Origin of the sequence: Pacificibacter sp., assembly GCF_039769035.1 — a bacterium.
Classification (GTDB): domain Bacteria; phylum Pseudomonadota; class Alphaproteobacteria; order Rhodobacterales; family Rhodobacteraceae; genus Celeribacter.
In genome coordinates, this window is record NZ_JBDMZG010000055.1 from 1 (window position 1) to 57671 (window position 57671).

General features: G+C 54.5%; 54 protein-coding genes, 1 tRNA gene and 1 riboswitch (1 of these 56 running past the window's edge). Of the genes, 19 read left to right on the top strand and 36 right to left on the bottom strand.

Annotated elements, in window-relative coordinates:
• On the top strand, positions 1–384 hold a 384-nt coding region (locus tag ABF287_RS05065; protein WP_347183928.1), incomplete at its 5' end, for a BamA/TamA family outer membrane protein.
• Positions 381–3704 (top strand): translocation/assembly module TamB domain-containing protein, encoded by a 3324-nt coding sequence (locus tag ABF287_RS05070; protein ID WP_347183929.1) that lies wholly within the window; start codon positions 381–383, stop codon positions 3702–3704. The genes ABF287_RS05065 and ABF287_RS05070, both read left to right, overlap by 4 nt.
• Here ABF287_RS05070 and ABF287_RS05075 read toward each other — a convergent pair.
• The 5 genes from ABF287_RS05075 to gltX form a co-directional block, all read right to left on the bottom strand.
• Positions 3701–4147: a thioredoxin domain-containing protein gene (locus ABF287_RS05075; RefSeq protein ID WP_347183930.1), complete on the bottom strand. Its 447-nt coding sequence runs from the start codon at positions 4145–4147 to the stop codon at positions 3701–3703. The two genes, ABF287_RS05070 and ABF287_RS05075, sit on opposite strands and share 4 nt — an antisense overlap.
• Before the next feature lie 93 nt (positions 4148–4240).
• Positions 4241–7087: an aminomethyl-transferring glycine dehydrogenase gene (gene gcvP, locus ABF287_RS05080; protein ID WP_347183931.1), complete on the bottom strand. Its 2847-nt coding sequence runs from the start codon at positions 7085–7087 to the stop codon at positions 4241–4243.
• A 98-nt stretch (positions 7088–7185) separates the two neighbouring features.
• Positions 7186–7545 carry a glycine cleavage system protein GcvH gene (gene gcvH / locus ABF287_RS05085; protein ID WP_347183932.1) on the bottom strand — a complete coding sequence of 120 codons (360 nt, stop codon included), beginning with the start codon at positions 7543–7545 and terminating at the stop codon, positions 7186–7188.
• A 33-nt stretch (positions 7546–7578) separates the two neighbouring features.
• Complete coding sequence (gcvT, locus tag ABF287_RS05090) at positions 7579–8706, bottom strand: glycine cleavage system aminomethyltransferase GcvT (RefSeq protein ID WP_347183933.1); 1128 nt, start codon at positions 8704–8706, stop codon at positions 7579–7581.
• A gap of 155 nt (positions 8707–8861) precedes the next feature.
• Positions 8862–8958, bottom strand: a riboswitch (glycine riboswitch).
• 129 nt (positions 8959–9087) lie between these two features.
• Complete coding sequence (gltX, locus tag ABF287_RS05095; RefSeq protein WP_347183934.1) at positions 9088–10410, bottom strand: glutamate--tRNA ligase; 1323 nt, start codon at positions 10408–10410, stop codon at positions 9088–9090.
• An 85-nt stretch (positions 10411–10495) separates the two neighbouring features.
• On the opposite strand from gltX, the gene ABF287_RS05100 reads away from it, so the two are divergent.
• The gene (locus tag ABF287_RS05100; RefSeq protein WP_347183935.1) at positions 10496–10909 is read left to right on the top strand and encodes a metallopeptidase family protein; all 414 of its coding nucleotides are present in this window, start codon (positions 10496–10498) and stop codon (positions 10907–10909) included.
• Here the strand turns inward: ABF287_RS05100 and ABF287_RS05105 are convergent.
• The 4 genes from ABF287_RS05105 to ABF287_RS05120 all read right to left on the bottom strand — a co-directional run bounded on the left by ABF287_RS05105 (position 10906) and on the right by ABF287_RS05120 (position 14855).
• Positions 10906–12147 (bottom strand): Hsp70 family protein, encoded by a 1242-nt coding sequence (locus ABF287_RS05105; protein WP_347183936.1) that lies wholly within the window; start codon positions 12145–12147, stop codon positions 10906–10908. The two genes, ABF287_RS05100 and ABF287_RS05105, sit on opposite strands and share 4 nt — an antisense overlap.
• Positions 12148–12269: 122 nt before the next feature.
• On the bottom strand, positions 12270–12605 hold the full coding sequence (locus ABF287_RS05110; RefSeq protein ID WP_347183937.1) for a cupin domain-containing protein: 336 nt from the start codon (positions 12603–12605) through the stop codon (positions 12270–12272).
• Positions 12606–12716: 111 nt separating this feature from the next.
• On the bottom strand, positions 12717–13145 hold the full coding sequence (locus ABF287_RS05115; protein ID WP_347183938.1) for a DUF1801 domain-containing protein: 429 nt from the start codon (positions 13143–13145) through the stop codon (positions 12717–12719).
• Positions 13146–13196: 51 nt separating this feature from the next.
• The gene (locus ABF287_RS05120) at positions 13197–14855 is read right to left on the bottom strand and encodes an NAD+ synthase (RefSeq protein ID WP_347183939.1); all 1659 of its coding nucleotides are present in this window, start codon (positions 14853–14855) and stop codon (positions 13197–13199) included.
• A 165-nt stretch (positions 14856–15020) separates the two neighbouring features.
• Between ABF287_RS05120 and ABF287_RS05125 the strand changes: the two genes are divergently transcribed.
• Complete coding sequence (locus ABF287_RS05125; RefSeq protein ID WP_347183997.1) at positions 15021–16466, top strand: 2-isopropylmalate synthase; 1446 nt, start codon at positions 15021–15023, stop codon at positions 16464–16466.
• 118 nt (positions 16467–16584) lie between these two features.
• Here the strand turns inward: ABF287_RS05125 and ABF287_RS05130 are convergent, their stop codons facing one another.
• A complete protein-coding gene (locus tag ABF287_RS05130) occupies positions 16585–17247 on the bottom strand; it encodes an SDR family NAD(P)-dependent oxidoreductase (protein WP_347183940.1) in 663 nt (220 codons plus the stop codon).
• A gap of 262 nt (positions 17248–17509) precedes the next feature.
• Between ABF287_RS05130 and ABF287_RS05135 the strand changes: the two genes are divergently transcribed.
• From ABF287_RS05135 to ABF287_RS05170, 8 genes are all read left to right on the top strand, one after another.
• Entirely contained in the window at positions 17510–19087 is a 1578-nt protein-coding gene (locus tag ABF287_RS05135; protein WP_347183941.1) for a 2-isopropylmalate synthase, read from the top strand.
• 166 nt (positions 19088–19253) lie between these two features.
• Positions 19254–20231 (top strand): zinc-binding dehydrogenase, encoded by a 978-nt coding sequence (locus ABF287_RS05140; RefSeq protein WP_347183942.1) that lies wholly within the window; start codon positions 19254–19256, stop codon positions 20229–20231.
• 220 nt (positions 20232–20451) lie between these two features.
• Positions 20452–21489, top strand: coding sequence for a rod shape-determining protein (locus ABF287_RS05145; protein WP_347183943.1), 1038 nt, complete (start codon positions 20452–20454; stop codon positions 21487–21489).
• Between the two features lie 62 nt (positions 21490–21551).
• Positions 21552–22487 carry a rod shape-determining protein MreC gene (gene mreC / locus ABF287_RS05150; protein WP_347183944.1) on the top strand — a complete coding sequence of 312 codons (936 nt, stop codon included), beginning with the start codon at positions 21552–21554 and terminating at the stop codon, positions 22485–22487.
• Entirely contained in the window at positions 22480–23019 is a 540-nt protein-coding gene (locus tag ABF287_RS05155; protein WP_347183945.1) for a rod shape-determining protein MreD, read from the top strand. Before mreC ends, ABF287_RS05155 begins: the two co-directional genes overlap by 8 nt.
• Positions 23016–24941, top strand: a complete 1926-nt coding sequence (gene mrdA, locus ABF287_RS05160; RefSeq protein WP_347183946.1) for a penicillin-binding protein 2 — start codon at positions 23016–23018, stop codon at positions 24939–24941. The genes ABF287_RS05155 and mrdA overlap by 4 nt, the downstream gene beginning before the upstream one ends.
• Positions 24938–26086, top strand: coding sequence for a rod shape-determining protein RodA (gene rodA, locus ABF287_RS05165; RefSeq protein ID WP_347183947.1), 1149 nt, complete (start codon positions 24938–24940; stop codon positions 26084–26086). Before mrdA ends, rodA begins: the two co-directional genes overlap by 4 nt.
• Positions 26087–26122: 36 nt before the next feature.
• Positions 26123–27055 carry an NAD(P)-dependent oxidoreductase gene (locus tag ABF287_RS05170; RefSeq protein ID WP_347183948.1) on the top strand — a complete coding sequence of 311 codons (933 nt, stop codon included), beginning with the start codon at positions 26123–26125 and terminating at the stop codon, positions 27053–27055.
• 48 nt (positions 27056–27103) lie between these two features.
• Here ABF287_RS05170 and ABF287_RS05175 read toward each other — a convergent pair whose 3' ends face one another.
• A complete protein-coding gene (locus tag ABF287_RS05175) occupies positions 27104–27928 on the bottom strand; it encodes an SseB family protein (RefSeq protein ID WP_347183949.1) in 825 nt (274 codons plus the stop codon).
• A 143-nt stretch (positions 27929–28071) separates the two neighbouring features.
• Positions 28072–28509: a MarR family transcriptional regulator gene (locus ABF287_RS05180; protein ID WP_347183950.1), complete on the bottom strand. Its 438-nt coding sequence runs from the start codon at positions 28507–28509 to the stop codon at positions 28072–28074.
• A gap of 277 nt (positions 28510–28786) precedes the next feature.
• Here ABF287_RS05180 and ABF287_RS05185 point away from each other — a divergent pair, with 277 nt between their 5' ends.
• The 3 genes from ABF287_RS05185 to ABF287_RS05195 all read left to right on the top strand — a co-directional run bounded on the left by ABF287_RS05185 (position 28787) and on the right by ABF287_RS05195 (position 32643).
• Positions 28787–30067, top strand: a complete 1281-nt coding sequence (locus tag ABF287_RS05185; RefSeq protein ID WP_347183951.1) for a Na+/H+ antiporter NhaA — start codon at positions 28787–28789, stop codon at positions 30065–30067.
• A gap of 196 nt (positions 30068–30263) precedes the next feature.
• Positions 30264–30917, top strand: a complete 654-nt coding sequence (locus ABF287_RS05190; protein ID WP_347183952.1) for an ATP-binding cassette domain-containing protein — start codon at positions 30264–30266, stop codon at positions 30915–30917.
• 25 nt (positions 30918–30942) lie between these two features.
• A complete protein-coding gene (locus tag ABF287_RS05195) occupies positions 30943–32643 on the top strand; it encodes a capsule biosynthesis protein (RefSeq protein WP_347183953.1) in 1701 nt (566 codons plus the stop codon).
• A 65-nt stretch (positions 32644–32708) separates the two neighbouring features.
• Here the strand turns inward: ABF287_RS05195 and ABF287_RS05200 are convergent, their stop codons facing one another.
• The 4 genes from ABF287_RS05200 to ABF287_RS05215 form a co-directional block, all read right to left on the bottom strand.
• Positions 32709–33506, bottom strand: a complete 798-nt coding sequence (locus ABF287_RS05200; RefSeq protein ID WP_347183954.1) for a transglutaminase family protein — start codon at positions 33504–33506, stop codon at positions 32709–32711.
• 69 nt (positions 33507–33575) lie between these two features.
• Entirely contained in the window at positions 33576–36305 is a 2730-nt protein-coding gene (locus tag ABF287_RS05205; RefSeq protein ID WP_347183955.1) for a DUF2339 domain-containing protein, read from the bottom strand.
• A gap of 103 nt (positions 36306–36408) precedes the next feature.
• On the bottom strand, positions 36409–37176 hold the full coding sequence (gene yaaA, locus ABF287_RS05210) for a peroxide stress protein YaaA (RefSeq protein ID WP_347183956.1): 768 nt from the start codon (positions 37174–37176) through the stop codon (positions 36409–36411).
• A gap of 496 nt (positions 37177–37672) precedes the next feature.
• Positions 37673–38662, bottom strand: coding sequence for a helix-turn-helix domain-containing protein (locus ABF287_RS05215; protein ID WP_347183957.1), 990 nt, complete (start codon positions 38660–38662; stop codon positions 37673–37675).
• Positions 38663–38716: 54 nt separating this feature from the next.
• Between ABF287_RS05215 and ABF287_RS05220 the strand changes: the two genes are divergently transcribed.
• Together ABF287_RS05220 and ABF287_RS05225 are read left to right on the top strand one after the other, a co-directional pair.
• The gene (locus ABF287_RS05220) at positions 38717–39571 is read left to right on the top strand and encodes an alpha/beta fold hydrolase (RefSeq protein WP_347183958.1); all 855 of its coding nucleotides are present in this window, start codon (positions 38717–38719) and stop codon (positions 39569–39571) included.
• 323 nt (positions 39572–39894) lie between these two features.
• A complete protein-coding gene (locus tag ABF287_RS05225) occupies positions 39895–40440 on the top strand; it encodes a DUF1415 domain-containing protein (protein WP_347183959.1) in 546 nt (181 codons plus the stop codon).
• Positions 40441–40573: 133 nt separating this feature from the next.
• Here ABF287_RS05225 and ABF287_RS05230 read toward each other — a convergent pair.
• The 3 genes from ABF287_RS05230 to ABF287_RS05240 form a co-directional block, all read right to left on the bottom strand.
• Positions 40574–40648, bottom strand: a tRNA-Gln gene (locus tag ABF287_RS05230).
• 212 nt (positions 40649–40860) lie between these two features.
• Entirely contained in the window at positions 40861–41292 is a 432-nt protein-coding gene (locus tag ABF287_RS05235) for a universal stress protein (protein ID WP_347183960.1), read from the bottom strand.
• The gene (locus tag ABF287_RS05240; protein ID WP_347183998.1) at positions 41289–41453 is read right to left on the bottom strand and encodes a DUF3394 domain-containing protein; all 165 of its coding nucleotides are present in this window, start codon (positions 41451–41453) and stop codon (positions 41289–41291) included. The genes ABF287_RS05235 and ABF287_RS05240 overlap by 4 nt, the downstream gene beginning before the upstream one ends.
• Positions 41454–41469: 16 nt before the next feature.
• Here ABF287_RS05240 and ABF287_RS05245 point away from each other — a divergent pair, with 16 nt between their 5' ends.
• Complete coding sequence (locus tag ABF287_RS05245) at positions 41470–41952, top strand: IclR family transcriptional regulator C-terminal domain-containing protein (RefSeq protein ID WP_347183961.1); 483 nt, start codon at positions 41470–41472, stop codon at positions 41950–41952.
• 9 nt (positions 41953–41961) lie between these two features.
• On the opposite strand, the gene nadC is transcribed toward ABF287_RS05245, so the two are convergent.
• The 3 genes from nadC to nadA are packed head-to-tail and all read right to left on the bottom strand — an operon-like array spanning position 41962 to position 45442.
• Positions 41962–42810 (bottom strand): carboxylating nicotinate-nucleotide diphosphorylase, encoded by an 849-nt coding sequence (nadC, locus tag ABF287_RS05250; protein WP_347183962.1) that lies wholly within the window; start codon positions 42808–42810, stop codon positions 41962–41964.
• Complete coding sequence (locus ABF287_RS05255) at positions 42807–44384, bottom strand: L-aspartate oxidase (protein WP_347183963.1); 1578 nt, start codon at positions 44382–44384, stop codon at positions 42807–42809. The genes nadC and ABF287_RS05255 overlap by 4 nt, the downstream gene beginning before the upstream one ends.
• Before the next feature lie 8 nt (positions 44385–44392).
• A complete protein-coding gene (nadA, locus tag ABF287_RS05260) occupies positions 44393–45442 on the bottom strand; it encodes a quinolinate synthase NadA (RefSeq protein ID WP_347183964.1) in 1050 nt (349 codons plus the stop codon).
• A gap of 245 nt (positions 45443–45687) precedes the next feature.
• Between nadA and ABF287_RS05265 the strand changes: the two genes are divergently transcribed.
• The gene (locus tag ABF287_RS05265) at positions 45688–46752 is read left to right on the top strand and encodes an AbrB family transcriptional regulator (RefSeq protein ID WP_347183965.1); all 1065 of its coding nucleotides are present in this window, start codon (positions 45688–45690) and stop codon (positions 46750–46752) included.
• A gap of 29 nt (positions 46753–46781) precedes the next feature.
• Here ABF287_RS05265 and aroQ read toward each other — a convergent pair whose 3' ends face one another.
• The 14 genes from aroQ to ABF287_RS05335 all read right to left on the bottom strand — a co-directional run.
• Positions 46782–47219, bottom strand: coding sequence for a type II 3-dehydroquinate dehydratase (aroQ, locus tag ABF287_RS05270; protein WP_347183966.1), 438 nt, complete (start codon positions 47217–47219; stop codon positions 46782–46784).
• A gap of 43 nt (positions 47220–47262) precedes the next feature.
• Complete coding sequence (locus ABF287_RS05275) at positions 47263–47895, bottom strand: GntR family transcriptional regulator (protein WP_347183967.1); 633 nt, start codon at positions 47893–47895, stop codon at positions 47263–47265.
• A gap of 588 nt (positions 47896–48483) precedes the next feature.
• Complete coding sequence (locus ABF287_RS05280; RefSeq protein WP_347183968.1) at positions 48484–49317, bottom strand: MoaF C-terminal domain-containing protein; 834 nt, start codon at positions 49315–49317, stop codon at positions 48484–48486.
• Positions 49318–50253, bottom strand: coding sequence for an SDR family NAD(P)-dependent oxidoreductase (locus ABF287_RS05285; RefSeq protein WP_347183969.1), 936 nt, complete (start codon positions 50251–50253; stop codon positions 49318–49320).
• Between the two features lie 40 nt (positions 50254–50293).
• Positions 50294–51064 (bottom strand): ABC transporter permease, encoded by a 771-nt coding sequence (locus ABF287_RS05290; RefSeq protein ID WP_347183970.1) that lies wholly within the window; start codon positions 51062–51064, stop codon positions 50294–50296.
• On the bottom strand, positions 51061–51660 hold the full coding sequence (locus ABF287_RS05295; protein WP_347183971.1) for an ABC transporter permease subunit: 600 nt from the start codon (positions 51658–51660) through the stop codon (positions 51061–51063). The genes ABF287_RS05290 and ABF287_RS05295 overlap by 4 nt, the downstream gene beginning before the upstream one ends.
• Positions 51650–52420: an ABC transporter ATP-binding protein gene (locus ABF287_RS05300; RefSeq protein WP_347183972.1), complete on the bottom strand. Its 771-nt coding sequence runs from the start codon at positions 52418–52420 to the stop codon at positions 51650–51652. Before ABF287_RS05300 ends, ABF287_RS05295 begins: the two co-directional genes overlap by 11 nt.
• Before the next feature lie 144 nt (positions 52421–52564).
• On the bottom strand, positions 52565–52957 hold the full coding sequence (locus ABF287_RS05305; protein ID WP_347183999.1) for an ABC transporter substrate-binding protein: 393 nt from the start codon (positions 52955–52957) through the stop codon (positions 52565–52567).
• Positions 52958–52963: 6 nt separating this feature from the next.
• Positions 52964–53428, bottom strand: a complete 465-nt coding sequence (locus tag ABF287_RS05310; RefSeq protein ID WP_347183973.1) for an ABC transporter substrate-binding protein — start codon at positions 53426–53428, stop codon at positions 52964–52966.
• Positions 53429–53509: 81 nt separating this feature from the next.
• Entirely contained in the window at positions 53510–53806 is a 297-nt protein-coding gene (locus ABF287_RS05315; RefSeq protein WP_347183974.1) for a LuxR C-terminal-related transcriptional regulator, read from the bottom strand.
• Between the two features lie 2 nt (positions 53807–53808).
• Positions 53809–54243, bottom strand: a complete 435-nt coding sequence (locus tag ABF287_RS05320; RefSeq protein WP_347183975.1) for a hypothetical protein — start codon at positions 54241–54243, stop codon at positions 53809–53811.
• A 219-nt stretch (positions 54244–54462) separates the two neighbouring features.
• Positions 54463–55533: a PQQ-dependent sugar dehydrogenase gene (locus tag ABF287_RS05325; protein WP_347183976.1), complete on the bottom strand. Its 1071-nt coding sequence runs from the start codon at positions 55531–55533 to the stop codon at positions 54463–54465.
• Between the two features lie 165 nt (positions 55534–55698).
• A complete protein-coding gene (locus ABF287_RS05330) occupies positions 55699–56217 on the bottom strand; it encodes a hypothetical protein (RefSeq protein WP_347183977.1) in 519 nt (172 codons plus the stop codon).
• 493 nt (positions 56218–56710) lie between these two features.
• Positions 56711–57671 carry the 3' portion of a TniQ family protein gene (locus tag ABF287_RS05335; protein ID WP_347183978.1) on the bottom strand. Its footprint extends 884 nt past the window's final position, so 961 of the gene's 1845 nt are visible here — the last part of the coding sequence; its start codon lies off the right edge, out of view; it ends in the stop codon at positions 56711–56713.

Below are 57671 nucleotides of genomic sequence, written 5' to 3' on the forward strand. Positions count from 1 at the left end.
ATTCTCGCGAGCGCGATTGACGAAACCCCAGCAGATTTGCTGTTTTATTCCGGTGGCGGCGGAACTGTTCGCGGGCAACCTTATCAATCTTTGAATGTTGATCTGGGTGGCGGCGTGCGCGCTGGCGGCACGAGCTTTCTAGGGTTTTCAACCGAACTGCGTGCGCGTGTCAGCAAAAAGATCATGGCGGTAGGATTTGCAGACATTGGCGCCGTTGGAGAAAATGAACTGCCTGATAACACGATGGCATGGCATTCTGGTGCTGGCCTTGGATTGCGGTACGAAACTGGGTTTGGGCCCATTCGTCTTGACGTCGCGACGCCCACCTCTGGCACCACTGGCGACGGGGTGCAAATTTACGTCGGGATTGGACAAGCGTTTTGAGAAAACGGTTTGGCATAATCGTAGCAGCTTGTTTACCAGTTGTTGCATGGGCGCAAACGCAAGACACGCAAGCCGAAAGTGCGCGTGACCGTTCGCTGATCGTCGCGTTCCTTGAAGACAACCTGTCCAGCACAGGGCGCGACATTCGCATCGAAGGGTTCAAAGGCCTTTTGTCGTCCAAGGCAACTTTGGACAGCCTGACGATTTCGGACGACGCGGGCGTTTGGTTCTCGCTGAAAGATGCGGAACTTGACTGGAAACGCACGGCATTGTTTTCAGGTCAGCTTGAAATCAATAGCCTTTCAGCAGCCTCAATCGAGGTGCTGCGACGCCCCACTTTGGGCCAATCCAACGTCACGCCCGAGGCAACGGTTTTTGCCCTGCCAGATCTACCTGTTGGCATTGAAATTGGGGATATATCCGCACGCTCCGTCACACTTGGCAGAGATTTCCTCGGCGTAGACGAAGACGTAGAACTCACATTCGAGGGCCGCGCGGATTTAGCAGAAGGCAGTGGATCGGCAACGCTCGACATCCAGCGCCTGACTGGCCCATCGGGGTCATTCCAGTTTTTCTCGTCCTATAGCAACGCAAGTACTCAGCTTGCATTGGATCTGTCCTTAACCGAAGGCAAAGGCGGCTTCATATCGACCTTGGTTGGGCTTCCCGGCTCGCCAGATTTGTCCTTGACCGCCAAGGGTGAAGGGCCGCTCGACACCTTCCGCGCCGACATCGCTTTGACAACCGAAGGGCAACCGCGTTTGACAGGCCAGCTAGGGTTGTCGTTGGTTGAAGAGCCAAGTCAGGCAGAAAGCAATGCCCCCGACAGCGCCTCTGCGCCATCTGAGCAGCCCAAAGCGCGTGCGTTTTTCGCCGACCTTAACGGGGACGTTACCCCCCTGTTCGATCCGTCTTATGCCAAGTTTTTTGGTCCATCCTCAGCCTTGCGAGCCGAAGGGGTTTCCCACCCAGACGGGCGGCTTTCGCTTGATGCATTTTCATTGAAAACGGACGCGATGTCACTGCGCGGATCGGTTGCTATCGACGCAAATGCCTTGCCGACCGCTTTCGACGTTTCAGGCCTTATTTCCAACGCGTCCGGAACCCCATTGTTACTGCCTCTCGCAGGCGAAAAAAGGTTTATCACCCGCGCAGCCGTGACAGCTAAGTACAATGCCAACACAGGCGAAACATGGACGGCCGCGATTAACGTCGATGACTACCGGCAAAACGACATTGCCCTAGACAGCGTTGCTTTGACGGGCACAGGAACGATTTCGCGACGACGCGATGCATCAGGATTGGCGATGTTGCGGTCCGTGAATGCAGGGGTGAGTATAGCTGCCAACGGCATACAACTGGCAGATAGCGCGCTCAACACAGCCATTGGGTCCGACGTAACGGCGCAAACACAAGTGTTGTGGCGCGACGGCGCCCCCCTGACAATTCGAGGTTTTGAGCTCGATACCGAAGGGACACAAGTAACAGCCACAGGCACCGTGTCAGGCCTGAACAGCGGGTTTGCTTTCAAAGGCAAAGCCTCTGTGAAAACACCGCAACTGTCAAGGTTTGCCCCACTGACGGGCCTTGCAATGAACGGTGCTATGCAAGGCACAGCCACCGGCACCTTCACGCCTTTGGGTGGCAGCTTTGACGCCGAACTACGGGGAACGACGCAATCCGCAAGTATTGGCATCCCCAAAGTAGACGCGCTGTTGGCCGGACAAAGTCAATTTGACATATCTGCTGTCCGCGACGAAACGGGGCTGACCCTAAACCAATTCGATCTGCGCACCTCAGCAATCCAAGCCCAAGGATCTGGGCGCCTGACAAGCGCGGCTTCAAATCTGACGTTCACCGCCAGCTTGGACGACATTGGTCGCCTAGACGCGGGCATTCAGGGCCCTTTGTCCACCGAGGCGCAAGTCAAAAGAACCACGGCGGATGAACCTTGGCAGGCCTCCGCAACGATGACCGGCCCAGGCGGTTCCAATGCGCAGGTTTCTGGATCAATCGCCAACACGTTCAAACGCGCGAACCTGTCGCTCAGTGGCAGCGCACCACTTGGGCTTGTCAACGCGCTTACGACAAGTGCACTGCTGCAAGGCACCGCTGACTTTGATCTGCAATTGGATGGGCCGTTGGCGCTGTCGTCATTGAAGGGCACGCTGTCCACCCGCGAAAACGCGCGTGCGGTGGTTTCTGCAACCGGCCTGTCGCTCAAGCTCGATCAGTTCCGTGTCAATTTGGCGGATGCAAACGCTGCAATTGAAGCCAATGCGACGGCTGACACGGGTGGTCGCTTTACAGCGACAGGGCGTGTTGGTTTAACGCAAGGCTTTCAATCGAACATTGATATTGCACTGGAAAACGTTGTGTTCACGGGCCCAGATCTGTTCACCACAACTGTGGGCGGCAGCCTTGGCATCACGGGGCCGCTGTTGGGCACGCCGCGCGTGAGCGGTGCGCTTTTGCTTGGCCGTACGGACATTCGCGTTGCACCTGCCGCACTTGGTGCGGGCGGCGGCATCTTGGATGTGACACATCAGTCTGAACCCTCACTGGTGCGCCAAACCCGAGCCCGCGCGGGGCTTTTGGCCGAAGCAGGCAAACAGACAAGCCAACGGGACATCGCATTGGATGTCTCTGTTTCGGCCCCAAACCAAGTCTTTATCCGCGGACGCGGCCTTGATGCTGAGCTTGGGGGAACCGTGCGTCTGACGGGCACAACGCAAGACATCGTGCCTGTTGGGCAGTTTTCCTTGATACGTGGCCGGCTGAGCATTCTTGGCAAACGTATTGAGCTGCAACAGGGCCGACTTGTGTTGCAGGGCGACTTTGACCCCAATTTTTCCCTTGTGGCGGTCACAAGTACAGATGATCTGGACATAAGCATGACGACCTCCGGACGCATCAGCGCGCCGAAGTTCGCCCTGTCCTCATCACCGGATTTGCCCCAAGAAGAAATCCTTGCGCAGTTTCTATTTGGGCGTGCCCTATCGGATATCTCAGCCTTTCAGGCGGCACAGCTTGTCGCGGCGATTGCGACATTGACGGGCAACGGCGATGGCGTCGTTGGATCAATCCGCGATGGCATTGGCGTCGACGATTTGGATCTCACCACATCCGAACAAGGTGAGGCCGCCCTGCGCATCGGCAAATATTTGTCCGATAAGGTTTACACAGATGTCACCATCGACAGTGCAGGCAAGTCGATCATCAACCTCAATTTGGACGCGTCAGATACCGTCACGTTCAAAGGGTCGATGTCCCCAGATGGCGACACCAGCCTTGGCGTGTTCTTTGAGAAAGACTATTAGGCCAGCTTTTTCACGTTCTTCTGAACAAAAGCGACGATGTCACGTGCTGGACGGGCCCCCGCCAATCGTGCAACTTCTTTGCCATTTTGATACAATATGAGCGCGGGAATGCCGCGAATATTGTTCTTTTGTGACACAATTGGAAAGTCTTGCGTGTTGATTTTCGCAAAGCGTACGCGCCCTTTGAGCGCAATTGCTGCCTTCGCAAAATCAGGGGCCATCTGCCGGCAAGGGCCACACCAAGGCGCCCAGTAGTCGACCAAAAGCGGCATATCATCCAACTTGGACGCTTTGGCCAAAGAAGTTGGGTTCAGCTCAGCAACCTTGTCCGTCACCAGAACGCCACCACAGGTGCCGCACTTTGGGCCAGCAGACAGTTTTTCAGCAGGCACCCGATTGCCTTGACCGCATTTCAAGCAAGCCATTTTCACTGGGTAGGTCATGGGGCGATCCTTATTCAAATTCATCATATAGAATATATCAGAACATAGGCTGAAATATTCAAGGCCCCGATCCGAAGATCAGGGCCTTTCATTTTATTCCGCAGCTTCGACGTAGTTTTCAAGCGGCGGGCAGGAACAGATCAAATTGCGATCACCATGCACGTTGTCAACGCGACCGACCGGCGGCCAGTATTTGTCGACACGGAAGGACCCTGGAGGGAAACAGCCCTGCTCGCGGCTGTATGGGCGATCCCAATCCGCAACCAGATCGTTCACCGTGTGCGGTGCGTGTTTCAGTGGGTTGTTGTCCACCGGCAAAGCACCACTTTCGATTTGCGCGATCTCGGAACGGATCGACAGCATAGCTTCGACAAAACGGTCCAACTCGGCCTTGGTTTCAGACTCGGTTGGTTCGATCATCAAGGTGCCAGCCACAGGCCAAGACATCGTTGGCGCGTGGAAACCTGAATCCATCAAACGTTTGGCAATATCGTCCACGGTCACATGCACGCTCTCATCAAAAGCGCGCGGATCGATGATGCACTCATGCGCCACGCGACCGTCTTTGCCGCGGTACAAAACAGGGAACGCCGCATCAAGCCGTGACGCCAAATAGTTAGCATTCAAGATCGCAACTTTGGTCGCTTGGGTCAGGCCTTCGCCGCCCATGAGCATGCAGTAAGCCCAAGAGATCGGCAAAATGGAGGCAGAACCATAAGGCGCCGCAGACACAGGGCCGGTTTCGCCACCGGTTTCGGGATGCCCAGGCAAGAACCGCTCAAGGTGTTTCTTGACGCCAATTGGCCCCATACCAGGACCACCACCACCGTGGGGAATGCAAAAGGTTTTGTGCAGGTTCAAGTGGCTCACGTCGGATCCGATTTCACCCGGCTTGGCAATGCCCACCATTGCGTTCAAGTTGGCGCCATCAAGATAGACCTGACCGCCAAACTCATGGGTGATATCGCAAACTTCTTTGACAGTTTCTTCGAACACGCCGTGTGTAGACGGATAGGTGATCATACATGCTGCCAGTTTGCTGCCAGCCTGTTCAGCTTTCGCGCGGAAATCGTCGATATCGATATCGCCATTGTCCGCCGTTTTGACCACAACAACCTGCATCCCACACATTTGCGCAGACGCTGGGTTGGTGCCATGCGCAGACATTGGGATCAAACACACGTTCCGTGCGCCCTGCCCGTTGGCACGGTGATAGGCTTGGATCGTCAGCAGACCTGCGTATTCGCCTTGCGCGCCAGAGTTTGGCTGCATGGACATGGCGTCATAGCCAGTGATTTCGCACAGTTTCGCGGATAGATCGTCGATCATTTCCTTATAGCCAGAGGATTGATCCACTGGCGCAAACGGGTGGATCGTGTTGAATTCAGGCCATGTGACAGGCATCATTTCTACGGCGGCGTTCAGCTTCATCGTGCAAGACCCAAGCGGGATCATCGCGCGGTCCAGCGCAAGATCGCGGTCTGCCAAACGGCGCATGTAGCGCATCATTTCGCCTTCGGCGCGGTTCATGCCAAAGATCGGGTGGGTCAAGTATTCGCTCTCGCGCACAAGGGCCTCATTAAAGCCCAAAGCAGTCGCATCCGTTGCAGATACGGCGTCATGCCCAAAAGCGCGCCAAACTTTTTCGATGATCTCAGCATCGACCATTTCGTCGACAGAAATCCCGATTTTGTCTTTCCCAACGGCGCGCAGGTTGATGCCTTCGGACGCCGCAGAGCGCAAGATCACGCCTTGCATCGCGCCAACATCGACAGTGAACGTGTCGTAGAAGTTTGCAGGCGCAATGTTAAAGCCAGACGCCCTGAGTCCTTCGGCCAAACGCACGGTGTTGAAGTGGATCATTTCGCCAATCGCACGCAGGCCTTGAGGGCCGTGGAACACCGCATAGAAAGATGCCATGACGGCCAACAACGCTTGCGCAGTACAAACATTCGACGTGGCTTTTTCGCGGCGGATGTGTTGCTCGCGGGTTTGCAGCGACAAACGATACGCGCGCTCGCCACGGGAATCGATTGATACACCCACAATGCGACCAGGCATGGAGCGCTTGATTTTGTCCGCACAGGACATGAACGCAGCATGTGGGCCACCAAAGCCCATCGGCACGCCAAAGCGCTGGGCAGAGCCAACCGCGATATCTGCGCCCATGGCACCCGGATCTTTGAGCATCGTCAACGCCATCAAATCGGTCGCCATGATCGCGATGCCTTTGTTGGCATGCAACGCGTCGATTTCAGCAGTGAAATCACGCACATCGCCGTAGGTGCCTGGGTATTGGAAAATCGCACCAAACACCGTCGTGGCGTCCAGATCATCAACTGAGCCGATGATCAATTCGATCCCCAAAGGTGTCGCGCGCGTTTTCATCACCTCAATGTTTTGCGGGTGACAATTTTCGTCGATAAAAAAGCCTTTGACCTTCGCGCGAGACACGCGTTCCGCCATGGTCATCGCTTCGGCACAGGCTGTCGCCTCATCCAGCAAAGACGCATTGGCCACGGGCAGACCCGTCATGTCGGACACCATTGTTTGGAAGTTCAACAAGGCTTCCAAACGCCCCTGAGCGATCTCAGGTTGGTAGGGTGTGTAAGCAGTGTACCAAGCGGGATTTTCCAAGATATTGCGCTGGATCGCAGGAGGCGTGGCCGTGCCGTAGTACCCTTGCCCGATCAAAGACGTCATGATCTTGTTTTTGCCTGCAACTTTACGCATGGCACCCAGAACTTGGTGTTCTGTCATTGGCCCCCAAGACAGTGGCTCAAGTTGGCGAATGGCCATAGGCACAGTTTGGTCGATCAACGCATTCAAGGACGGCGCGCCGATTACATCAAGCATGTCTTCCATTTCTTGGGGAGACGGGCCGATATGGCGGCGATTGGCGAAATCATAGGCGTTGTATGTTGAGGGAGTATAGGCCACAGGGCGTTCCTTCGTGTCGGGCAGGCATTAGGGCAAATGACCAGCATTAAGCAGGCGAGAAGTGAGGCCAAAACGCACGCGCCTTGGCCTCGTGCAGTTTAGCCTACAAAGGCTTTGTATTCGGCTTCGGACATGAAATCGTCGAGCACAGACAGGTCTTCAATCTTCATTTTGAAGAACCAAGCATCGCCGATTGCGTCTTCGTTCACCTTGGCTGGTTCATCAACAAGTGGACCGTTCACTTCGACAATTTCGCCGTCAAGCGGAGCCAGAATATCAGAGGCCGCTTTGACACTTTCGATCACACAGATCTCTTCGTCTTTGGTCACCATTGTGCCTTCTTCTGGCAGTTCAATAAACACGACATCGCCAAGCTGTGTTGCGGCGTGTTCAGTGATGCCAACGACGACCAAATCGTCTTCAACGCGGAGCCATTCGTGTTCTTCAGTGAATTTCATAAGTCTGTTCCTCAGCTGTGTAATCTGTGTGTTTTAGCGTTTGTAAGTCGATGGACGGAACGGCATTGGCGCCACGGTCACTGGCAAGCGTTTGCCGCGCAACTCTGCGAAAATTTCGGTGCCGTCAGTCGAATAGTCGGATGGAACATAGCCCATTGCAATAGGCGCGCCCACGGTTGGACCAAATCCACCCGATGTGATGGCGCCGATTTGATCCGTGCTGTCAGAGGTCGCAAACAGTGGCGTGCCTTCGCGCATTGGGGCACGGCCTTGCGGCAACAAGCCCACGCGCAGTTTGTCCGCGCCGTTCTCAAGCTCTGCCAAGATGCGCTCAGCGCCAGGAAAACCACCAGCGCGCGCGCCGCCAGTGCGACGAATGCCTTGAATGGCCCAAGCGATATTGCCCTCTACAGGAGATGTTTCTGCGTTGATGTCATGACCGTAAAGGCAAAGCCCAGCCTCAAGGCGCAGGCTGTCACGCGCGCCAAGGCCGATCAAGGCGACTTCATCCATAGCCACCAGTTGAGCCGCGACATCAGCCGCGATCTCTGCAGGGATGGAAATTTCAAATCCGTCTTCGCCAGTATAACCTGAACGCGAAATCCACCATTCCACGCCGTCCACATTCACACGGTGACTGTCCATGAATCGCATGTCGGTCACATGTGGCACGATCCGTGCAAGTGCTGTTTCGGCTTCAGGACCTTGGAGCGCCAACAGGGCACGATCGGTGATTTCTCTCACCGTTACATGATCCGGCAAGGTCGCTTTCATATGTGCGATGTCTTGGGCTTTGCACGCGGCATTCACCACCAAAAACAAGTGATCGCCAGTGTTGGCAATCATCAAATCGTCCAAAATGCCACCAGCATCATTGGTGAAAATACCGTAGCGCTGACGCTCAGCTTTCAAACCAGCAACGGACACAGGCACGATGGTTTCAAGCGCCAACATTGCCGCCTCAAGACCCTCGGATGACGTCAAAGCAACTTGGCCCATGTGTGACACATCAAAAAGCCCAGCTGCGGTGCGGGTGTGTTGGTGCTCCTTCATCACGCCAAGCGGGTATTGCACTGGCATTTCATAACCAGCGAAGGGCACCATTTTTCCGCCATTTGCCACGTGAAAATCGTACAATGCTGTGCGCGATAGATCCGTCATTTTGCTCTCTCCAAGCGCTCACATGCGCTGATATCAAAACCGGAAAAACGCCGGCACCACGACAAAGCGACCCTTTGTCTGATGCCCCCTCTGTCCTTGCGCCTGAGATCGTTATCCCTTCGGCGGACGCATACGCGCCTCTCTCCAGAGTGTTGTGATCTTCGAAGGTCCATTTGCCTGAGAGTTTACCGGGGCGGTTGCTCCTTCGGCACGTGCTTACATTGCTGTGTCACGTTCTCCCAACGAAGATGTTGAACAAGCTTTATGCGACTGAAATGATTCCGGCAAGAGGGGCAATGTCGCTGCCTGCCATCCAGCCAAAAGAAACCCCGCCAAAGCGCAATACTTGGCGGGGTTTCAATCAACTTATGGGCGTCGCGCCTACAAAGCAGGCGCTTTTTGCAAAAGCGGCATTACGTTGGACATATCAGGTCCGCGTTCAAGCCCTGTAACGGCTTTGCGCAGCGGCATGAACAGACCTTTGCCTTTGCGGCCCGTGGCCTCTTTCACGGCTGTCGTCCACTCTTTCCACGTCGCATCCGTGTAGGGTGCGGCGGGCAGCATGGCGAAGGCCTCAGCCACGAATTCTTTGTCTTCATCGGCAACAAGCGGCGTCGCGCCATCGCGGAACAAGTCCCACCAACCCGCCATATCGGCTTTGACGGTGATGTTTTCGCGCACAACGTTCCAGAACAGTTCCGCTTTGTCGGCAGGCACGCCAAGCGCCGCAATATCATCAGCAACATCAGCAAATGGACGCGCCAAGTTGACTTGTGCCGTCAGCGGGAACAGGTCTTGTACGTCGAATTTCGTTGGCGCAGAGCCGAATGTGGAAATGTCAAAGCCCTCAACCAGTTCAGCCATCTCTGAGCGCACTTCAACAGGCTGCGAAGAGCCCGTACGCGCCATCAAAGACATCAACGCCATAGGCTCGATCCCTTGCGCACGCAGATCGCGCAAAGACAAGGTGCCAAGACGTTTGGAAAGCGCTTCGCCTTGTGGACCAGTCAGCAAAGAGTGGTGCGCGAACTCAGGCACAGTGCCGCCCAGCGCCTTGATGATTTGAATCTGAGTCGCAGTGTTTGTCACGTGGTCAGACCCGCGCACAACGTATGTCACGCCGTAGTCGATGTCGTCACAAACAGAAGCAGGCGTGTACAAAAACTGCCCATCGGCCTTAACCAAAACCGGATCAGAGACAGAGCCACAATCGATGGAAATGTCGCCCAAGATGCCGTCAGTCCATTCAACACGCTCAAGATCAAGCTTAAAGCGCCAGTGACCATCGCCGCGCTCAGCGCGCAACGCGTCTTTTTCCGCATCCGTCAGCTTCAAACCCGCACGATCATACACAGGCGGCTTGCCCATGTTGAGTTGCTTTTTGCGTTTAAGATCAAGCTCAACAGGTGTCTCAAAGCATTCGTACAAACGCCCAGCGGCTTTCAACTCTTCCATCGCAGCGGTGTAGCGGTCTAGGCGATCAGACTGGCGTTCGGTACGATCCCAAGAGATCCCAAGCCATGTCAGATCTTCTTTCAACGCATCAATGTATTCTTGTTTCGAGCGCACAGGATCCGTGTCGTCGATACGCAAAATGAACTGACCACCAGCTTTACGTGTGATCAAGTAATTGAAAAGCGCCGTGCGAAGGTTGCCGACGTGGATATAGCCTGTAGGGCTGGGTGCAAAACGTGTGACGTTCATGGTGATCTCCTGTTGCGCTTGCTCTTTCATATTGCGCGCAAAGAGTCCATATCTGAGCCCAGAACCTGTCTCATTGGAGCCCAAAATGTCAGACACCTTGCTGAATGCAACCGCCCCCGATCTGGATTTGATCGAACAGATTGCCCGCGCCACGATTTCTGACCTGCCTGCAGCGCATAAAGTGTTGGCTGCCTCCGTTGGGGTCACTGTGATGGATTTCGTGCCTGAAGACCTGATGGCAGAGATCGGCCTTGAGGATCCTTTTGCCCTAACGGGGCTCTACACAGGCATTCCGATGCCCGAAAAAGCCACTATGGATCAAGCGACGGCCCCCGACACGATTTGGTTGTTTCGCCGTCCGATTTTAGACGAATGGTGTCTACGTGGGGATGTAACGCTCCAGCAAATGGTCGCCCATGTCACCGTGCACGAATTGGCCCATCACTTTGGCTGGTCAGACGCAGACATCGCCAAGATCGACAAATGGTGGGACTACTAAGCGTATTGCTTTTGCCCTGCGGCAATCGCCAACCCATCAACCACCGCAGTGAAGGCTTCAGACTGAATGGCGCGCGCGTTGGGCAACACGGTTTTCACCGCGTTTGGCACGATCGACATCAAGCTGGTGCCGCCCACATAGACAACCGCGCCGATCGCATCGGGGGCAATCCCCGCCATCGTCAAGGTTTCGCGCACAGCCTCTGACAGATCAGCTTTATAACGCGCGAGCGATAGGTCCATCGCGTCTTGATCCAGCGCAGCAGTCAGGCCCTTTTCGACCAACCCCAGCTCAATAACGCCCTGCCCGCCCATATTGGCCGCGATTTTGCCGGCTTCCACGGCAAAGGCCACATCATGGCCAAGCTCGGCCTCGATCACTTCAAACAGACGGTCGATTTTGTCAGGCTCCACAGCGTGTCGTTGCAGGTCTTTGACCAAACGCAACGTGTCTTTGGTGTACAAAAACGGAATGGTTTGCCAAGTGGCCAAGTCATTGAACAGCGTTGCCGGCACCGGCAAAAGCCCCTCGGCCAAGGCACGTCGCACTTCAGTGCCCGCGCCAAACAACGGCATCACGTGATCTAGTGACAGCGCGCGATCCAAATGCGTGCCGCCCAAACGCACGCCGTAAGATGCCAGAATGTCCGCTTTGCCAGCGTCCTTGCGAAACACCGTGAAGTCAGACGTACCACCGCCGATATCCACCACCATGCCGATCTCACCAGCGGCCAAATCTTGCGCAGCCAGTGCCGCAGCTTCGGGTTCTGGCAGAAAATCGATGTGTTTGAATCCAGCGCGCGTGTAAGCCTCGGTCAAGTCAATCAACGCTTGATCGTTGGCCGCATCATTGCTGGAATGAAACCGCACAGGACGCCCAGACACAACGCCTGAAATTGGTTGACGAATTTGATCTTCGGTGCGCGTGCGCAGCTCGGACAAAAATTTCGCAATCACATCCAAAAGACTTTGACGTTTTGGACCGATAAGGCGCTCTTCGCGCAGCAAAGGCGTGCCCAAAACCGATTTCAGCGCCCGCATGTAGCGACCTTCATCACCCGCGATCAAAGCTTTGTTGGCCGCCGATCCCAAGTGCATTTTGCCGCGCGCATCAAAGAAGACGGCTGTCGGCAAAGTTTTGGATCCCGCCTCGACTTCGACCAACCATGGCTGACCGTTCACATTCAGCCCCACAGCAGAGTTGGAGGTTCCGAAATCAATACCAACAGTCAAGTCCATGGGACGCTCCTAAGACAGAAAGGCGCTGTCGTAACTAAGACGTTCCACGGGCGCAAGACCCGTCTTGCATGGTGTTCAATTTTGGGCGCGCAGGCCCGCATATTTTGGCTTCAGCGCCAAGACTAGTCTTTGATTTTATACCTGTCCGGTTCTTCAAAAACATCAATGGCGCGCGTGCCGGCTTTGATCGTGGCACCGTGCTCAACGCCTGCAGAGATCGAATAGCTGTCACCGGCGCGATAGATTTTGGTGTCGCCACCGATGGTCAGTATAATCTCGCCTTCAACCACGGTCCCCCATTGTGCGCCATGTGAATGTTTGGGCAGTTCCATATCCTTCAAAAAGGTAAAGAACACCACCAAACCGGCATCGGATCGCACGACGGCTGTGGTCAAAACGTCTTCGGAAAACGGAACATCAATACTTGGAAACGCAGTGATAAAGTCAGGAAACGGCATGTCAGATCTCACTTTCTCAAAAAGTACAGTACGCACAAAGAGGCTGTCAGCTTGGCAGACGAGATGTGTCTTGGCAAATTCACCCGCAAAGCGCCGCGTGGTGCGCTGCGCCTAGCTTGAACGCACAGGCCATTTTTCGGTCAAATCATCAAGACCTGCGCGGATCAACTCTTCAAGCACCGCCATGTCGATATCGGCCAATTTATTGACGTAAAGACAGGATTTTCCGATTTTGTGTTTGCCGAGCCTTCCAAGAATATCGCTGAAATCTGCGTAGCCAGGCATGATGTAAATCGACAAGTTGGTTTTGCGAGGCGAAAACCCCGTGGCCAAATAAGACCCTGTGCGACCACTGTCATAGGAATAATCATAAGCCCCATAGCCAATGATGGTCGGCCCCCACATTTTGGGCGCAAATCCTGTGATTTTTTGGAACAATGCGTCTAGCGCCTGCGCGTCAGACTTACGGGTCGGGTGCTCCACCGCATCAATATAATCTGCTGGATCGACCACGGTCACTTGCGTTTTGTTTTCAGCCACGCAGCACCTCCTGAACAAAGCGTACCAAATCTGACGTGTGCCGCAAGTCTCCTACCCCTGATCGCGCCAGCGGTTGGCAATCGGATATCTGCGGTCCAGCCAGAACGCGCGCGGCGTCAGGCGGGTGCCTGGCGCAGATTGGAAGCGTTTGTATTCTGAGATGTAGAGCAAGTGTTCGACGCGCTTTACAGTCGCATGCTCAAACCCAGCATCGACCAATTCGGCCACGCTTTGCTCATGATCCACAAGCCCCTCAAGAATAGCATCCAAGATCTCATAGGGTGGCAAGCTGTCGTCGTCGCGTTGGTCGGGCCGCAGCTCGGCTGACGGAGGCTTATCGATGATCGACACTGGGATCACTTCGCCTGCGGGGGCAGCCATCCACGGGCGGTGGTTGGCATTGCGCCAGCGGCATTGTTCAAACACGCGGGTTTTGTACATGTCTTTGATGGGGTTATAGCCACCGTTCATGTCGCCATAGATGGTACAATAGCCCACTGCCACTTCGGATTTATTGCCCGTCGTCAAAAGCATTTCGCCAAACTTGTTAGACAGCGCCATCAACAACAACCCACGCAAACGCGATTGCACGTTTTCTTCGGTGGTGTCCTCATCGTAGCCTTCAAACAACGGCGCGAGCGTATCAGTGATTGCATCACGCCCTGCTTTGATCGGCACGAAATCATAATGACAGCCCAAACGATTGGCGATGTCTTTGGCATCATCAAGCGAACCTTGTGACGTGTACTCAGACGGCAACATCACACAGCGCACGTTTTCGGGGCCAAGCGCATCGGCAGCGATCGTGGCGACAATCGCGGAATCAATGCCGCCAGACAGGCCCAAAAGCACCTTTTTGAAGCCCGTTTTGCCCATGTAATCGCGCAAGGCTTCCACAGTTGTGCGGTAATCTTGTTCCCACTCGTCTGGATGCGGAGTGATCTCGCCTTCCTCGGCGGTCCAGCCTTCATCGGTTTTGACAAAATCGACGTGGCGCAAGTGCTCATCAAATACAGGCAATTGATGCGCGATTTTGCCGTGACGGTTGAGGACGAAAGACCCACCGTCAAACACCTGATCATCTTGGCCACCGACCATGTTCAGATAGACCAGCGGCAGATCAGTTTCTGTCACCCGCGCGACCATATGCGCCAAACGGCGATTGAATTTATTGCGGTAGTACGGCGACCCATTGGGCACCAAAAGGATCTCTGCGCCTGTTTCGCTCAAGGCTTCGGGCACATCTGCGTGCCATGCATCTTCGCAAATGGGCGTGCCGATGCGGATCGGACCGACACGATACGGCCCATGCACGTCGCCACTTTCGAACAAGCGCACTTCGTCAAATACGGTCTCATTGGGACGGTGATGCTTCAGAACAGTCGTCTGGACTTTGCCATCGGCCAGAATCCAATAGCCGTTGTAAAGCTTGTCACCATAGGCATATGGTCCGCCAATCCCAAGCGCAGGACCGTTTTGCGTGAGAGGCGCCAAGGCCTCAATCGCGCGCATGGCATGGCTGCTAAAGGCGGGTTTCATGATCAAGTCTTGCGTCTGATAGCCGGTGACAAACATCTCAGGAAACGCAATCATATCCGCGCCGGCAGCTTTGGCCTCGGCATAGGCCGAACGCGCGGCCTCGGCATTGGCGTCAATCGCGCCAACTGTCGGGTTCAGTTGTGCCAGTGTCAGGCGGAATTTATCGGTCATATCGACGGCCTCTTAAAACTTGCGTCTGGTTTAGCAGAATGAGCGGCAAGGGAAAGCCGATCACGCCAAAAACATTTGCTCACCGGCACGAGACTGCCTAGGTTGGGCACAACATTGGGCCGCGCATGGCCACAGATCGTAATGGAAAGACCAAAAGTGACCAAAATACGACTTAGACTCGCCTTGTTGAGCCTCACGGCAGTCCTCGCGGCCCCGACCACACTTTTGGCGCAAGATGGCAAAGTGCAAACCCGCCAATATGACGAGGGTGGCATCTACGAAGGCACGTTCAAAGACGGCCAACAAGATGGCACCGGCAGCTACCGCTTGCCGAACGGTTTTGAATACACTGGCGATTGGGTCATGGGTGAAATCAAAGGCCAAGGCGTGGCGCGCTATCCCGATGGATCCGTCTATGAGGGCGGCTTTGAAAAAGGCAAGCAACACGGCTTTGGCAAAATCACCTACGCCGATGGCGGCACCTACGAAGGCGACTGGGAAAACGGTGTGATCACCGGCTCGGGCGCGGCCCGTTATGCCAGCGGCATCACATATGAAGGCAGCTTTTTGTCCAACAACCACCACGGCCAAGGGCGCATGGAAAGCCCCACGGGTTATGTCTACGAAGGATCGTGGGTGAACGGTGTCAAAGAGGGCCAAGGCACGATCACCTATCCTGAGGGCGCGAAATATGTCGGTCAACTGGCGGGCGACGCGCGCGATGGTCAAGGCGTGCTCACATTGGCAGACGGCCTGACGCTTGATTGCCAATGGGTCGCGGGGCAGTGCAACGGCGAAGGCACGATTTCTCAGCCCAATGGCGACGTCTATGAGGGCACACTTGTCGAAGGAAAACGCCAAGGCCAAGGCCAAGTCACCTATGCAAATGGCGATGTCTACGTTGGTGACTTTGACGACGACAAACGCGACGGCACAGGCACGTTCTCAGGCACAGACGGTTATGTTTACACTGGCGCATGGGCTCAAGGGCGCATTGAAGGCACGGGCCAAGTCACCTACCCCGATGGATCAATTTTTGTCGGCGATTTCTTGGACGATCTGGCGCATGGCAATGGTAAGATCACCTACCCTGGCGGCACAACCTATGACGGCGCATGGCAATATGGCGTGATCGAAGGCATGGGACGCGCCGAATACGCCAATGGGCTGATCTATGAAGGCATGTTTAAGAACGCGCAGAACCACGGCAAAGGCAAAATGACTTACACCGATGGGTTTGTGTACGATGGCGATTGGGTCAACGGCGAACGTATCGGAAAAGGCAAAGCCACCTACGCGGACGGCACGACATATGACGGTGATTTCAAGGCCGGCAAACGCGACGGCATGGGCACATTGGTCATGCCATCAGGGTACACCTATGTGGGCGCATGGTCTGAGGGCGAAATCAATGGCAAGGGCAAGGCAACCTATGCCAATGGTGACATCTACGACGGCTTATTCGTGGCAGGCAAACGCCAAGGCCGCGGCACAATCACCTATGCATCTGGCGAAGTCGCCTCTGGCGATTGGGATGATGGCGCGCTGGTTTCAACGGCTGAACCAGAGGCCACTCCTGCGTCAGAAACGACACCTCCCGCGAGCGAATAAGGCCGGATCAACCGTGCTCGTTTTTTCACGCTGCCCTTGTGTCTAATGATGTCCAAGGCCAGTTTTTTTTCGGCGCCAGAACTCAACGGGCCAAAGCTCAACAGGCCTTTCAGCAAGATCACCAAGGCACAACCGAGCCCGTCCAATCGTAAAACTGGCCAGTGTTCTGCAGCCCGAGCGCGCCGATTAGCTTTAACAAGTTCTGCGCGGCTTCATCAGCAGGCACCGTCCGATGGCTGCCTTGATAGTCTGAGGTAAAAGCCGTTGCGACGGTCCCAGGATGATAGGCAATCAAGCAAGACTGCTTATGGGAACGCGCAAGCTCAATCGCGGCGGTATGCACCACTTGATTGGTCGCCGCCTTCGCTGCGCGGTAGCTGTACCAGCCGCCCATTTGATTATCCCCGATAGAGCCCACCCGCGCGGTGAGCACCGCCACTTTTGACGGCCTATCTTTGGGCAAAATCCGATGCAGTTGGCGCAAAATCATCGCGGGGCCGATGGTATTGACCGCAAACTGATCCGCCATGGCCTGTGCTGTCAGCGTTTTGAGCGACTTTTCAGGCGGTGCCCCTGCGCCATGCAACTGCCCTGTTGCAATGACCACCACATCAAACAGACCAGAGACGTTGGAAAAAGCTGGTTCGATACTGTCGGGCTTTCGCAAATCCATACCGTCTGTGCTACGCGAGAGGCCAATGACGTCGTGCCCAGCAAGACGCAAGGCAGCGAAAAGCGCGGCCCCGATGCCGCCTGTGTGTCCAATGATCAATACGCGCATGAGCCCTCCATTATAAAGCCTACGTATGAGCCTATTAAAAAGTTCACTTTTGGGGGTTTTCTTTATGCTTCTCGTGATTATAGTCGCCCGCATGACGAACCAGACTCATATTTCCATCCAGTCCCTGCGCAACAGCGCAGCGCTTCGTCGCGACCTACTCCTTCTTAGCTGCTTCTGAGCGTGCCTTTGGCGCGACCGCTCAGAAGTGTCCACCGCGCCAAGTCAAACACACCCCTAAGCTAAGAACATTGAGAGACCTCACATGACATCTGTATCCGACAAGAACCAAGTTCTGATTTTTGACACGACTTTGCGCGACGGCGAACAATCTCCCGGCGCCACGATGAGCCACAACGAGAAACTGGAAATCGCCAGCCTCTTGGATGAAATGGGCGTCGATATCATCGAGGCAGGTTTCCCGATTGCGTCGCAAGGTGACTTTGAGGCGGTGTCCGAGATCGCAAAGAACTCCAAAAATTCCGTGATCTGTGGTTTGGCCCGCGCCAGTTTCACCGATATTGACCGCTGTATGGAGGCTGTGAAACACGCCGCCCAGCCACGCATTCACACCTTTATCGGCACATCGCCTTTGCACCGCGACATCACAGCGCTGTCTATGGACGCGATGGCGGACAAAATTCACGACACAGTCACGCATGCGCGCAATCTGTGTGACAACGTGCAGTGGTCGCCAATGGATGCGATCCGCACGGAACACGATTACCTGTGTCGCACTGTTGAGATCGCGATCAAAGCGGGTGCCACCACGATCAACATTCCTGACACCGTCGGATACACTATTCCGCGCGAAAGCTCTGACATCATTAAAATGTTGCTCGAACGTGTGCCTGGCGCGGATGAAATCATTTTTGCCACGCACTGTCACAACGACTTGGGCATGGCGACGGCCAACTCTTTGGCCGCAGTAGAAGCTGGCGCGCGTCAGATCGAATGTACGATCAATGGCTTGGGCGAACGCGCGGGCAACACCGCGTTGGAAGAGGTGGTGATGGCGCTGAAAGTGCGCAACGACATCATGCCTTACAGCACGAAAATCGATACAACGAAAATCATGAACCTCTCACGCCGCGTGTCGCAGGTCTCTGGTTTCGTCGTGCAGCCAAACAAAGCCATCGTCGGCAAAAACGCCTTCGCGCATGAATCTGGCATCCACCAAGACGGCATGCTCAAAAACGCTGAAACCTTTGAAATCATGCGCCCTGCGGATGTGGGTTTGGCAGGTACGTCTTTGCCTTTGGGCAAGCACTCTGGCCGTGCGGCTTTGCGTGCGAAACTCGAAAAGCTGGGTTTTGAATTGGGCGACAACCAGTTGAAAGACGTCTTTGTGCGTTTCAAAGACTTGGCTGATCGCAAAAAAGAAGTGCTCGACGACGATGTGGTCGCCTTGATGCAAGACAGCGGCGCAGAAGAGCAAAACGACTTCATCACAGTGAAAAGCCTGCGGGTTGTCTGTGGTTCTGCTTCGCCGCAAACCGCTGAGATCGTTTTGACCATCGACGGCGTTGAAAAGACCTGCACCAGTGAAGGCGACGGCCCTGTTGATGCGACGTTCAAAGCCATCAAACAGCTGTTCCCAACAGAGGCCCGTTTGCAACTGTATCAAGTGAGCGCGGTCACTGAGGGCACGGACGCGCAAGCGACAGTTTCAGTGCGTTTGGAAGAAAACGGACGCATCGCGACGGGTCAAAGTGCAGACACTGACACGGTGTTTGCATCCGCCAAAGCCTATGTAAATGCGGTCAATCGCTTGATCGTGCGTCGCGAAAAATCTGCGCCTGGCGCGGATACCAAAGAGATCAAATACACCGACGCAGGCTAAACTGTATTCGGATTTTGGATATCTAAGGGCGTGCTTCACAGCGCGCCCTTTTTACATGGAAATTATGCCCTGCATTTGGCCAAGCGACGCGACGTAAGTGGGATCTACCGGGTTGAATACCCAATTAAAATGCGCACATGCACAACAGAGTATAAAAGGATCTCCCATGAAAACCGCAGCCCATAAAACCTTTGGTGACCCAGCCGCCGTTCTGCAAGCCACTGACATGCCCCTCCCTGCACCGAATGCAGGCGAGGTGCGCATCAAGACAATTCTGTCACCCATCCACAATCACGACCTTTGGACGGTGCGCGGGCAATATGGCTACAAACCTGAACTGCCTGCGATTGGTGGCTCTGAGGCGGTCGGCGTGATCGAGGCAATTGGCGCAGGCGTGCCCGAGGCCATGATCGGGCAGCGCGTTGCGGCTGCAGGCATCAACGAGACTTGGGCGGAATGCTTTATCGCACCAGCGGCGGGCGTTGTGCCGCTTCCCGATGTGATCCCAGATGAAGCAGCTGCGCAGTTGATCGCCATGCCATTTTCCGCCATTTCCCTGCTTGATTTCATCACTGTCTCTGAGGGCGATTGGGTCGTGCAAACAGCTGCAAACGGCGCTGTTGGCAAGATCTTTGCAGCGCTTGCAGCGGCGAAAGGCATCAACACAGTTAACCTTGTGCGCCGCGCAGACGCTGTGGCCGAGCTTGAAGCAATCGGCATGAAGAATGTCATTTCAACCGATCAAGATGGCTGGAAAGAGCAAGCTTCTGCACTAATCGGTGACGCTGGCGCGAAGGCTGCAGTGGACTCAGTTGGTGGTGCATTGGCCGAAGACTTGGTCGACCTGTTGGGCTGGCAAGGGGAGCTGATTACATTCGGCACAGCGACCGGCGCGCCCCTGACTTTGAACTCTGGTGCGCTCATCTTTAAGCACATCACCGTCAAAGGGTTTTGGGGTGCGAAGGTGACTGAAATGATGGATCCACAAAAACGTGTAGGCCTTATTACTGAACTGGTTACTTTGGCCGCACAGAACAAATTGGAACTTTCGTCCGGTGGCATCTTTGCGTTCGACGACATTGCACAGGCCGTGGAGGCTGCACAAACTACGGGCCGCAAAGGTAAAATCCTCCTACGTCCTTAAACTTTGATCGCAGCGGGCGCATGACACCATGTACCCGCTTGCACAAATCGAACATTTTCGTCGAAATGCAAAACATCAAATTTTGCACAGATCGCAGGCAAGGTAGCAAGAGTTTGCCGCAAGCGTGCCTCCCCCCCTTTCCCACAAGCGCATGGGCGCATATAAGGCCTTTTACAGGAGAGATTCTCCGTTTTCGGATATGGCGAGGAAAGACAACACTATGGCTGGCATCAGAGGACTTTTCTCTTCGGATATGGCAATTGACCTTGGGACGGCGAACACGCTGGTCTACGTCAAGGGCAAGGGTATCATCCTGAATGAACCGTCAGTTGTGGCCTACCACGTCAAAGATGGCCGCAAGCAAGTTTTGGCTGTCGGCGAAGATGCGAAGCACATGCTTGGCAAGACACCTGGTTCAATCGAGGCGATCCGCCCGATGCGTGACGGTGTGATTGCTGACTTCGACACGGCTGAAGAAATGATCAAACATTTCATTCGCAAAGTTCACCGCCGCACGTTGTTCCCAAAACCCAAAATCATCGTCTGTGTGCCTCATGGTGCGACACCCGTTGAAAAACGTGCGATCCGCAACTCGGTTCTCTCGGCTGGCGCAGGTCGCGCCGGTTTGATCGCAGAGCCTATTGCGGCCGCTATTGGGGCAGGCATGCCAATCACTGATCCAACAGGCAACATGGTTGTCGATATCGGTGGTGGTACAACTGAGGTGGCGGTTTTGTCCCTTGGTGACATCGTTTACGCGCGTTCTGTGCGCGTTGGTGGTGACCGCATGGATGACGCCATTATCGCCTATTTGCGCCGTCAGCAGAACTTGTTGATCGGTGAAGGTACATCTGAGCGTATCAAAACAACCATTGGTACGGCGCGGATGCCGGACGATGGACGTGGTGCTGCGATGACCATTCGCGGACGCGATCTTTTGAATGGTGTTCCAAAAGAGATCGAAATTTCCCAAGCTCAAGTGGCAGAAGCCTTGTCAGAGCCTGTGCAGCAAATTTGCGAAGCCGTTATGACTGCTTTGGAGACCACGCCCCCTGATTTGGCGGCAGACATCGTAGACCGCGGTGTTATGCTGACAGGTGGTGGCGCTTTGCTTGGCGACTTGGACTTGGCACTGCGCGAGCAAACTGGCCTTGCGATCTCAGTTGCCGACGAGCCGCTGAACTGTGTGGCCTTGGGCACTGGCAAAGCTTTGGAGTATGAAAAACAACTCCGTCATGTGATTGACTACGACAGCTGATCTCAGGGCAAGCGGGCACCGCTGCCCTTTTGTCTGCGATCCCTTAGGTATTCGGAGAAACCGTGGCCAAAGACACCGGCACATCTGAAGGCTATACGCGTCCGCTCCGCAGGCTTTTGTCTGCGATGCTTATCCTTGTTTTGTTCGGCATCTTTATTCTGTGGCGCATAGACAGCCCGCGCGTCGAACGCATTCGTGCGCAGTTGGTCGATCAGGTCGTGCCCTCTTTTGAATGGGCCTTGGTGCCGGTGACAAAAGCGGCCGACATGATTGAGAACTTTCAAAGCTACACGCGTATTTACGAGCAAAACCAAGAGCTTCGCCGCGAATTGCGCCAGATGCAGGCTTGGAAAGAGGCCGCGCTGCAGCTGGAACAAAAGAACGCGACACTGCTTGATCTCAACAACGTGCGGCTGGACCCAAAGTATACATTCATCACTGGCGTAGTCTTGGCCGACAGTGGATCACCGTTTCGCCAATCTGTGCTTTTAAACATCGGCGCGCGTGATGGGTTGATGGATGGCTGGGCCACGATGGACGGGATCGGGCTTGTCGGGCGCATTTCTGGCCTTGGTGAAAACACCGCGCGTGTGATGTTGTTGACCGATAGCAGTTCGCGGTTGCCTGTCACGATTCAGCCCTCTGGTCAGCGCGCCATTTTGTCAGGGGACAACACCGCGCGCCCGCCGCTGGATTTCATCGAAAGCCCTGAATTGATCCGCCCCGGTGACCGCGTTGTGTCCTCCGGCGATGGTGGTGTCTTTCCGCACGGGTTGGTGATTGGGCAAGTGGCGCTTGGCGCAGATCGTCGGTTGCGCGTTGTTTTGGCTGCGGACTATGAACGGCTGGATTACCTGCGTGTGTTGCGATCTTTGTCGAGTGAACAGATTGTGGATCCTGGATCTCTAATCGTGCCCCCAGAACCGATTTTGATACCAGAAGAGCCGGTGTCTGAAGTGGAAAATGACACTGCGGGCGTGGAGAGCGACAATGGTTGAACCGTGGGTGGTCAGGCAATGGACGTATCGCGCCGGTTTTACGGTGATTTGTTTGATCGCGCTTTTCATTAGCCTGCTCCCGCTTGAGGTTGGTACAGGGCGCTGGCCTGGACCTGATTTCATGTTGGCGTTCGCGTTCGCTTGGGTGCTGCGCCGCCCTGCCTATGTGCCGATCTATTTGGTGGCCATCATGCTACTGATTTCCGACTTTGTCTTTATGCGCCCGCCCGGATTGTGGGCGGGTTTAGGTGTGATCGCGCTTGAATTTTTGCGCGGACGCGAAGGGATGTCCCGCGATATGCCTTTCTTGGTTGAATGGGCCTCGATTGCTGGCGTGATGTTTGGCCTCGCAGTTGTATATCGCGTGTGTTTGGCCATTTTCATGGTGGATCAGACCTCTTTCGGTTTGGTAATTTTGCAGCAAATTTCAACACTTATCGCATATCCCTTTGTTGTATTGCTTTCAGTTATGGCGATGGGCGTCACCAAGATATCGGCTGCTGAAGCCGACATGATTGGACGGTCAAGATGAGGCGATCCCCCGCAGATACCGCCAAAAGCGCCAAGAAAATCACGCGCCGCGCGCTGTTTTTGGGCGGGTCTCAATTGGCGTTCATGGGTATTTTGGGCCTGCGCATGCGCTATATGCAGGTGGATCAGGCCGAACAGTTTCGCATGTTGGCAGATGAGAACCGCCTAAAAGTGCGATTGCTGCCCCCTGCTCGTGGGTTGCTTTACGACAGAACCGGCACGCTTTTGGCCGAAAATGAACAGACGTTTCGCATTGTTATTCGCAAAGAAGACTCGAGCGAACTTGATCTTGTGTTGCGAAATTTGGAACGTCTCATTGGCCTATCGCCAGACGAACAAGAGCGCGTGCGCAAAAAACTAAACAGCCGCGAAACCGGTCCATCTGTGCCAGTGACCATTGCAGATCGAATGACTTGGGAAGCCTTTTCAACAGTGGCCACCAATGGTCCCGCCTTGCCGGGTGTCTCGCCCGAAGTCGGATTGACGCGCCTCTATCCGTTTGCCGAAGATTTCGCACACACTGTGGGCTATGTGCGCCCTGTGACGAAAGACAAGCTTGATCAGATGGACGTCGTCGATCCGATCTACCGCATTCCAGATTTTCAAATTGGGCTGACGGGTGTCGAGACCAAGTTGGAAGATCAACTGAAGGGGCAAGCTGGCACGCTGCGCATTGAGCAAAACGTACGCGGTCGCACCATTCGCGAGCTTGACCGCCAAGAAGGTATATCTGGCTCCAATATTCAGCTGACCTTTGACCACAAACTGCAAAACTTTGTCCAAGCGCGTTTGGCGGGCGAAAGTGCATCGGCTGTTATTATGGACGTGGAAACAGGTGATGTCTTAGCGGCAGGGTCTACGCCAGCATTTGATCCAAACCTGTTTGTGCGTGGTATTTCATCCAAAGATTACAGATCCTTATTGGAAAACATCTATCGCCCGCTTCCATCGAAGTCAGTGCAAGGGGCTTACCCGCCAGGATCGACGTTTAAAATGGTGACCGCCTTGGCCGCCTTGGAAGAAGGTGTGGTGACACCGGATGAAACGGTGCGCTGCACTGGTTACGTCGAAGTGGGCGGGCGCAGATTCCACTGTTGGAAACGGGCCGGTCACGGCAACGTCAACCTCACGAACTCGCTGCGCCACTCGTGCGATCTTTATTATTACGAGATGGCCCAGCGCACAGGGATCGAAAAGATCGCCGCCATGGGCCGCAGGTTGGGATTGGGCGACAGTTTCGACTTGCCCCTGCCCGGCATGTCATCTGGCTTGATGCCCGACAAACAATGGAAACGCACAAAGCGCGGCGCGGAGTGGGTGATCGGGGACAGCTTGAACGCCGCCATCGGACAGGGCTTTGTATTGACGACCCCGATGCAACTCGCCGTGATGACATCGCGACTTGCGACGGGGCGCGAAATTGTCCCACGTTTGGTCAAGTCTATCGACGGTGTTGAACAACCGATTGAGCGCGGCGGCTCGCTTGAAATCAATGAAAACATGCTGCGGTCCGTGCGCAGAGGCATGTACGAAGTGTCCAACCATGCGCGCGGTACAGCCTATGGGTCGCGGATTGTGGCCGAGGGCAAACGCATGGCGGGCAAGACAGGCACCAGCCAAACCCGCAACGTCGTTGTGAACAACAAAGACGTGCCGTGGGAAGAACGAGATCATGCGCTCTTCGTCGCCTATGCGCCATATGACGCCCCCAAATATGCGGTCTCTGTTGTGATCGAACATGGCGGCGGCGGCTCTACGGCAGCGGCGCCTGTGGCACGCGACTTGATGCTGTATGCGCTGCACGGCGCTGTGCCGCCTTTGGCCTCTTATCCTGAATCGCAGCGCAGCAGCATCAAAAGCCGTCTTGATGCACTGCCGCTGCGCTCGAACGGCGCTGCGTCTGACACACGGAGCAAAGCGTGAGTTATTTAGAGCAAAATCTTAAAACGGTGCCAACGGGCATATCCAAAATCCTATACGTCAATTGGGCCTTGGTTCTGTTGCTGACAGCTGTGGCGAGTGTCGGCTTTATCATGCTGTATTCCAATGCAGGCGGTTCTTTTTCCCCTTGGGCCGCACCACAGATGAAGCGCTTTGGCGTCGGACTGGTCTTGATGCTGATGATTGCCATGGTTCCGATCTGGTTTTGGCGCAATATGGCTGGGTTGGGATATGTGTTGTCCTTGGTGTTGCTGCTGATCGTTGAGTTTTTCGGCGAAGTTGGTATGGGGGCCCAGCGTTGGATTGACCTTGGGTTCATGCGCCTTCAGCCGTCTGAGTTGATGAAAATCACGCTTATTATGCTCTTGGCTGGCTATTATGACTGGCTGGATATCAAGAAAGTATCGCACCCGATTTGGGTGGCGATCCCCGTATTTTTGATCCTTTTGCCGACCGTATTGGTCTTGAAGCAACCTGACCTTGGGACATCCCTGTTGCTAGTGTTTGGTGGAGCGGTTGTGATGTTTTCTGCCGGCGTCAGCTGGTGGTATTTTGGCGCGGTTGCGGCCATGGCCGGTGGTTTGGTGACGTTTGTGTTTTCCTCACGCGGCACCCCGTGGCAAGCGTTAAAAGACTATCAATACCGCCGCATCGATACGTTTTTGGACCCGTCTTCTGATCCTTTGGGCGCAGGGTATCACATTACGCAGTCCAAAATCGCATTGGGATCAGGCGGCTGGACTGGACGTGGTTTTATGCAAGGCACGCAGTCGCGTTTGAACTTTTTGCCCGAGAAACACACCGACTTTATTTTCACCACACTGGCCGAAGAGTTTGGCTTTTTGGGCGGCATTTCGTTGCTGCTGTTATATGCGGGCGTCATCGTGTTTTGTCTGATTTCCGCGATGAACAATAGGGATCGCTTTGGCGCGCTTGTCACGATTGGTGTTGCGGCGACGTTCTTTTTGTTTTTCGCGGTGAACATGTCGATGGTCATGGGCCTCGCCCCTGTTGTTGGCGTGCCTTTGCCCATGGTGTCTTATGGTGGCTCTGCGATGTTGGTGTTGATGGTTGCCTTTGGTGTGGTGCAATCCGCCCATGTGCACCGCCCTCGCAGCAAGTCGTAACCTGTGTGAAAGCCTGCAACCTGTGAAAGTCTGGCCATGACATTGAACATTCTATTTTCCGGCCCAGATGGGCTTTGGCAAAAGTACCAACACGCATTGCCCGAGGCGCTTAAGGCGCGCGGCATTGACGCGGTGATATCCGAAGACATGCCCACAGATCGCACCGACTATATTGTGTATGCGCCCAACCCTGCATTGACGGATTTCACGCCTTACGCACAGACCAAGGCAGTGCTCAGTCTGTGGGCAGGCGTTGAGACGATTGTGGGCAACCCGACCCTGACACAGCCGTTGTGCCGCATGGTGGATGACGGGTTAGAGCTTGGCATGACCGAATGGGTCATCGGCCACGTGATGCGCCATCACTTAGGAATGGATCGTCATATTCACGGACTGAACGGTGTTTGGGATCAAACCACGCCCCCATTGGCGCGCGACAGGCATGTTACGGTTTTGGGTCTTGGCATGCTGGGCGGCGCTGCGGCTAAGGCATTGGCGGCCCTTGGGTTTCAGGTCACTGGCTGGGCCCGCAGTCCCAAGGACATTGCGGGTGTCACCTGCCTACATGGCCCTGAAGGGCTGAAGCAAGCGCTGTGCACCGCAGAGATTTGTGTGCTGTTGTTGCCCAACACGCCTGCGACAGAGAACACTCTAAATGCCGAAACGCTCGCGATGATGCCGCGTGGCGCGGTGATCTTGAACCCAGGTCGTGGTGTCTTGATTGACGACGATGCGCTGCTTGACGCGTTGGACAGTGACCACATTGCCCATGCCACTTTGGATGCGTTCCGGATCGAACCTTTGCCAGACGCCCACGCGTTTTGGCATCATCCAAGCGTCACGGTGACGCCGCATATCGCGGCGGAAACACGGCCCAACACGGCCTCTGAGGTGATTGCAGAAAACATCCTGCGCGCTGAGGCTGGTCAGCCCATGCTGCACCTTGTTGATCGCACGGCCGGCTACTAACGCTGGCCTTGCAAAAGCCGGTTTCAAAATCGAAAGACCTGTAAAGCTTTAGCGCAAAATTGGCGGTTTGCTGGGATCCATGCCGGGTGCGGATGGACCTGTGGCTTGTTGCTCAGGCTCTGGCAGATCAAAGCGCAATCCGTGACGGGCAAGGGGCGCGCACAGTGGATCACTGGAGGCGAAAAACGCCACATCCAAAGCACCAGCCTCGATGCCCGAAAACGTGAGAGCCTCTGCAACCAGTTGCGCCAATGCGCCCTCGGACCCCGGCATGTGATCGACGTAGGCCAACAAATGCGTTTTTGCGCCGCCTTCATACGTCACGCCCGCCAAGTAGGCGACACGCGCCAAGCCACCCGCGATTGCCAATTTGGCATCAAGTGCCGTGATCAAAGGCTCAGGCAATCCGTGTGGCGGGGTCACTTCTTCTGGCTTGGCTTCTGCCTCAGACGGTGCATGCGCCAATGTGTCTTTGAGCCACTCCATCGCCTCAGGCGGCAGCAGCATTTCAGACGGGGCAACGGTCAAGTTAAGGCCCAAACCAATGCCTTGACCCGCCAACATGTCCGCCAAAACCCGACCCGATAAGGCCGCATAGGGCGCTTCACCCGCAAAATCAGCCAAGCGCTCTTCGCGATCAAAGGCCAAGACATAGCTTTGATCCTCGACAGGAAACACACGTGGTTCCAAGGCGTCGCCTGCATCATGCTCTTTGTCCAAAAGCAAAAACAACTCGCCGTCTGCAAGACGTTCAAAAAACCGCAATCGCTGCGCGTCGTCATTGGGCGCCGCTTCCATTGCAGCGTGGGCCACATCAATTGGGGTCGCCTGCGCAGCGTCAACGTTTTGCATCGGCAAGTCTTGTTCGGTCATTTTGGCTCCTGTGCCCATGTGATCGGGGCTGATGGGATCGAGGCTGTTGGACAATCCACAGCGCCTAAATACTGCACTGGTCTGCAAGGTCAATTGCTCAGACCTTGCGCGCGCATCGATGCCGCCACCTCCTTGCGTCTAATTTAGGACGGCACATCCAATGCCTTTGCGATCAGCCGCAACAACGTGTCTTTTTCATCTTCGGTCAACGTCCCTAAAATGTCGCCCTGAAGCACCGTCACAATGCCTTTGAGCTGCTGCAGGGCGCTCATACCTTCTGGCGTGAGCCACAGTTTAAACGCGCGCCGATCCTCTTCGTCGGGCAAGCGTTCGACGTAGCCTTTGTGGACCAGCCGCTTGACCACCCCGCCGATTGTCGCCCGATCATAAGCGATACGCTTGGCCAAACTGGCTTGATCAAGCCCGGGCTGGCTTTCAAGCGTGCTCAACGCCGCAAATTGCACTGAAGTGACGTCAAAACCCGCCTGTTTGACGCGATCTTGGTACACAGCTGACGAGTGTTGGTGCAAACGCCGAATGAGATGACCAGGCATCTGGGCCAAAGGAGTGGTGTCGGGCATAAATCCCTCCAAATTTAAATAAGTACACTTATTGTATGGGGGCTTTAAGCTAAGGTCTATTGGAGAGTTGGCCAAAATATGCGTTGAGAACGCCCAATTGCACGCAGCCCCAATTGCCTATGGGTGCCTGAAATAGAGGCCCAGACATTCCAAGCGCCTTTTGTTTACGCGAACATCCCGCGCGCTGCCCGTTCAATGCTTGCGCGGCTTGGCTCCATGCCGTATTTGACCTTCATAAAATTGGGTAAACCCAACAGAGGTTTGGAGGTCTGAAAATATGTATAAGGTGTGGAATTTTGTAACCGGCTATTCGCTGCTGCTGATTATGGGCGCGATTATTGCTCTGGTCTGGGCGAATGTGGACGCGCATTCGTATCATGCAATGGTCGACTTCGTCATCGTCGATGACTTTTTCATCGGCCATCCACATATGGACGATCATGGACACGTTCACCGTACATTGACGCTTCACTACCTCTTCAATGACATTCTTATGGCCTTCTTCTTTGCCATTGCGGCCAAAGAAGTCTGGGAAGCTGTGATCTTGAAAAACGGCTCTTTGCGCGGCAAAAAAGCGGCCACTCCGCTGGTTGCAACCTTTGGCGGCATGGCTGGCCCAATTGCTGTTTACCTCGGCCTTGCGATGATCATGGGATCTGAAACCTTTGACGCTGTGAAAAACGGCTGGGCTGTACCAACAGCCACAGACATTGCATTCTCATACCTCGTTGGACGCATCGTCTTTGGCGCCGGCCACCCTGCTGTGCGCTTCTTGCTTTTGCTTGCCATCGCTGATGACGCTGCGGGCCTCGTGATCCTTGCGATCTTCTACCCAAGCTCTGAGCTGGCTGTCGAATGGCTGCTTTTGTCCGTCTTTGCGGCTTTGGCTGTGTTTTTCTTGGCCAACTGGCTGCCACGCAAACTGGATCGCGGCAACGAGTTGCGCGCGACATCCACTTGGGTTCGCCAAAAATTGCACTTCTGGCCTTACCTCATCGCTGCATGTTTCTCATGGTACGGTTTTATGATGGCGGGCATTCACCCTGCATTAGGTCTTTTGCCGATCGTGCCAACAATTCCTCATGCTGACCGCGCCTTTGGTATTTTCGCGGCCGCAGAAGCACACCTCACCGATTTGCTCAACGACATCGAACACAAACTCAAGGTTCCGGTCGAGATCATCTTGTTCTTCTTCGGCCTGCTGAACGCTGGCGTAGAATTCAATGCGATCGGCGAAGCCACTTGGCTGGTTCTCGCAGGTCTTATCATCGGTAAACCTGTGGGTGTTCTGATCATGGGCGCCTTGGCCGCACATGTTTTCAAGTTGGGTTTGCCTGCTGGCATGCGCACAATCGACTTGTTCGTGATCGGCTGTGTAGCAGCCATCGGATTCACGGTGTCGCTCTTTATCGCGACGGTTGCCTTCGACAGCACAACAATGCTGCACGGTGCACCAGTCCAAGATGCGGCTAAAATGGGTGCCCTGTTCTCCTTCGCTGCTGCGGGGATTTCAATCATTGCTGGTAAAGTTTGCCGCGTGCAAAAACAGCCTGGCTAAGGGTTTTCCTAAGCTCTCATCAACATCGTTGCGGGGTCAAATTCACGTGAATTTGGCCCCGTTTACGTTCAAGCTCTATTCTCAGGTGGAATATCTTCTTTGAAAGTCGCATAATGTGATTACTGCAGCTGAGTAATCCCTTCGTTAATAAAGGTCCGCTAAGTACAAATGAGTAAAGCAGTTTCAAGGCGCATCGATGCTTGAGTTTAACAATGTCAGCAAGTCATTCTGGACAGGGACGCAACGCAAGGTGATCCTTGATCAAGCGTCCTTTCGGGTGGAGCTTGGCAATTCACTTGGTATCTTGGCTCCAAATGGAACTGGAAAAACGACACTGATCAGAATGATGAGCGGATTGGAACGCCCTGACGAAGGCGAAATTCGACGCAGCTGTCGCGTTTCGTTTCCTTTGGGCTTTATGGGCGGCTTGGTCAGCAGGCACACGGGCCGTGAAAATGTGCGATTTGTTGCGCAACTCTATGACCTCGATCCAGACTATGTCGAAGCCTTTTGCCGATGGCTGTGCGACATTGGCGAATACTTCGATGTCGCGGTGGGCAAATATTCGTCAGGTATGGCATCACGACTGTCATTTGCACTGCTGCTCGCGCTCGACTTCGATATATATCTCATCGACGAAGGCATGCCGAGCGCACCTGATGCTGCATTTAATAAGAAAGCCGGGTCCATTCTGCGCGAGCGATTGGAAAACACCACGATCATAGTCGTGTCCCACCAAGCATCGACACTGGAAAAATTCTGTCGCTCTGCTGCAGTCCTTAAAAACGGTCGATTGCATATGTTCGACACACTAGAAGAGGCGCAAGTGCTCTATGACTACAAAGCCTAAAGCCCAAAACTATCGGGTCCGTCGCATGTCTCGCTCGAATGGTACATCGGATACCGTCGAACCCATTGACAGCCCCGAACCGTCGCAAAAAGAACTAGAATTCAACGATAAACTGTTCGATGACGAAGGTAAAAACGATGGCTTTGGCGATGAACCATTCCCTGGTTCTTCAGCACACGCAAAAGCCCGCCCCACTGCCGTCTCACGCCGCGCATCGAGAGGTGCTATTTCCGATGCCTTAGAAAAGGAAGTACGGACGGAAAATGCGGAAAACAATGGTTCCGACGAAGCCCGCACGGTGGACGAAGAAATTGAAAACATCAAACGTGAAGGCTTAACTGGTCGTCAGTTGCGCATGGCACGGCGCGTGGCGCAAAAGCATGGCATCACTCCTGAAAATGAATTTGACGCGGTGCGCCTGCTGCGCAAGCAAGGTATCGACCCCTTCAAACGTTCGACCATGCTCGAAGTGGCGAAAACCGAAAACGACGCGAACCTACCAGCGACGTCAAACAACACACTCCCCGCAAGTGCGGATGTCGCTCCCCAATTGCCGCCAGAGCTGTTGGACCGGATGTCACGCGAAAGCGAAATCTCGCAAATTCAAAAAGACATTGCCAAAAGACGTCGGCGCAAAACGGCGCTACTTGTGTCACGTCTTTTGGTATTTGTTGGTATCCCAACACTACTTTGCGGAATCTATTTCTACACAATTGCGACTCCGATGTATGCCACCAATTCATCATTTATGATTCAACAAGCTGAGCCATCAGCCACAGGTGGCGGCGCAGGATTGCTATCATCGTCCCCTTTGAGCGGTGCTTTTGATTCAATCGCTGTGCAAGACTATCTTGAAAGTCGCGACGCGATGCTGAGACTGGACGCCGATGTTGGATTCAAAGAACATTTTTCTGACGCGTCGATTGACCCAGTTCAGCGGCTCTCTGAAAATCCAAGCAACGAAGAGGCCTTCAAGGCTTATTCAAGCCATGTGAAAATCGGCTATGATCCGACCGAAGGGCTTGTCAAACTAGAGGTTGTCGCGACAGATCCACATGTGTCGCAGAAGTTCAGCGAAGCCCTCATCAAATACGCGGAAGAACGTGTCGACAACTTGACCTTGCGCAAGCGCGAAGACCAAATGAAAGGCGCGCGCGAAGGGCTTCAGGAAGCTGAAATAAAACTGCAGGAAACGCAAGAAGCCGTCGTCAAGCTGCAAGAACAAATCGGCATGATCTCTCCAGAAGCTGAAACAGGCGCATTGATGAGCCAAATCTCTCGTTTCGAGGGTCAACTTCAGGTGAAACAACTCGAGCTGCAACAGCTGTTGGACAACCGACGCCCCAACCAAGCACGCGTTGAAGGCGTTCAAGGAGACATACGCCGCATTGAAAGTGTTGTCGCGGACCTGCGGTCACAGTTGACTGTTCCGACAGAGACGTCTGGTTCCCTTGCTCGGATTTCGCTTGATTTGAAGATGGCGGAACTCGATCTGCAAATGCGCCAAGCGATGGCCCAACAGGCCTTGCAAGCACTTGAAGGTGCACGTGTTGAAGCCAATCGCCAGACGCGGTTTTTGTCCCTCAGCTCAAGCCCAATTGCACCAGATGAGCCGACTTACCCCAGAAAATTCGAAAATACAGTGCTATCGTTTCTTCTGTTTTCGGGCCTCTATTTGCTTGCCTCTTTGACGGCTGCAGTGCTCAGAGAGCAGATGTCGTCGTAACCACACCAGACAATTCCCCCAAGCTGCGAACATGGCTTGGGGGAATTGTCATATCCATTCAGATGTCATCCAGACATGTTCTGTTGTCTCGATTTTGCGACAGCAACCTCTTGCGCAACGCATTGTGCGCTCTGAGATGTCTCCATAAACGCAACATCCGCGGCATCCCTCCCTGTCGCGATGACGACAAATTCTGAGGGCAAACACATCCCCGTGGCGTCACAGATGCGCCACGCCCCGTCCAACCATACCTGCACAACCGCGTGAAAATCAGACGGTTGTACGTGCAGTCCATACCCAGAAACGTAGCGCGCAGGAATATGCGCCGCCCGAAGCAAACTGCATGCGAGATGGGCAAAATCACGGCACACGCCCTGCCGAGAAAAAAAGGTGTCTGTGGCCGTGGTCGTCGACGTTGAACTTCCCGAAACATAGGAGGTCTGCGTGTGAACCCAATCCAAAATTGCGGCGGCTTTAGCTCCGCCTCGCAGACCACCAAACTGTTGCTCTACGAAATCCACAAAAAGATCAGACTGACAAAACCGCGATGGCCGCAAGTATTCTAGTGCTTCTGCACGAAGCAAATGAAGCGGCGTTGCACCAAGCGTTTCTAGCGCAACATCGTCACGCACAACGTCCACTGTGGCGGAATACTTAACTGTCAAAAGCGATCCCGTTCCCATCGCCCATATGCGTTGACCAACCCCAAACGCACTGTCGATACGCTTCAGTTTGGCCTTCGGGACATCCAGCGCGCTTCTGACAACGGTTTGGCCTTGGGTTTCGGCCACCTCTATGGCCAAAAGTGCTGGATCGCCTTTTGCGGTGTCGTATGTCATGGCTACAGAAATTTCTACAAACATATTCGCCAACTTTTCAGCATAGGGTGAGAGGCACAGCCACGAACACCGTGACTGTGAGGCATAGGCCAGTTATTGCTCTGACGAGATATCAGCGTCGCGCGTGCGCGCTGCGGCCCAGCGATTGAGCCACGCCAGCCCTGCCAAAGACAACCCGAGGAACAATAGAGAAAAGACACGGATCAAACCACCAAGGCCACTGATATCAACGAAGAAGACCTTTGCAACAGCAAGCCCGATAAACACCAAGCCAACTTTGCGCAGCAATGCACTTGGTCGTGCCAAAGACTGATAAAAGACCCCTGCGCCAATCACCAGCAAAGCCACGGTGTAGCTGTAGAGTTCTGGTTGTTCCATTGCCGGCAATACCATATCGGCACCCCGCCAGAAATGGCGAATTGCTAGGGCAAGCCACACGCCACCAAGAGCCAAGGCCGCAACCGCAAATCCTAGCTTTTGCCACCTTTTTAGCACTTGCAGCTTCCACGCCCCAAACCCAAACGCTGCCGCAGGCAGAACATATGCAGGGATCAAAGTATTGAGCAGGATCGGACCCAAAACAGGGTCGCCGTAGAAATCGAACAAAGGATTGAACACTGTCAGCGTCAACAACACTCCAAGTACGCCAAGAGCCATATACACAAGGCTCAGCGCAACGCGCAGAATTGTGAACCGCCCGCCAATTTGAATACGGTGCAATTGCGCCATGCCCAACACGATCCAAATCGTCGCGCCGATGCCCCCTGCCCAATGGCTGTCACTCGCATCAGCGCCGCTCAAAGAGACGATGATCCGGTAGAGCAACATCGTCAAAAAGATGCCCAAAGCTGACAAAGCCGCGCTTTCCAGCAATAGCATGCTGGCGGTCCGTTTGACAGATCGTACAAGCCAATAGGACACAGAGAAGGCCGCAACTGCGCCCACATAGGCCAAAATCATCTCGGCAAGTGGCCCATTGGCAGCCCAATGCAAACCAGGGTCAATGACCAATCGATAGCCAACAAAGGCAACGCCTGTCGTAATATAGACGGACATTAAGGGCAGATCGAATTTCTTATCCAACCAAGCAGCTGCCACGATGGTGACGGCAACTGCCGTGGTCAAAGCCGCCGTGCTGAACATGATAATCATGGCAAACGCAATGCAAGCCAACGCCGACAAGACCGCGAAAGACATGCGGTTTCTATCGTCAGGGCCATCTGCGCGTGCAAATCGTTCCGCGACGCCAACCATGACCGCCCCGATGATCATCGCATGGAGCGCCCAAGCATAACTGCCGAGTACTTCAATCGGTTGCCAAAAAATGTCCATCGCGATAGCCAAGGCTGGCGCAGTGATGGCAGCCCCCAAGGCCAAAAGCACTGACGCCGGTTCATTACGCAGCGATCGCCAAGCTGCTGAGACCGAAATCACAATACCAATCGCAACAATGATCGTGGCCATCAACGGCTTCGGTGCATCAAGGCCTGCTGGAATATCCGTGTGAATGCTCCAAACCCTCGCGCCGCCGGCAACAGTGGCAATCAGTGCAACGACTGGGACCACGGTTAAATCCGCCAGCGCAGGCGCTTTGTGTGCCCACAAAAGCAATAGCAAAGTCAGGATGGATAAGGTCGCAACTGACGCCCAGAACATATCAACGCGAAAACCGCTGGTATTGGTGAAAATGAGGACACTGGCAGCAACAATTGCGCCGCCGGCAAGACGCGTGGGAAATTCCGGCCACGCCATATCTTTGTCTTTTCCAAACACGGATAGGCTGAGCAGAGATCCCGAATGATCGGGGAACACTTTGCGCACGGGGATCGCAATCGCCAGCACAGCAAGAAGCGTACAATACATCGCAAAATATATCTGTACGGGCCAACCTGAGCCAAGCATCAACAAAGTGCCAGCGCTGAACCCTGAGATCAAAGAGATGACCGAGACCCACGCCCAGCGGCGCAATGTATCAATCGCCAGACCGACACAGGTCACAATGGCAAAATACACCAAAAGCATCGAAGGATTTTCCGAACTGCCGCCGATGATAAAGGGCGCGATCATGGCGCCAATGACCCCGACTGCAGTCAAAAGTGGGCCATAGAACCAGCCCAAAATCATCGCCATCGCGCCAACGCAGGCCATCGCAATCAGCGCTATTTCAGGGCCGATGAATCCATACAAAAGCCGCGCAGACAACACCGCGCCAAACAATGTCACGATGCCCGCACCGGAAAATGTGGAGGGCAAATAGGCCGTACTGCTGCTTTCGCTATCTCCAAAACGCCTGCGAATATATTCGCCCGCAGCGACCAAACTGAAACCAAACCCAAACGCCATGGCGACACGGACGGACGGCGGCAAGAGGCCTTGTTCCATCCCGTACAACACAAGGAAAACGCCCGCCAACGCCAAAGACACGGCCGATGCGGCATAGAACCAATTCTGCGTGAGCCACTGCCCCAACGCCTGCAGCTTCTCTGAGGTAAAGACCACAGCTTTGGGTGGGCCATCAGGCTCGGATTGCGGCGGCACTTCTGCGGTGGAGACTGCTTTCGCAGGCTCACTCGCCGCAGCCACTTTAGGCGGTTTGGTCTGTTCAGGTTCTGCTGGCTTCCATGGCGCTGGCTTGGGCGCCACAGTGGATAAGGGCTGCGCTTCGGCCTTAGACTTAGACGCCGCATTTGCGACGGCTTTGGCGACCAATTGTTCAAGTGCTTTAACGCGCCGATTCAAATGGGCGTTTGAAATCAATAGATAGATAATTGCGACAGGGATCGCCACAATCACAACGATAGCCAAAATAACAATTTGATCCAAATTCACACCCTAGTACCCCAATGTATAGGTCACATCAGTACAGGTTTCACTGTCGAAGTCGAGAAAAACGGGGAGTTGCAAACAGGCGCGTCCCGCCCAAGTTTTACACGTCTCTGGAAAACACAAACGTAGTGGCGTCCGATTGAGATGGGTCGTAGGCATAGCCACCAGCGTTAAACTCTTGCAACGCCTTCGGGTCGGCGATGCGGTTCTCAACCATAAACCGCGCCATCGCCCCACGTGCCTTTTTGGCGTAAAAGCTGATGATTTTCTCGGTACCGTCTTTGCGCTCTAAGAATACGGGTGTGATAATCTGGGGGTGTAGCGCGTCTTTGTCTACCGCCGAGAAATACTCGGTCGAGGCACAGTTCAACACATATCCAGCATCGCATGACAATGCCGCATCATTGAGGCTTTGTGCGATCTTCGCGCCCCAAAAGTCGTAGAGGTTTTTGCCTTTTGGCGTCGCAAGTCGACTTCCCATTTCCAAGCGGTAAGCCTGAATGCCATCCAATGGTCGCAAAAGCCCATACAGCCCCGACAGGATGCGCAGGTGATCTTGCGCATACAGCACATCGTGTTCATCAAGGCTGTTGGCGCTCAGGCCTGTGTAGGTATCGCCGTCGAACATAAACATCGCCTGTTTGACTGCATCAAAATCCGGCGCCTCAGAAAACGCGGCAAAACGTTCGACGTTGAGCTCCGCCAGATTTTCACTGATCCCCATCAATTTGCGCAGGGCCGCCACGTCTAAAGTCCGTGCGATTTCAACAAGTTCTTTGGTCTCGGCAGTAAACTCCAGAGCGGTTCGTTCAAACCCAATGACAGAATCCATATTCAACTTCTTCGCGGGAGATATGACTGCAAGCACGGAAATTCCTCGGGGTTGTTCAAACAGATTGCGACATCGCAAACGCGCGCCGGTGCCTTGTCATATATTCCACTTGGGTACAGTCGACCAGTGCACGACGGATTTAATACATGCCGACCGTGACAATCACTGCCCAGCAACCACGATACGCACACGGTAAGCGGCGCGTGAAGCGGCTCAGGTCGCAGTTTTCCATTTGCGCATGATGGCTTGGAACCAGACTGTCTTTGCAACTTTTACACAACAATGTGGCGCGGGTTTGCAAAAGTTTAAGCCTTTCGCCATCCCCGACTTTACATGTTTTAAAGGTGGTTTTGCGAAGCTCTGGATACAGAATGCCCCCAAACAGCACCGAGGCGCGACATGCGCGTTGCACGAGCGTGCGCGCAGAGCTGACGTTCGCTGCAATGTGCACTAAGATCCACCACGCGGATTTTGCTGTCACACTATGTCCCACAGAGAACGACGGCTTTTGCAAGAAACCGGCCCCGAGGTTTCAGCTACCAGACTTTCGCCAAGCTCCAGGCGCCATTCCGGCGCTGGCCTTAAACGCACGACCGAAATGCGCCGCGTCTGAAAAGCCGCAGCGAAATGCGACCGCCGCAACTGTCAGATGGGCATTGCGCGGGTTCCTGAGCACGCGCTTTGCCATGGCAATGCGTTCGTACAAAAGCCGTCGCCCGAAGGTGTCATTGTGCTCGGTGAAAATGTTCCTGACTGTGCCGCCGGACAGGCAGGCCATCCTAGCGATTTGCGACACATTGGTGTGTGGGTCACTGCAATGACGTCGGATCAGATCACATAGCTTGCCATAATGCGCGCTTCTGCGTGTGTGTTGGCAGGTGGGCGGCATGCCGCCGGACAGGGCCAAGTCCGTCAGCCCCACGACAACATCTCGCAGCCGCATTGCAGCGTCATCACTATTGTCACGCAAGGTTGGCGCAATCGCGGCAGCGGAGTGCCGCAAGGCCAAACCGTAAACAGCGTTCTCTGACAAGACCCGCGGCCCGCCCAACGGCGCGCCTGACAGACGCGTCTTTGGAACCATCAGCGACATGACCTGAAGCATTTCTGTCTGTCCGTGATCGAGTGCAAAGGGCCGAGCGCTGTCGAATATTGCAATCTGCCCGGACCTTATTTCAACCGTCTCATCTGCCTGCAAAATCCGGCAGCGTCCTGCAATCTGCAGGTTGACATAGTAGCATTCGGCGTTCGACGTCGCGATTTCCCGCTTGTCCTTGAAGACAGGATGGGGCGTCGCAGTGACGATGTTCACGGCCACGTCGCCCAAGCTGTGCGCCACATGGCGTGATCGAAATGGGCGAGCAGGATCCAACGGACGTTCCGGTCGCAGGGGCATGAAAGCCGAACAGATGCCGTCGCGATAAAGATCGAATGCCTCTTCTTGTGAAACCTGATCGGTGTCCCAGATGCGGCCTGCGCCCAAATCGTGAGTCTCGGCATAGATTTCGTGAGCTTGGTCCATTTCGCTGCCTCCCCAACAAATCCTAAACTGTTTTTCTAAATTTGGGAGGAAAATATGACAATGACCAATGGAGTGGTGCTGATCCACGGCGCCTGGCACGATCATCATACTTGGGACTCGGTTGTCCCGCTGCTTGAAGCCGAAGGTTGCGTTGCAAAGGCGATTGACTTGCCTGGCGCGGGGGCAAGTGCGCCGCGACCTGCATCCTTCAACACCCGCCCTTTGGACCCCGCGGCCTTCGGAACGGAACCCTCGCCCAATGCCGGGATGACGCAAGACGAGCGAACCGCCGCTGCAATCGAAGCCGTGCGCGAGGTGAACGCCAAGACAGGAGGCAAGGCCGTGGTGCTGGGCCATTCGCTGGGCGGGCTCACCGTATCGCCAGTGGTCGAGGCTATCTCAGATGAGGTCTCAGCAGCGGTGTATCTGACTGCATTCATGTTGCCGCCGGGAATGGTCGCGGGGCAGATGATCCAGCATGAATTGATGGCCGAGGCCCTAGTGCCGACGCTGTTCATGGCCGACCCCGAGCAAGTCGGAGCGCTGCGCATGGACACGGCTTCATCCGATCCGGCATATATGGCGCGCGCAAAAGAAGCGTTTTATGCCGATCTCACGGATGCCCAATTCGAAACAGCGCTTGACCATTTGCACCCGGATGAGCCTGCGCAGGTGGCGGGCGTGCCATCGAATGTCAGCACCGAGCGGTTCGGCTGCGTCGCACGGCACTACATCCAATGCATTGAAGACCGCGCCATAACCCTAGCCGGGCAACAAGAAATGATCCGCTTGATGGATGATGCTATGGGGAATCAAACAACAGTGCACAGGCTAAAGACGAGCCATTCACCGTTTCATTCACAGCCCGCAGCTCTCGCCAGCCTCATTTCGAAAATCGCAGGCGGCTGACGTGTAGCTGGCTGGAAAATCGGCAGGCGCAACGCCTGCCGATGCCCGCCTCAAGACGTTTGCGAAACTCGCAGCATCCGTTGCTTTAGCCTCATTTCAGACATTCGTTGCAGAACGTTCGAACGCCCCGCTTGGGCCGTTTGCCACTGTCGATGCCAAGGGTTTTGGCGCGGGTGGCGTGAGGCTATAGGCGGTTGTGAATGCGCTGTGTTGGTGGTTTTGGCATTCGCAAACACATTGGAAACAGGGGCAGCGTATGGTTTAAGGGCGCCAAGCAGGAAAGGATCTGTCCTATCAATACGTTTGACCTTCAGACGCTCTCATTGGCGCATCAAGACGTGGTGGAAAACACCCGTCAATGGCTTGACCAAATGGTCGTCGGGTTAAACCTATGCCCATTTGCCTCTAGCGTCATAAGCCGCGACCAAGTGTTTTATGCCGTGTGTGATGCCACCACCGATGCTCAGCTCGAGCAGTTCTGTGTGGATGAATTGCAGCGCCTGCTTGGGGCCAACGAAAATGACATTGCCACAAGCTTGCTGATGTTCACCCAAGGTTTAGAAGACTTCGACGCATACCTCGACTTGCTCGATTGGTTTCAGCAGGTCTTGGAGCAAGCAGAGCTGACAGAGCATGTGCAATTGGCATCCTTTCATCCTCAGTATCAATTTGAGGGTGTGGCAGCTGACGATTTGAGCCACTTCACCAATCGCTCCCCTTACCCGATCATCCATATTCTGCGCCAAGAGCAGATGACGAAAGTCCTCGCGCAGGTGTCAGACCCCGAGCAGATTTATAAAGATAACATCGAGACACTGAATAAACTTGGCCGCCCGAAGGTCGAAGCACTCTGCCCTTGGGGTGTCTAGGGGCTGTTTGATGACCATGTGACCTGCGCGCATCGTGTGAGACGCGTTCTTCAAACGCAAACAGAAATGCCATTGCAACCCAAGTCGCAGCGCAAAGCTGGCTGTGACTATTTTCATGTGCTGAAGAGAAAAATGGCTGGGGTGGTAGGATTCGAACCTACGGTACACGCTACCAAAAAGCGTTGCCTTACCGCTTGGCTACACCCCAACTTGGAGCGTTGATTAGTCCTTCACGGCGGGCTGTGCAACCCCTTTTGGGGAAAAAAATGCGCCAAGATTGATAAATTTTTAAACCATGCCTCGCCCGCTAATTTTCGATCTGCCTTGGGTGGCGGTGGCAAGGATGAAGGCGGCACAAATGAAAACGCGCGCCGCAGGAATGTGCGGCGCGCGGTCGTGTTTGTGGGGTCTCAAGCCTGCTTAACGCAGCACATGTACCGAACAGGTCGCGTGGCGCACGATACGCGCCGCGTTGGGCCCCAGAAGATAATCGGAGATGTCTTCTTTATGGGCGCCAACCACGATCAGCGATGCATTGGTCTTTTTCGCAACGTTCAGCACCTCTTCGTAAACACGCCCCGTTGCCACGATGTGGCGCACGTTTGTGTTTTGTGCGTCGCCCAAGGCTTTGGTGACCACGTCGTTCAAAAGACCTTTGGCCTCTTCAACCATCTTGTCGTGATGATCCGCACCGAAGAATGTGCTGACCTGATTCATCCCATAGTCGGGCAGAACCGAGACGACATCCAACTGTGCCCCATCGAGCGCGGCAAGTTGCGCTGCTTTTTGGATGGTCGGCAGGTCGTCGTCACCGTTGCTGACGTCTACCGCACATAGAACTGACTGTGTCATGATGGCACTCCATTTTTAGAGATACGGGCATTTTGCAAGAACGCGATCAATGCCAAGAAGAGCAACGCCGGCAGGAAGACGATTTCCTTGGGCATTTGACCCGCTGGGGCCTGAACTGAGGCGATCGTTACAGGGTCATCCCCGTAAAAATCAAAGCTGATCGAGCTGTCGCATCAATTGGACGCCACCGTCAACTTAGCGGAACTGTCGGGCGATCACGTGCTCTATATCAGCCGCGTGCCCGGACGCCGGAGCCAGTTTTCCTCAAGCATCGTCGGGCGCAGGTTGCCGGCCTTAAGCTCGGCCGCGGGTCGTGCCATTTTGTCGACCTTCCCCAAAGAAGAGCGCGATGTCTTTGTGAACACCTGGTCCTTGAACCCCTTGAACCCCTTGACCCCACAAACCTCGCTGGACCGCGCGGGCATCAGCGACAAAATAGATTTGGCGGCCTTGAACGGCTACGCACTGTCGCAAAGCCAAATCATTTTGAACCAAACGGGGATCTCGGCCCCAATCAAAGGCCCTGACGGGCGTGCCTACGCAGCCTTGCAGATTTCGGTCTCGTCCCAAATATGGGGCGAGGACCGCATTCAAAACGAATTGCTGCCATATATACTGGAAGCCGCGCAGGGCATTTCTCCGCAAGCGCGCGATCGATAGCTTATAGCGTTAAAAATCGAGACCCAGATCGACGGTTTGCGCCGAATGGGTCAAAGCCCCAGAAGAGATATAATCCACGCCCGTGGCGGCGATGGATGCAATACGGTCCAGTTTCACATTGCCGCTGGCTTCAGTCTTCATGCGACCGTCAACCATGGCCACCGCTTCGCGCAGCAAATCGTTGTCCATGTTGTCCAACAGCACAACGCTGGCGCCACCGACCTCTAGAACTTCGGCCAATTGATCCAAGCGATCCACTTCGATCTCGACCGCCATCATGTGGCTGGCATGGGCCTTGGCAGCTTCCAAAACCTGACGCACACCACCGGCAGCGGCGATGTGGTTGTCTTTGATCATGATCGCATCGGACAAGGAATAGCGGTGATTGAACCCGCCGCCGTGCAGCACGGCCAGCTTTTCGACCAGACGCATGTTTGGCGTGGTTTTGCGTGTACAGGTGACGCGCGCCTTGGTGCCTTTGGCCTCGGCCACGAAACCCGCCGTTTTGGTCGCAATCCCTGTCAGGCGCCCTGCGTAGTTCAGCGCAACGCGTTCGCCAGACAAAATAGACGCAGCAGCACCCTTGATGGTCATCAACACATCGCCCTTTTTACACGGCTGCCCGTCTGCAATTTGGATCGTGACTTCTAGAGTTGGGTCCACCAAGCGAAAGGCCAAAGCCGCAACCTGCATGCCGGACACAATCGCGTCTTCGCGGGCATTCATACGCGCGTCATAGGTGGTGCTGGCAGGGATCACCGCGCGGGTGGTGACATCGCCATATGAGCCCAAGTCCTCAAGCAAGGCATTGCGCACCATCGGCTCTAGAATGAGATCGGGAACAGTGGAAAAACTCATACGGCTTCCTTAGCAATCTTGACCCGCAAGGCGAGCATATCAGTCAATTGCGTGTGTGAGCGCATGCCCTCACCCGCCAATGTATCAGGGAAATCAGAGCGTTCATGAGCACCGCGGCTTTCTTCGCGCAGCAAGGCGCAGCCTGCGATCAACGTGGCTGTCGCACACATGTTCAAGAACGACGGGCTGTCAGAATGCGCCTTTTCAAGCGCATCGATTTTGCACAAAGCCTCTTTCAAGCCCGCCGCATTGCGCACCACACCGACCAGCGTCGTCATTGTTTGACGCAGCGCCATGACAGCATCGGGGTCAGGGGCAGCACCGCCTGCCTCGAAGGTGATATCAAGCGGCGTGTTTGACGAAGGCGCAGGCGCATCCGGCAGCGCAGCGATGATGCCTTCAGCACAAATGCGTGCGTAAACCAAAGCCTCAAGCAAACCGTTGGAGGCCAAGCGATTGGCCCCGTGCAACCCAGTTGATGACGCCTCGCCACAAACCCAAAGCCCGCCAAGACTGGCGCGACCATCCGTGTCTGTGGCAATCCCACCCATATGATAATGCGCAGCAGCTGCGACAGGAATAGGGTCTACGGCAGGATCAATTCCGTTGCGCGCACAGGCGTCAGCGACGGCCAGAAACTGCGTTTTCACACGTTCGCCCAGCGCCGCGCGCGTGTCCAACATCGGCCGTTTGCCATCTTGCCACTGCGAAAAGATCGCGCGCGCCACAACATCGCGGGGCGCAAGCTCTGCATCGGGGTGAATGGCTTGCATAAAGCGTTCGCCATCTTTGTTGATCAACGTCGCCCCTTCACCGCGCAGGGCTTCGGTCGCCAGTGGCGCGGGATCTTCGCCCACATCCATGGCCGTCGGATGGAATTGAACAAACTCGGCATCGGTGATTTCAGCGCCAGCACGCGCCGCCATGCCAATCACTTGCCCACGAATGCGCGGGGGATTGGTGGTGATCGCGTAAAGACCGCCGGAGCCGCCGCCGGCCAACAAATACGCCGCACCGCGCAACATGATGGGGGCGGACCGACCTGAATCAGAATCTTGGATTGCAACGCCCGTCACGACACCGTTTTCGGTATCCAGCCCTGTCGCCATCGTGCCTTCAAGCACTTGGATCGACGGTGTTTCACGCACCTGTTCGATCAGAGCTTTCATGATCTCCGCGCCAGCTTGGTCGCCTTTGACGCGCACAACGCGGGCAAAACTATGCGCCGCTTCGCGTGACAAAACATAGCCGCCATCAGCCGTGCGATCAAAAGGCGCGCCGAGACGTGTAAGATCCAAAATATAGTCGCGCGCGTGGCGTGTCACCAAATCGGCAACCTCGGCGTCCACAGTCCCTGCGCCCGCTTTGACGGTGTCAGCAGCGTGGTTCTTGGGGTCGTCTTTGACATCCATCGCAGCAGCAACGCCGCCCTGTGCCCATGCGGAGCTGGCGCCCTCGCCCAGCACTTCTGGCGAGATCATCACAACAGGCCGCGGGGCCAATTTCAGCGCGGCATAAAGCGCGCCAAGGCCCGCGCCGACAATGACGATACGGTCTGTTTTGATCTCTTTCATGGTTTAGGTCACAGCCCCAGTTTGCGCGACAAATCGATCATTTTGGTCACTGCGAGTTTGGCTTTCTCGGCCATCTCAGGATCAATCTCGACTTGGCCTTCCATCGTGTGCAAAGCGTACAAGATTTTCTCGAGCGAGATTTTCTTCATGAACGGGCAAGCGTTGCAAGGCTTGGCGAAATCAACCTCTGGCAATTCGTCAGAGATGTTTGCAGCCATGGAGCACTCAGTGATCAACATCGCTTTGGCAGGCTTGTTGTCGTGCACCCATTTGATGATGCCGCTTGTAGACCCTGTAAAGTCAGCTTCGGCCACAACTTCTGGCGTACACTCAGGGTGCGCGATGATTTTCACTTCAGGGTCGTTTTCACGATATGCGCGCAGGTCTTCGGCTTTGTAGAGCTCGTGTACGATGCAAGAGCCTTCCCAGAAGACGACCTTTTTCTTAGACAGGTTGGCAACGTTTTGCGCCAAGAACTGGTCCGGCGTCATGATGACGGTGTCGCTTTCCATCGCATCAACGATTTGCACCGCATTAGAAGACGTACAGCAAATGTCAGACGCAGCTTTCACTTCGGCAGTCGTGTTCACATAGGACACCACAGGCGCACCTGGGTATTTGGCACGCATCTGCTCAACACCTTCGGCGGTGATGCTTTCGGCCAATGAACAGCCCGCTTCCATGTCAGGCATCAGCACGATCTTGTCAGGGCTGAGGATTTTCGAGGTCTCGGCCATAAAGTGCACGCCCGCTTGCACGATCACATCGGCTTCGACTTCGGTGGCTTTGATCGCCAGTTGCAAGCTGTCGCCGACAAAGTCAGACACGCCGTGGAAAATCTCAGGGGTCATGTAGTTGTGGCCCAAGATCACAGCGTTGCGTTTTTTCTTTAGCTCATTGATCGCTTTGACGTAGGGGGCGTAGATGGCCCAGTCCACAGGCGACACAACGCGGGACATTTTGTCATAGATATCTTGCATGCTGGCAGCCAATTCAGGATTGGGCGCAAGGTCATAGTGATCTGCAAGAGTGGTTTTGACATGAGTAATATCGAGCACTGGGACAGTCTCCGTTGGTAACGATTGGAGGTCAAATAAGGGATTTTGTTCAAAAAGCCCATAGGAAATACCATTCCCAAGGCTGGCTGCAAAGTTTCCGCCGAGCAATGCATACTCGGTGCAGTGGCGAAGGCAAGACCTGCACGACCTCGCGCAAACGCAGACCCCTTGTGCGGGGCCAGAAATCGCTCGCCATTTCGGCATACAAGCGTATACAATAACCGAGGAAACCACGAGGTTGTCACGTGACCCTACCCAGTTTTGTGCCCGAAAAATTCCCGAACATGGCCTTAGCTTTAGCCATTGGCACCTGTGGCAGTGTGGGATTTTGGCTTTTGGGTCTGCCCCTGCCTTGGATGCTCGGCGCGATGTTCGCAAGTTTTGTTGCGGTCATTGCTAAGCTCCCGCTGCATGGACCTGGTGCGCTGCGACCTTACATTATTCCCGTGATCGGCGTCATGTTGGGCTCTGGCTTTGACACGCAGACATTTGCGCATCTGGCGGAATGGATGCTCTCGCTTCTGGGATTGGTGGTCTACATAGCTGTGGCCGCCGCCCTCGTGGTGCCGCTTTACATCAAAATTGGCCGCCTTGATCCGGTGACCGCGTTCTTTTCCGCCATGCCCGGTGGCTTGAACGAAATGACCGTCATTGGGGGCGAATTGGGCGGCGATGAACGGCGGATCATTCTGTCTCATGCGGCGCGCATCGTGGTCTCGGTGTCAATGATTGCGATCTATTTCAGGCTCTTCCTTGGATACGACGTGTCCAGTACCGCCCTTCCGAAAGGGACCGAAGCCACACTGGATCTGCTCAGCGGCGCAATATTGCTGGGATGTGCCGTGTTGGGCACCATCGGCGGCAAGGCCCTCAAACTCCCTGCGCCGGGGTTACTGGGCCCCCTGATCTTGTCTGCAGCTGCACATATGACGGGCCTGTCCCACGCCGCCCCACCACCCATTTTGGTGATCTTCTCGCAGATCATCTTGGGCACAATGATGGGCTGTCGCTTTATGGGCGCGTCCCCACGGTTGATCGTGGAAACACTGGTTCTTAGCGCGCTTGCGACAGCGTTAATGTTGGGCGTGTCGCTGGTCTTTGCGGTTGGGTTGCACAGTTACTTTAACCAGACAACAGAGCAGGTGTTGCTGGCCTATGCCCCAGGTGGACTGACCGAAATGTCACTGGTGGCGATCGCAATGGACGCGGATGTCGCCTATATCGCGTTGCACCACTTGGCACGCATTGTGGTGCTGATCGCAATTGCACCAACCCTGCTGTCGTGGTTGGCCAAGCGGATTTCGAAATAACCGCTTAAGCCAGCCCCTTTGGCGGTAACTTAGCCGAGAAGAACAGCCATGCGACGCAGCGCAAGTTCATAACCCTGCACGCCAAATCCAGCCATCACGCCATCTGCGCGCAATGAGACGTAAGAATGGTGCCGAAAGCTTTCGCGCTTGTGCACATTGGAAATGTGGACCTCAAACACAGGCCCTTCAAAGGTATTGAGCGCATCCAAAATCGCCACGGAGGTATGCGTGTACGCGCCGGGGTTGATGATAATCCCAGCAGCCTTTTCGCGCGCTTCGTGAATCAATTCCACAATGCCACCTTCAAAGTTTGACTGATGCAGGTCCGTTTCCAAACCAAACTCAGCCCCCAAGGCGGCGCAATTTTTGGCCACATCTTCCAGCGTATCGTGACCGTAAATCTCAGGCTGACGCTTGCCCAACAAATTTAGGTTCGGGCCGTTGAGGATGTATATCGTTTTGGTCATGAGATCGCCTTTTGATTTGTGGCGCCGGCAATGGCTTGGCTCTTTATGCCGTTTTTACGAGTTGCTCGGCAAGCCCTGCAATTTCAACGTCCAAATGGTCTCTGAGCGCCTCTGTCGCCGCATCAGTATCACCGTTCAACGCAAGAGTCGCAATCTCGGCATGCTCGCGCCAAAGTTCCGACCACGGTTTTGACGATGGCAGCAATTGACGACGATAGCGGTCATGTAAATCGTGCAGGTTCATGCAAAACGCAATAAGCATCGGCATTCGGCAGCCCTGTATCAACGCTTCATGAAAGCGCATATGCGCAATGGACCATATTTCATCGAAATCTTCGACGGTACTGTCACGCGAAGCTGCATGGAAATCCAACGAACATTTGCGTAAATTTTCTGCCCAATCATCCTTGCCATATTTAATCGCGGTTCGAAGCGCCAAAACGTCCACTTCGCGACGTAATCGGCCGATTTCTGCAAGTTCGCAATGGGTTAGAGGCGCTATGGTTGAGCCGCGTTGGTCTTGTGTTAGCACCAAACCGTCCACCGCAAGGCGCGAAATAGCCTCGCGCAAGGGCGACAAGGACACGCCCAATTCATCGCGGATTCGGTCGAGATTTACCTTTTGTCCCGGCTTAAGGTCACCGCGCAAAATCGAGGCTCGCAGGCGCGCAGTCAAGATGCTGGCCCGCGTTGATTTCCCATTCGACGGCCCTGAATTGCGCCGAATGTATGCATCGTAATTACCTAACACGTGTACCCTACTCTACTCACAAAGCTACTCCACTCACAAACCTCAGGCCTTTAGGCAGCTCATTTGGCTACCCCAAGTTTAGATGTCACACAGTGCAACTGTCGAACGCGGCTTCAATTTGGCCGTATTCAAACAACATTTGCACGAAATTTTTTCAAACCATCATAAGCGAATGCGTCGATCTGTTAAGTAACAATTAACTTACCTAGATCACAGCTCAGCGTAAAGCGCGTTGTCTTGCAGCGACTTCGCCCGAACGACCACGACAAATGGGGCGTGGTCGACACAATTCGGCGCGACAACGCCACATTCCCTGTGGCAAATAAAAGCTCCGCAAGCAGTTAATAAGTAGCAATAAAAATGGCCGCCGAAGGGGATCCCCTCGGCGGCCATTGCGTCTGTGCAAAGCTTCTGCCCGATGTTGCAGCCGTTTCGACATCATCGATTTTACGTCAACGTCCTAATTTCAGAAAACATCTCAGACCCAAACCGCTCATCGGTCCCGTGCGCGTCCTATTGAGTTTCGACGCCTTCTGGGTAGCCTGGTTCGTTGATCTTTTCGAACCAAGCCCCTGTTGGGATGTATTTAGGTTCGGTCAGATCCCCCGGTGCGCCCCAAGCCATGCCTGTCGCGCGTTTGGCGCCCATATCGTAGACAAACACCGCCGCCAAATCGATCAAGATCTCACGCCAAGTGACCACATAAACACCGTCGCGCACTTTGAAATAACTGGCTTCATCTGTTCCACAATCCCCTGCGCGCATGCCTTTAAGGCACTGATATGAATACCATTTTGAATTGAGGTAGATGTGTTCATAAACGGTATCTTCGCTGTAGTGATACAAAGCGCGCAGGCCAAGCAGATCGCGAGTGGCTTCAATTGGCGCACCGCTGGCCGTCTCGCCCTGAACCACTGCGTTGGTGAAGGTCTGAGTCAGACGAGTTTTGCGCGCGAACGGCGCTTGCAGATCGGAAAATTTCGAGGCGACAAAAAATGCACGGCGCGTGGATTGATCGAAAATCACCTGCATGGTTTCCAAGGTCGCCGCTGGCAATTTCAACGTGATCAACAGCACCTCAGGGGCAACCTCGACCACATCGGTCTCACAAGTGCCCGAAGCCGCATGCGTGATCCCCGGCAAAGCCGTCCACGCAACGCCTTCTGTTGTGAATTCAAGATCAACTATTTTGCCCGCTTCGGTTTCAAAATTCAGCGACTGCCCAACCAATTCATCAGTCGAAGCCTGCCGATTGACTGAGAGCCCACTGGCCACAAATCCCGAAGGCGGCCCACCTGCCCCTGTGGCCTCTTGCGCTGTGGGTCTGGGAAAGGTTTCAGCGACCAATTACTCTGACAATTCCCAAACCTCTTCAGCGTGTTTTTCGTCCCGCACCCACGGGATCACACCGTTGGGCAACCGCGTGTCAGGGTTAACCTCAGAGACACCGCAATCTTCCAAGAACGCGCCACCAAGCGCATCCGTGTCAGGATGCACCAACCCCCAAACAAGCGTTGCAGCACCTTGCTTGGCCGTTTTGCGCGGCAGATTAGACACCGTGGGTTGGCGTGCACGCAAAGGCCCAAACAGTTCTGGATCCAAATGATGGTGCAGGTTTGTGTCCAAGATCACACCCGGGGCCACAGCATAGGCATGCACACCATGTTCTGCATAGCGACGATCAAATCCAAGCGCGAACAAGGCGTTGGCGGATTTTGACTGCCCATAAGAATCCCAACGATCATAAGGACGCTTGACGAAGTTCGGATCAATCATATCCACACCGGCCAAACGATGCGCGCCAGAGCTGACCAAAACCACGCGCGATCCTTTGCGCGCCAAGAGCAGCGGCGCCAGACGGTTGACCAGCACAAAATGGCCCAAGTGATTGGTACCGAGTTGCATTTCAAATCCGTCCACCGTGCGCCCAAAATCGGTGGCCATGATACCTGCGTTGGCAAGGATGCCATCAATGCCATCGTATTCTTGAACCAGCGCGTCACAAAAGTCGCGCACGCTGGCCAGCGAGGTCAAATCAACACTGCGCACGGCCAATTTGGCTTCAGGAAACAAGTCGCGGATCTCTTGTGCAGCAGCCTCGCCGCGCGTAACAGATCGCACGGCAAAAATCACTTCGGCCCCGCGCGATGCCAACGCACGAGCGCATTCTTTGCCAAGACCAGACGATGCCCCAGTGATGACGTAGCGCTTGGTTGAAAGATCAAGATCGCGAACGATTTCGTCCACACTTGTAGAAGCACCGAAAATCGATGTGTTCAGCATAGTAAGTTCCTTGTTCAGATTTGAGAGTGTGGAGGCTCGGTCAGGATCGCTTCCAAGGAAGCAGCCAATGACGCAGCCACGTCAGTAATAGATTGTTCAAAAGTCCAACGACCCCAAGCAACACGACGCCTGCGAACAAATCGACGCTGCGATAGGATCGCGCCGCGAGAATGATCGTGGTGCCCAAGCCGTCTTGCGCCGTCACAATTTCGCCAATCACTGTGATGATCAGACAGGCTGTCAGTGACAGGCGCATCCCGTCCAAGACGTCTGGCATCGCCGAGGGCAGGCCAAATTTCCAAGCAAATGACAAACGGCCAAAGCCAAGAATATTGGAGACTTCCAACAGGCGAGGCTCGATTGTGGCAAAGCCTTGCACCGTCGCCAAAAGCACCGGCCAAATCGCGCCAAAAGCGATGATCGCCAGCAGCATATTGGGGTCGAGACCGTAAAGTGCGATGCCGTTGGGCAAAAGCGTGGAAGCTGGCAGGGGACGCAGCAATTCCAGCGTTGGCGTGATCCATGCGCGTGCCGAGGGCGACATGCCCACAAGCGCGCCGATGAGCACCCCAAAGAAAGACGCGATGACCCAGCCATACAACATGCGTTTCAACGTGGCCGCTGTGAGCTCAAGCAAATTTCCCTGTGTGAGTTGATGCCACAGCGTGACAAACACATCGTCGGGGCGCGGCAAGAAAATCTGTTTGACCATTCCAAGATGGGTGATCAGCGCCCAAAGACCAAAGATGGCACAGGCAAAAGCGATCGCACCAAACTGCCACAAAAGGGCGTCTACGAGTCGACGATTCATTGTGTCACCTCCAAACCCATAGCGCCAAACATGCGGCGTTGGATCATCAAAAGTCCGGTGTTGATCAGCCATCCAAGTGCTGCGAGCCAAGAGATGTAGGCGTACATAAAGGAGGGGCGCATTTCCATTTGCGAGATCATCATCGCGTGCCCCAATCCAAAGGGATTCACCGCAATTTCAGTGGTCACAGCGACAATAAACGCGATGCCGATGGTCAGGCGCAGCGCTGTCACGATCCGCGCGGCAGCTGCGGGCAAAACAATAGACATCACCTTTTTGCGCGGCGACAACTCAAGGATACGCGACACTTCAATCAAGCGCGGCTCGACCGAAGACACTACAGCTTGGGTCAACAAAAGCATGGGCCAAAAGCAGGTGAAGGCGATGATCGCCGCTTCCATTTTGATGCCGAACCCATAGATCAACAGCGCGATCGGAATAACGGCTACGGGCGGGATGGGGCGAAACAATTCGATGGCAATGCTGGTGATCCGCGATGCGGCTGGCGACAGGCCCAAACCAATGCCCCCAAGCACACCTAAGCCGCCACCAACGGCCAACCCAAGACCGATGGCCAAAAACGGGTCATGATCCATGGCCTTCCAAGTGATCAAACAACACATGGCGATATTTCAAAAATTCAGGGTCTTCGCGCGTGGTCAATTGATTGCGCGGACGTGGCAAATCAATCGGCAGCGTCTCGGCCACACGCCCCGGATTGGCCTCTAGATGGATAACAGTGTCGCCCAAATAGATCGCCTCATCGATGTCATGGGTGACGAACATCACGGTCATGCCGGTGTCATCCACGATCTGCAACACCTCGTCTTGCAAGGATTGCCGCGTCATCGCGTCCAGCGCCCCAAAGGGTTCGTCCATCAGCAAAATACGGGGCTCTTGCGCCAAACAACGCGCGATTTGCACCCGCTGCTGCATGCCGCCCGACAGCTCCGTCGGGTATTTATCCCCATGGCCTTTCAGACCAACAGTTTCGAGCAAATGATCAATCCGGTCTTTGCGTTCATCGCGCGGGACATGTGCGGCTTCTAGTGCCAAGGCGACATTCGCCCCCGCAGTGCGCCACGGCAGCAACGCCCGTCCATAGTCTTGGAACACCACAGCCACATCGCGCGATGGTCCAGTGACCGCCGTGCCAAATCGGCGGATTTCACCCGCGTTGGGCGTTATCAATCCCACAAGCATCCGCAGCAAAGTCGTCTTGCCGGACCCTGAGGCACCAACGATGCAGGTGAATTCCCCTGACGCGACGCTGAACGACATGGAGTCGATGATTTTGCGATTTCCGAACGACAGTGAAATTCTGTCAAAATCTATGGCGGGCGATGAGGATGTCATGACGTTCGCTTCTATTTGGTCTGGCTGGAAAAAGGGGCGAAAGACACACATCGTGCGCCTTTCGCCTAATCTTTGACGATCAGTTCGCTGTCAAAAACAGCTCTTCTGTCGGTTTGAAATTGCGCAGCATGTCCTGCTTTTCCATCATATCCACCCAAAGTTTGATCTGGTCTGGCCCAACATTTGTGTCGAGTTTGCTGATGGTGAGCTTGGACAGAATTCCTCGGGCATGTTGACGAAATGGCTGAACACTTCCAGCGCACCCTTCATGTCGGCCTCTTCAAAGACCAAAGCCTTGTCCAAAGACGTCTTGAACGCCGCTACAGTTTCTGGGTTCTCTTCAGCCCATTCGCGTGTCGCGATGTAGACGAACGGCGGCAAACGATCCGGCAGGTCTGCAGCAATGTAGAAGGTTTTGTCGCCCACTTCTGGCGCTTGCGCGGCCGTCATGAAGGGCTGCGTGGTGACAACGGCATCGACAGTGCCTGCGCGCAAAAGATCGGGCAAACGTGGGAAGCCACCCTCAACAAAGGTGATGTCATGCTAGTCGACACCATTCACACGAAACCATTCGCGCGACATGATGTGAAAGAAGTCGCCAATCGCAGGAACGCCGACTTTCTTGCCAACGAAATCCGCTGGCGAATTGATGCCAGAACCAACGCCAGAGACGATGCCAAAGTGCGTGTCCTCAACCGATGCCACAGCTCCGCCTGCCACAACAACCAGATCAAGTCCGCTGTCTGTGGCTTGGATCAAACCTGGCGAGCCAACGGCACCAATGTGTAAAGACCCTGACTGAAGCGCGGCCGCTGTGCCGCCTTGGGTCAATTGGATCTTGGCGCTGATGCCATTTTCCTCGAAGTAGCCTTTTTCAATCGCGATCATCGGCAATGAGAATTCAGGCACAGGTGGCACCCCGATTGTGATTTTTGTTTGTGCGATGGCGGCGGCGCCAAAGGTCACACTTAAAGCGACCCCAGCAAGCGTTGTTTTCCAAATGGACATAGTTTTCCTCCCTATATTCAAAAGGAAGCCTAGGCATGTCCTCAGCCACACACAATTCAACAAGATTGTTGAGTTGACAGTCTAGTGGGAATGTTTTGACGTCGGAACGTTGTGCATCGCTGTGGCCAATTCCGTTCGATTGCGCGTGCCTAACTTTTTGAATGCATTATTTAAATGTGTGCGCACGGTGGCAAAGGACACGCCCAACTGCCGCGCTATTTCTTTGTCAGACAATCCATCTGCCACCAAACCGGCAACCCGCATTTCTCTGGCTGTGAGGCCCAGCATTGTCGGTGCTGATAGGCTCAACTCTTTGGATTGCGCGCGTGTGGTGCGTTTATGCGCATTGGCCAATGCAGGCCCCAGCAATTCCAGCATGGTCACATCACTTTGCGAAAAATCACAGGATCCGCCAGAGCGCCAAATGCGCAGGTCTGCCAGATAAGTCGCCCCATCAAAACTGTCAGATTGATCCCAAACTTGTGCCCTTCAGGGCGCAAAAGCTCGGTGTATATTTCAGAGTTCTGCAAATCATCATGCGAGATCACATCAGAAACAAGTCTCGCGCCTGGGCGCCCTAAAACATATTGCATGCGCTCCGAGTTGCGGTACTGAAAATGGCTCAGGTAGCGATCGACATGGTTGGCGCTCATGTTGATTGAAATGCCATCCTTAAATTCTTTGGACACAGGGCTCCATTCGTAAGAGGCACACATATCGCCCCCCACAAGATCCAGCATCGCCCGCCCCGCTTTTTGGCGCAATTCGGCAGAACTGGTGTGCGTGTCCGAAATGACCTCGATCACTTTTGACAAGTCGTTACGTGTCTGTTCCTAGATAAACAACTTCGCCCCCCACGTTGCCAGTTGTGCCTGCCCTATTCGGTCATGCACCAAAGCAAGCGTTTTCTCGCTTTGCATTTCAAGCGATTCAGCTTTTGCGATCAAATCAACATTTTTCACACGCATCCAAAGGCGTTCAACGTCGCTTTGGGCCTACCTGCATTTCCAACAGGTAGACATTTCAAACGTCATCTACTGGCCACGCGACAGGTGCAAAAGGCGGGCTTCGTCGCCGTCTTCCAGCACATAGATTTGCCCTTGTGCATCGGTCGCCAGATCACGAATGCGCCGTCCCATATTCCAACGCTCAATTTCACGCGCTGAGGTCTCTCCAATTTCGACACGGATCAACGCTTCTGATGCAAGGCCCCCCAGCATCAAAGACCCCTGCCATTCGGGAAAGGCCGCACCATCGTAATAAATCATACCCGCGGGCGCGATGATCGGCGTCCACTCCGCCAGCGGGGCTGTGAACTGAGGCTGGGTGTCATGGTCTGGAATGTTGAGCCCGCTATACTTGCGCCCTTCAGAGACCAGCGGCCAGCCATAATTTTCGCCTGCTGCAATCAGGTTTAACTCATCGCCACCGCGCGGCCCCATTTCGTGTGACCACAGCTTGCCAGTGCTGTCGAATGTTAGACCATAGGGATTTCTGTGGCCAAGGGTCCAGACCTCTGGCGCGCTTGGGAACGGATTGCCTGTGGCGGGTGTTCCGTCAGGTTTGAGACGCAATATCTTGCCGCGACTGTCGTCTAAGACTTGCGCAGGGGACCCCAATTGGCGATCTCCGCTTGTCAAATAGAGATGTCTATCGGGGCCAAAGGCGATCATTGCGCCCGGATGCCCCCTGCCGCCAGCAGAGTTAGCACGCCAAATCACGCGAAAATCGACCAGCTGCATGGCGTTCAGATCCAAACGCCCCTGCCCAAGATGCAACGCACCCCCATCTGTGCCATCAACCCAAGTCAAGTACACATCACCCGAGGCCTTGAAATCCGGAGCTAAGGCCACATCGTGCAATCCCACTTGCCCGTAATCTGTCACACGTGGCGCGCCCGCAATGGTGTGCACCTCGCCCGCGTCAGAAATATGCACCAAACGCCCAGCTTTTTCGGTGACCAAAAATCCACCTTGCGGCAATACAGCCATGGCCCAAGGTCGATCCAGCGTCGCAATCGGTTTTGACACAAGTCGGGTCTGGGCAGTGGCGATAGAGTAGGTGCAAAGAAGGGCGGCGATCGCCGAAATGACTGTCTTGATCATGGCTTGCTCCGGTTTTGTTAATAGAAACATAGATTTTGTTCCTACCAAAGAGGTCATTTCGCCAGTGCGGAGCTGCTGCTTGATATGGCGCCCGTTTCGTTCGGCAGTGGCCTTACAAACGACAAGCATGCGCTCACCCTCGCCGAACGAAACTTACTTTTAATGCTAGATACAGAAGATCAAGCACTCAAGTGCAATGCCCAACACGTTGACCCCGCCTTCGTCTTCCTGCGAGGCGGCTGGTTGCGTAACAGCGGGCGCGGTTGCGGCGCTGGTGGCTGCTGGTTCGACCGTCGTTATGGATCCCGCTTGGCCAAAGTCTTCCCGAATCTCTTGTTCGTTTACAACGCGGAAAGACAGTACCTCTCGAACGATGTCGTTGCGGTCTACTTTAACTTGGACATAGCCATAATTGTTTCGCTCTCCATCGGTCCATTGCCAGTAGTCACCACCATTGCGATATGGCCCATCGACCAGAATCCCGCCACCAGTCGGATTACCCCAGCGTACACGCACTTGATCAAGCGTGGTTTGTCCAATCACCGTGGATTGCACGAACTGCTGACGTTGAGCAGGGTCGGCCGCAAATGGCGCGCCTAAGGAAATGGGGGTACATTGAATTGCAAAAATCAAACTCAAAAAAGCTACGAAGCGTATAAGTAATTTCATAATAGGGTCTTTCATTTAATGTGCGCCCTTTCAAGTTGCTGGCAAGGTCGAGTTATGTCAACCACAGCGAAACGAAGCCCGCGCTTCTGATTGATCGCGGCGCAAAATTTAGACAGAGTATCTATTTTCGGCCTGAAGCCTGTACAGCGAAACTTTGGTGCGCCAACAACAGGCTTTAATACCATCAGGTCATGCTTGTTTTTTGTCAGCATATCGCAAGCACAAGCAGTGGCTGCTTCCCTGATCTTGGAACCGACGATCAGCCAAGCTCGTACTAAAAACCCGTCTTTATCATAAAGACGGGTTTTCAATGTCGAACTGTGAGAGCCAGCATCATTTTGCAACTCGGATAAAACGACGTCAATAAAACAAGGCCGTTGGGAATTAGCTTTGACCAACTTTGACCGCTAACTTGCAATTTTGACCAGTAATATTTTGCAACTACCTATGTGATCGGCACAAAAAAACCGCGCAAGAGCGCGGCTTCTTCAATCATAGACACAAAAGGTCACCTTATAATTTTGAGGGCTTCCTCTCTTTCAAACAAGTGCACCTTAAGGATTTTTGGATCTCGAACAGGTCGGACCGAAATCTCATAGAGTTCTCTTTGAACCTGTGTGTGGTGCTTCCCCGTAAGCTTCATCAGTTCACCAAGAGTTACATACCTGCTTTTGAATCTCGCGATTTCACTCCATTCAATACGTTGTTTGGCGGGACCGGGCCGACCATCCGAAAAAGAGCGGATCAGTGGCAAGCCCCCTACACCTTTGACCAAAATGTTTAGCGCGGTGGGTGTCACACCAAGAATCGGCGCAGCATCGGTTTTTGTAGGAGGCAAATCTTCGCTTTCGATTGGTAACCGCGCTTCAACTTCCTGCGGATCGACCAAAACGGACAGATACCCTGAGGTGCCCTTAATCCTCTCGACGTTCTTAAGTTTCCCGTCCAGCAACAGTCGGACGATGTCTGCCGAAAGTCTTCGTGCAGCTTCTTCCGCCTTAGGAATTGAAAGGGCGCCAATCGAAGCGACGTCAACCAAACGCGCTTGCGTTGCGATCGCCTCTACGAAATCGTCGACAACCCTCTTATCCACACAATGCAATACTTTAGAGCGGGCGCTACCCGAAGGCGAAATCGATGTAAGGAACCCCTCGTCCATCAGCATCTTCACCTGTCCTCTGGTCGCATTCATTGCCTTTGGCAGTGCATTAACAGGAATTCCTCGAAGCATTGCTTTAGCGAGTGCTTCCCCCTTGGCTGCATCACATACTTCCAAACCCGTGATCTGTTCCGGATTGTTCGCGACTGACAACCCAGAAGCGATGAGGGCACGATGCATGGTCTTCGGATGCAGATTATACTGATCTGCAAGCGACTTTGCGCTGTGCCGTTTCCTGATTTCAACGACATCACCCAACAGTTTTGTTCCTGGACTAACTGCCATTTCTTCTATGATGAAACTACGCAAA

What these genes read in the sequence shown, in the direction of transcription:
- ABF287_RS05075 (WP_347183930.1), bottom strand. Translation starts at nt 4,147, where the DNA reads ATGACCTACCCAGTGAAAATGGCTTGCTTGAAATGCGGTCAAGGCAAT.
- gcvH (WP_347183932.1), bottom strand. Translation starts at nt 7,545, where the DNA reads ATGAAATTCACTGAAGAACACGAATGGCTCCGCGTTGAAGACGATTTG.
- gcvT (WP_347183933.1), bottom strand. Translation starts at nt 8,706, where the DNA reads ATGACGGATCTATCGCGCACAGCATTGTACGATTTTCACGTGGCAAAT.
- gltX (WP_347183934.1), bottom strand. Translation starts at nt 10,410, where the DNA reads ATGAACGTCACACGTTTTGCACCCAGCCCTACAGGCTATATCCACGTC.
- ABF287_RS05100 (WP_347183935.1), top strand. Translation starts at nt 10,496, where the DNA reads ATGTCAGACACCTTGCTGAATGCAACCGCCCCCGATCTGGATTTGATC.
- ABF287_RS05105 (WP_347183936.1), bottom strand. Translation starts at nt 12,147, where the DNA reads ATGGACTTGACTGTTGGTATTGATTTCGGAACCTCCAACTCTGCTGTG.
- ABF287_RS05110 (WP_347183937.1), bottom strand. Translation starts at nt 12,605, where the DNA reads ATGCCGTTTCCTGACTTTATCACTGCGTTTCCAAGTATTGATGTTCCG.
- ABF287_RS05120 (WP_347183939.1), bottom strand. Translation starts at nt 14,855, where the DNA reads ATGACCGATAAATTCCGCCTGACACTGGCACAACTGAACCCGACAGTT.
- ABF287_RS05130 (WP_347183940.1), bottom strand. Translation starts at nt 17,247, where the DNA reads ATGCGCGTATTGATCATTGGACACACAGGCGGCATCGGGGCCGCGCTT.
- ABF287_RS05135 (WP_347183941.1), top strand. Translation starts at nt 17,510, where the DNA reads ATGACATCTGTATCCGACAAGAACCAAGTTCTGATTTTTGACACGACT.
- ABF287_RS05140 (WP_347183942.1), top strand. Translation starts at nt 19,254, where the DNA reads ATGAAAACCGCAGCCCATAAAACCTTTGGTGACCCAGCCGCCGTTCTG.
- ABF287_RS05145 (WP_347183943.1), top strand. Translation starts at nt 20,452, where the DNA reads ATGGCTGGCATCAGAGGACTTTTCTCTTCGGATATGGCAATTGACCTT.
- ABF287_RS05155 (WP_347183945.1), top strand. Translation starts at nt 22,480, where the DNA reads ATGGTTGAACCGTGGGTGGTCAGGCAATGGACGTATCGCGCCGGTTTT.
- mrdA (WP_347183946.1), top strand. Translation starts at nt 23,016, where the DNA reads ATGAGGCGATCCCCCGCAGATACCGCCAAAAGCGCCAAGAAAATCACG.
- ABF287_RS05170 (WP_347183948.1), top strand. Translation starts at nt 26,123, where the DNA reads ATGACATTGAACATTCTATTTTCCGGCCCAGATGGGCTTTGGCAAAAG.
- ABF287_RS05175 (WP_347183949.1), bottom strand. Translation starts at nt 27,928, where the DNA reads ATGACCGAACAAGACTTGCCGATGCAAAACGTTGACGCTGCGCAGGCG.
- ABF287_RS05180 (WP_347183950.1), bottom strand. Translation starts at nt 28,509, where the DNA reads ATGCCCGACACCACTCCTTTGGCCCAGATGCCTGGTCATCTCATTCGG.
- ABF287_RS05185 (WP_347183951.1), top strand. Translation starts at nt 28,787, where the DNA reads ATGTATAAGGTGTGGAATTTTGTAACCGGCTATTCGCTGCTGCTGATT.
- ABF287_RS05190 (WP_347183952.1), top strand. Translation starts at nt 30,264, where the DNA reads ATGCTTGAGTTTAACAATGTCAGCAAGTCATTCTGGACAGGGACGCAA.
- ABF287_RS05195 (WP_347183953.1), top strand. Translation starts at nt 30,943, where the DNA reads ATGTCTCGCTCGAATGGTACATCGGATACCGTCGAACCCATTGACAGC.
- ABF287_RS05200 (WP_347183954.1), bottom strand. Translation starts at nt 33,506, where the DNA reads ATGTTTGTAGAAATTTCTGTAGCCATGACATACGACACCGCAAAAGGC.
- ABF287_RS05215 (WP_347183957.1), bottom strand. Translation starts at nt 38,662, where the DNA reads ATGGACCAAGCTCACGAAATCTATGCCGAGACTCACGATTTGGGCGCA.
- ABF287_RS05220 (WP_347183958.1), top strand. Translation starts at nt 38,717, where the DNA reads ATGACAATGACCAATGGAGTGGTGCTGATCCACGGCGCCTGGCACGAT.
- ABF287_RS05235 (WP_347183960.1), bottom strand. Translation starts at nt 41,292, where the DNA reads ATGACACAGTCAGTTCTATGTGCGGTAGACGTCAGCAACGGTGACGAC.
- nadC (WP_347183962.1), bottom strand. Translation starts at nt 42,810, where the DNA reads ATGAGTTTTTCCACTGTTCCCGATCTCATTCTAGAGCCGATGGTGCGC.
- ABF287_RS05255 (WP_347183963.1), bottom strand. Translation starts at nt 44,384, where the DNA reads ATGAAAGAGATCAAAACAGACCGTATCGTCATTGTCGGCGCGGGCCTT.
- aroQ (WP_347183966.1), bottom strand. Translation starts at nt 47,219, where the DNA reads ATGACCAAAACGATATACATCCTCAACGGCCCGAACCTAAATTTGTTG.
- ABF287_RS05285 (WP_347183969.1), bottom strand. Translation starts at nt 50,253, where the DNA reads ATGCTGAACACATCGATTTTCGGTGCTTCTACAAGTGTGGACGAAATC.
- ABF287_RS05290 (WP_347183970.1), bottom strand. Translation starts at nt 51,064, where the DNA reads ATGAATCGTCGACTCGTAGACGCCCTTTTGTGGCAGTTTGGTGCGATC.
- ABF287_RS05295 (WP_347183971.1), bottom strand. Translation starts at nt 51,660, where the DNA reads ATGGATCATGACCCGTTTTTGGCCATCGGTCTTGGGTTGGCCGTTGGT.
- ABF287_RS05300 (WP_347183972.1), bottom strand. Translation starts at nt 52,420, where the DNA reads ATGACATCCTCATCGCCCGCCATAGATTTTGACAGAATTTCACTGTCG.
- ABF287_RS05310 (WP_347183973.1), bottom strand. Translation starts at nt 53,428, where the DNA reads ATGTCCATTTGGAAAACAACGCTTGCTGGGGTCGCTTTAAGTGTGACC.
- ABF287_RS05315 (WP_347183974.1), bottom strand. Translation starts at nt 53,806, where the DNA reads ATGCTGGAATTGCTGGGGCCTGCATTGGCCAATGCGCATAAACGCACC.
- ABF287_RS05325 (WP_347183976.1), bottom strand. Translation starts at nt 55,533, where the DNA reads ATGATCAAGACAGTCATTTCGGCGATCGCCGCCCTTCTTTGCACCTAC.
- ABF287_RS05330 (WP_347183977.1), bottom strand. Translation starts at nt 56,217, where the DNA reads ATGAAAGACCCTATTATGAAATTACTTATACGCTTCGTAGCTTTTTTG.